Source organism: Pseudoalteromonas sp. TB64, assembly GCF_000498095.1.
GTDB lineage: Bacteria > Pseudomonadota > Gammaproteobacteria > Enterobacterales > Alteromonadaceae > Pseudoalteromonas.
In genome coordinates this window covers 57,672-112,925 of record NZ_AUTQ01000073.1, presented here as the reverse complement: position 1 = coordinate 112,925, position 55,254 = coordinate 57,672, and the positions used below count along the sequence as shown (strand labels likewise).

Sequence of the window (55,254 nt, the reverse complement as noted above, 5' to 3'; positions counted from 1 at the left end):
CCGCCATGACCTGCAGCAATACCAATAAATGCATCGCTGCTTTCATGACCATATAATGTTCCAATACGCTGATCACCTACCGCTGCAATATTTGCTACTTTTTCAGCTACGTATACATCATCTTGCTGTTGGGCTAATAACACGCCATCACTACAGCCAAATATTACGGTGTCGTGGTTTTGTGCTGCACCGTGTAAATCAGGGCAAGTAACGTCTAATGTTTGTTCAAGCTCGTATTCGCCATCATGAAAATGATAAACACCGACTTGGTCTGGCAAAACTTTAGCAACTGATGTGCTCTCACTATCATCACGGCGAATAGTTGATAATAAATGTTCACCACGTGGTTCAGCTACACCGTGCATATTTATATCGTAAGCAATACCAGGGAGTGTTGCTGTTGCGTTAGTGATATCGCTATCTGTTAATACTTCAACCGAAGCAGGCGCACCTGAATCTGCATCGCCATCGTAAAATATTGCTAATTGCCCGTCGTGAGTCATTAAGTGTGTAGGGCGGCTACCACTTGTTAGCTCGTAGCTACTAAATGCAGGGCCTTGCTCATAATCATGCAAGTGCTCACCGTGATCTTCGCGCCACATTCCGCCGTCTATAAACCCTAGGTAATCTTGAGTTCGGTTTGTAATTACAGCGTAACGAAAGTCAGGCGAAGCCGACAACGTATTTGACTCATCGTTTAATACAAATGTATCAAGCAGTGCGTTATCATCTAAATCAAAAAAGCTGGCTTCATTACTGTCACCTGCAAGTACGGCAAGTCTGCCAAGTGAGCTTATGGTAAAGCCGTCGTCATGATCATCATCATCGTCATGATCATCATCATCGTCATGATCATGTTCGTCCTCTACAACTATTGGATCTTTTTCCACAATAGTGGTTTCTGCATCGCCACAGGCCGTAATTAATGTGCTGCTAATGGCAAGTGCTATTAGTTTTAGTTTGAATAATTTAGTCATGATCGTTTCCCTTTATTTAAAATTATTTTAGAAGTAACCGCGAATACCAAGTGCGAAACTTCGTCCTGGGCGTGGTGCTATCTCTTTTAAAAATGAGCTATGCACACGTGCTTCTGTATCCGTTAAGTTTGTCCCTTTTAGATACAGTGAGAGGTCTTGATTAAGTACTGATAAGTCATAAGAAACACTTGCATCGACCATGGTGTAGCCATCTGTTGCCGTTTCTTCTAAGGCGGTATGGCTTTGATCTTGGTAGCGAGTTATATGAACATGAGCGCTAAGTTTTTCTGTTTCATAGCTAAATTCAGTACCAAAACGCAGTGGCGGTGTGCGAGGTAGGTTGTCGCCATTTTTTAAACGGGCACGTACGTAATCAGAGAATAAATCAAGCTTAAACTCATCAGTTAGTTGCCATGCAATTTGCGCTTCAAACCCGTGTAAAATTACATCGTTTGTTTTAAATAAATAAACAGGAAGCTCAGACGAATGCTCGTCCTCGTCGGTGTGATCATGCTCATCTTCATCACCATGATCGTGGCCGCTTTCAGCAAATAGCCCAGTATCTATTTGATAATAATAGTTATCTACTTGGTTATAAAAGGCATTAAAAATAAAGCCAATATCACCTTGGGTTTTACGAAAGGTTAAATCAATATTATTCGCGGTTTCTAAATCAATTGCTTGCTGAGATAAGCCCAAATGACCATCTTCGTCTATATCAAATAATGCACCCACTTCATAAGTAGCGGTGCCAATATGAGGACCAAATGATAATAATTCAGAGGCTGATGGAGCACGTTCTGAACGAGATACCGAAAGCCCTAAGTTATAGCTTGGGGCAAAATCCCACACTATACCGGCCGATAAACTTATAGGTGTAAATGTATGCTCTGCGTCAAATACACGAGTGAAGCTCGCTTCTTCTTCATGATTATGGTCGTCATGCTCATCAACTTCATCGTGTGCGTGAGCATCAATGTCTGGCAGTAATACATTACTCGCGTTAAGCTCTACGCGCTCTATACGAGCTCCTAGTTGTACTAAAAAATCGCTAAAGTGTTTTTCTTCCATGAGAGCAACAGCAAAGCTTTGTGTTTCTGAAGGAGGTGTAAATGCTTCTTCACCTTGTGCTTCAACATCACTATTTTTGTAATGAAAGCTAATGCCGCCATTCCATTCATTAAATTGGCGATGTAGTAAATCTACTCGTAACTCACTGGTTTTATTTTTAAATGTGGTACCAATTTCGCCTTTTTCAATTTCGCCATGCTCGTAATCAGTAAAGCTAGCGCGCAAGTTAATTTTATTAAGCCATTTATTATTTAGATTGTATTCACCCAGTAATTGCACCTTGGTTTGCTCTAAATCAGCAAAAACACTTTCTTCTTCATCGCTATGCTCTTCCTCACCACCATGTGTGTGACCAGGAATACCGTATTGACGATTAAATTGCTCAACAGCTACGCCAATAAAACCTTGATCAAATAAATAGCTCGTACCAAGGGTAAAACCATTAGATTCTTCATCGCTATTTTCAACCACATAATCACCATTATGCGATTCAGTGTCATCACCGGCTAACTCAGCAGCCACCGGTATTTCATAATCATCTGACTCTCGCCAAAATGCATCGGCATAAAATGCAAATGAATCAGTGCCTGTAGTGGCATTAAAAGAAGCTATTTTTTGGTTATCAACAGAGTTATGTTCTACGTTCCATTCGCCACGGGTTGTGCTGTCGGTTGGTACGCGATTATCAACTATATTTACAACGCCACCAATGGCACCACTACCGTAAAATAAGGTTGCAGGACCACGTAATACTTCTATTTGTTGTGCAGTAGATGCCTCTGACGCAACAGAGTGATCAGGGCCAACTCTTGATACATCGCTAACATCAAGACCATTTTGAGTGATAAGCACGCGCGGTCCACTTAGCCCACGAATTATAGGTGTACTCGCAACTTTGCCATGAAAGTTAGTATTTACACCAGGGAGCTTTTCAAGAGTATCACCCAATGTAGCGGCTTGATCGCGTCTTAATTGTTCGCCCGATAAAACGCTGACTGGCGAAGCTGACTCCATTGCCGACATATGAATTGGCGTTGCTTCAATATCAATAACTTCTATTGGTGAGCGCTCTAGAGTAAAAGACACCGTCTGATTTTCATCAGCATTAACGGATACATCACGATGAAGGTGAGCGTAACCTGGCGCAACAATATGAAGCTCTTTCAGACCATTATTTAGCTCAGCTATTACAAATCGGCCGTTTTCATCGGTAGTTACCTTTATATCTGAGCCTTCAAGTTCTACTACTGCATTACTTACAGCACTCCCTTTTGTATTTAAAACAGTGCCCACTATGGACTGTGCAAGCACACTTGCGGGTAATAAAGCCGCTATTAAAATAGCTAACTGCGATTTACGTTTCATTCTTGCTTTCCTTGAAATGTTATACTATATCAATTGTGCTGGAAATGTTATAATGTATCAAGTGTAATTAACGAATGTTATTTAAATGCTTATTTAAAAGTAAAGTTTTTGTTTGTGCCATTGATTTATAGAGGAAAAAATGAAATCGAGTCAAAGTGTAATGGATCGCCTAGCAATAGGGCTTTCGTTAATGTGTACAGTGCATTGTTTTGCAACGCCAATTATTTTAGTGCTGTTACCGAGTTTGGCAGCACTGCAGCTAGATAATGAGCAGTTTCATGTATGGATATTAGCAGCGGTATTACCTACGAGCTTACTTGCGTTAAGCTTGGGTTGTAAAAAACATAAGCAATTTAATTATATGGTACTTGGGATTGTGGGTTTGTGCTTAATGCTATCAGCTATTTTTGTAGGAAATGAAGCCGCAGAAAAAGCACTAACATTAACCGGCTCAGCTTTTATAGCCATAGCGCATTGGTTCAACTATCGTCAATGTCTTAAAAAAGAAGATGAAAACTGCCCGTGCGCAAGTAGTAAGCCCGATCAAGTTACTTGAGCGCTGTATTGTTAACTGGTGTTTGACCTAAGTAGCCTTCAGATTATTTACATAAAAAAGACGCCTTTGCGTCTTTTTTATTGCATTTTATACCTTGCCTTAAGTGTATTATTAAGTTTTTATATACACTCAAAGTCGAACTTAAATAAATTTTTTAGATAGAAAATATTACATATGGATCATGTGTATTTAGTCAATTAGCTAAATGTTGCGTATTCATGCTCAAACAAAATACGAAGGATACGTAATGTCAGAAAAACCAAATCAGTTATCAACATCTCGTTCTATAAGTAAGCGCCGTCGCAATATATCAATCCTGTTATTAATTGGCGTAAGTTCATTACTAATCCGTGTATTAATGTCTTATAACTTTGATAAAACAGCATTATTATATGTAGGCATCCCTTTTTTTGTTTCAATTTTTTTAATGTACATAATTAAAAAACCTGAGCAGCCAACCCTAAATCGATATTACGGTAATTTAGTATTGTGGTCGCTTATTGTAATGCTTGGTACATCGGTTATTTTGTTTGAGGGCTTTGTTTGCGTGGTTATGTTTATGCCAATTTATTTCGGCATATTATTAATTATGTACTTATCCCAACTACTCAGCTGTTATTTACAAAGTAAAAATAAAGGAACCCATTACGCCCATATATTACCTGCTGTTATTTTTTTAAGTGCATTTGAAGGTGTTATACCAAGCGCAAGTTTTGAAAGAGAGTATTCAATAACTAAAGAGTTGGTTATAAATGCAACCCCAGAAGAAATCCAACAAAAACTTATCAAGCCAATGCAGTTAAATGTTGAACGTAATTGGTTACTAAGTTTGTTCCCAATGCCAAGTAATATAGAAGCTGAGACATTATCAACGGGTGATGTGCACCAAATCGATTTTACCTATCATCGCTGGTTTGTAACAAATACCCATAAAGGTCATATGAAACTTGAGTTAACTCAAGTAGAAAGCGATTATATTCGTACCACTTTTTTAGAAGATACAAGCTACATAGGTAACTATTTAAAGTTAAAGGGAACTGATATTCGCTTTATTAAAGCTGAAAATGGAAATACAAAAGTAGCATTAACTATTTATTACCATCGATTTTTAGATCCCGCTTGGTATTTTGGTCCAATTCAAGAATATGCTATCGGGCAAACTGCAGAAATGCTTTTGAATGAGCTATTTATCCCAGAAACAGCTTAGGATGGCTATGTATACTAACGAACGGATTTTAACAAATAAACAAAGCTGTGCCAAAACTGGGTATGTCGTTTTATCACCTATAAAAGTAATGTGGGTAGGGGGAATGATATTAGCTGCAATTATAGGTGGTTGGTATACGTTTTCAGTTACTGCTTTGTTTGTTTTTATTGTAACAACCAGTGTTATTTTATGCTTTGGGCACTCCCTTGGAATGCACCGCAGGCTTATACATAAAAGTTACCAATGTCCGCTGTGGCTTGAATACTTTTTTGTGAATTTAGGTGTAATAGTTGGTTTAGCTGGACCTATAGGCATGATTAAAACCCACGATATGCGTGATTGGGCGCAGCGACAACATTACTGCCATGACTATTTTGGTCATCAACAGCCCATGTTAAAAGACTTTTTTTGGCAAGTTTTTTGCGATATTAAACTTAACCATCCACCTACTTTCAATATTGAAAAATGCGTTATGCAAAACCGTGTTTACCAATGGATGGAAAAAACATGGATGTTGCAGCAACTCCCTTTAGGATTATTATTGTTTTGGATTGGGGGTGTACCTTGGGTTGTATGGGGTATATGCGTTAGGGTGAGTGTGTCTGTTATTGGTCATTGGTTGATTGGTTATTTTGCACATAACCACGGACAAAGAGATTGGCATGTAAATCATGCACATGTTCAAGGTTATAACGTTCCGTTTGCAGCACTGTTAACCATGGGGGAAAGCTATCATAATAATCATCATGCATTTCCTGGTTCGGCTAACTTTGCTTTAGAAAAAGGACAAATAGATGTTGGTTGGCTAGCTCTTAAAAAAATGAAAGCACTAGGGTTGGTCTGGGATTTAGTGTTACCGGCAAACCTTCCTAAACGCGAAGAATTAAGTAGGATAAACAATTAGTTGCAAATTAAGTGCGCTCTAAGTTAGGTACTAATCCCCATTATGGTATCCAACTAAGTAGCGCTCAATTAAGCGCTCAATAATGAATACAAACACAAAAAAAGCGACTACCCAAAGGTGTCGCTTTTCTTTTACAAGTATTAGCTTACTCGTTATTTATAAAATACTTCTACAGTGCCTTTTACTTTTATAAGTAATGGCTGACCACGACGGTCTAATGCTTTTGGTGCCGCAACTTTAATCCAGCTTTCGCTGATGCAATATTCTTCTACGTCAAAACGTTCTTTACCGTTTAAAAGTACACCAATATCGTGGTCGAATACTGCTTCTACGTAATGCTTGCTACGTGGGTTAATAGAAAGCTGATCAGGAAGTGCTGGTTTTGTTGAATCTGTCATGGTTTTTCATCTGTATTAAAAAAGTTATGCGCTATTGTAGGCAATACATATCGTGCGCTCAAGGTTTTAATCGTAATGTAAAATTATGTGATTAACGAGACTTATATCATAACTGCGAATATGAGCAGCGAAGTCTAAAGCAATAATAATAAATATAACGCGCTGCTAGCGCTACACGCTACCCCCTGACTTATCCTTGTCATAATTTAGTCATCTTACTTTCATCAAAATTACCTTTATCAGTCACATCTGTTTTCTATAGTGCAGCGGTTGATCTTTTTTGTGGTCACACATTTAAAAATAACCACTAAACAATGGGAATTATGGATGAAAATTAAAAAAGTCGCTGCGGCAATCGCGCTAACGTTAACGTTTAGCGCAGTGAGCCATGCTGATGTACTACCGCAAAGCCAAAAAGACAGCAGCTGGTATAGCGCTGCGCAAACTAAACTAACAACAAAAACAACACAAGCACAGGCTACACAAGCCACTAAAGCTAAAAACGTGATTTTATTTGTAGGCGATGGCATGGGTATTTCTACACTTACCGCAGCGCGTATTTTACAAGGGCAGCGTAATAACCAACCTGGTGAAGAAGGTTATTTAAGCTTTGAAAAGTTCCCATATTCTGCACAAGTTAAAACGTATAACGTAGATGCACAAACACCCGACTCAGCAGGCACAATGACGGCCATTATTTCGGGTGTAAAAACTGATGTTGGCGTTATTGGTGTAGATGAAGATATTGAACGCGGCGTGTGTTCAACAGTGGCAGGTAATGAATTACTTACCGCTACAGAGCTTGCTGAAATTAAAGGGCTATCTACCGGTATTATTTCTACAGCGCGTATTACCCATGCTACTCCAGCAGCAACCTATGCTAAATCGGCTGATCGTAATTGGGAAGATATATCAGACATGCCAGAAGATGCGATAGCGGGTGGCTGTGAAGACATTGCATCGCAATTGGTCAACTTTGAAAAAAACCTAGAAGCACGATTTGTAGGTACCGACGTAGACGGTCTTGATTTTGTAATGGGTGGTGGTCGTCGTCACTTTTTACCAAAAGACGAAACAGCTAATTCAACAGATGCAGTAAGCGCCATAGAAGGGGATCGTACTGACGAGCGCAACTTGGTTACTGAGTGGCAAACACAATACCCAGATGCAACCTACGTAATGGATCAAACTGGTTTTGATGCAATAGCAGATGACGCCACTAAGGTATTTGGTTTATTTAACGAATCTCACATGCAATACGAAGCAGACCGCGCAAACGACGTAGCGGGCGAGCCTTCACTTACCGACATGACCACTAAAGCAATTGAAGTGCTTGGTAAAAACGACAACGGATTTTTCTTAACAGTTGAGTCGGGTCGAATTGACCACGCGCATCATGCAGGTAATGCATACAACGCACTTAACGACACCATTGAGTTTGCTAAAGCTGTGCAAGCTGCGGTAGATAACACCAATCCAGAAGAAACCCTTATTTTAGTCACCGCCGATCACAGCCATGTATTTACGATTGCAGGCTACCCTAAGCGTGGTAATCCAATTTTAGGTCAAGTAGTTGCAGTAGGCGAAACTACCCCAAGCCTAGCGGCCGATGATATGCCGTACACCACAGTAGGTTACGCAAATGGTTTAGGTTTTAGAAATTTAGGCGATGAAACCGATGCTGATGCAAGTTACACAAGTGCTGCTGTTGCAGGGCGTGTTGAGCTAAATGGCGTTGATACAACAACCCCAGGTTTTCACCAAGAAGTAACTGTACCAATGGGTGCAGAAACACACGCAGGTGAAGACATATCTTTACATGCAAAAGGCCCTGGTGCTCAGTTAGCGCAGGGTGTAATTGAACAAAACGTTGTATTTCATTTAATTAATCAAGCTCTTGAACTAACTCAGCAATAATGGCGGCTAACATGAAAAAATTAACAGTACTTTCTTTGGCAGTAATGGTCGCGCTAGCAGGTTGCTCAGATGACGACGATAAAATAAATACACTAACGGTAGATAACCAAATCGCAGTAGGCTCTGAGCAGTGCATTAATGGCGGTGTAGAGACGCAAGTAGGCGCAGATACCAATAATAACGACGTGCTAGATAGCGACGAAGTTAACTCAACTAATTTAGTGTGTAATGCACCCGCAACGTCGTTAACAAGCGAGCAGCTGGCATCACTTACTACCAATACTTGGTTTAGTGAAGCACAAACAAAATTGGGTGCAGCACAAGCAGCCAGTAGCAACATTGTTACTGAATCAGGCAAAGCTAAAAACGTAATTTTATTTGTGGGCGATGGTATGGGTATTTCTACCATAACCGCAGCACGTATTTTAGCGGGTCAGTTAGAGGGCGAAATGGGTGAAGATCACCAGTTAAGCTTTGAAACTATGCCTTTTTCGGGCTTTGTAAAAACATACAACGTAGATGCACAAACGCCAGACTCGGCAGGCACTATGACCGCAATGGCATCGGGCGTTAAAACCGACGCGGGCGTTATTGGTATTGATGAAGCAGTTGAGCGTGGTAATTGTGCATCAGGCAAAGGGCACGAACTTGTTACCTCGTTAGAACTTGCTGAAATTGCAGGCAAAGCAACAGGGATTATTTCTACAGCGCGTATTACTCACGCAACACCTGCAGCAACGTATGCTAAATCGGCAGAACGTAATTGGGAAGATATCTCCGATATGCCTGAGTCAGAAACCGATTGTGAAGATATTGCCTCGCAACTGGTTAACTTTGAAGCCAACCTAGAAGCACGCTTTAGTGGTGTTGATGTAGACGGTATTGACGTAGTAATGGGCGGCGGTCGTCGTCACTTTTTACCAAAAGATGCCGCGTTTAATTCAGCCGATGCAGTAAGTGCTGTTGAAGGGGATCGAACAGATAACCGCGACTTAACCGCAGAGTGGAAAACGCAATATCCAAATGGCACGTACGTAATGGATCAAACCGGTTTTGATGCAATAAGTGACGACGCCACTAAAGTGTTTGGCTTATTTAACGAGTCCCACATGCAGTACGAAGCTGACCGCGCAAACGATGTAGCAGGTGAGCCTTCGCTTTCGCAAATGACTGAAAAAGCAATAAGCGTGCTTGATAACAACGAGCAAGGTTTTTTCTTAACGGTTGAGTCGGGTCGAATTGACCACGCGCATCATGCGGGTAATGCTTATAACGCGTTAAACGACACTATTGAGCTTGCCAAAGCCGTTAAAGTGGCGATGGAAAACACCAACCCAGAAGAAACATTAATAGTTGTAACTGCCGATCACAGCCATGTATTTACCATTGCCGGTTACCCTAAACGCGGTAACCCAATTTTAGGTAAAGTGGTTGCAGTGGGCGCTACTGAGCCAAGCTTAGCCGCCGACGATATGCCTTATACAACGGTTGGTTACACCAATGGTGGTGGCTTTAGAAACCTAGGCAGCGAGACTGATGCCGATGCAGGTTACGCGTTTGCACCGGTTACAGGGCGTGTTGATTTAACAGATGTTGATACAACAACACCTGGTTTTCATCAAGAAGCGCTGGTACCAATGGGCTCAGAAACACATGCCGGTGAAGACGTAGGCGTTTATGCAATGGGACCAGGTGCACACTTGGTAACAGGCACAAACGAGCAAAGCTTTTTATTTCATGTAATGGACTTTGCCGCTGACTTTGTAAAAACAGCAGACGAAAAACTAGCGCAATAAATACCGGCTAGTTATAAATTTAGTTAAATATATCTAAATAGAGAAACCCGCACCGTGTGCGGGTTTTTTGTCATTAAACTGACATTTTTAATCGTTATGTTATTGCCATAAACTTGAAATATAAATAAGAGATAGCTAAATGAAAAAAGCGTTATTAATAATTGCTACGCTTGTAAGTACAAGTAGCTTTGCCTCGCAATGTGATATTGATGCCAAGCATTTAAAAGCGGATTATAAGATTACTAACAGCCATAAAGCACAACAAAGTAATGAGTCACTTACCCTTTGGCGAAACAATCAGCAAGTAGCGCATCAAAGTGAAGTAATAACCGAGCTTTGGCAGCACTTAGCCAATAATCAAATACGACCAATACGTTACTTTAATGCCCAGCAACGCGGCATTGAATATCAACCATCTGAGGTACGCGGCGTACAAAGTTGGAGTGCTAAAAGTCAGCTGGTGGATAACCACCTAATCGAAAAAATGACCCTAGTAAGCACACAAGGCAAAGGCTGCGATGAAGTAAAAAACTATACATTGAGCGAAAATGGCAACGACTTTAACCTTGCCTTTTATACGCATTCAAAATTAGTTAAAACATTTAGTATTAGTAATAAAAAAAGCCAAACTACTACCTTACTTAGCCTTAATAATGTAAACACTGATGAGCCATTAATTACCGCTCAATTTGCACAGTGGGATCGTTTTCAAACTACCGATTACGCCGACATTGGCGATAACGAAGGCGACCCATTTTTAGCAAAAATGATCAACCTTGGTTTTATAGATCACAGCGCAACAGGCTTTTATAACCAGCAGGGCGAGGCTATTCAAGGCGGGCACCACCACTAGTTTGTGGAGCTTTTAAATGTTGTAGCTCATAGCTAAAAATGACAGGCGGCTATGAGCTACAAGCTGGTATTCAAAAGTAGATTAATTTAAGCCATTCCCACCCAAGTAACACAATAAACACTTTCCTATTTTTATAAAACACACACTATCAGCCGCATAATATTTATAGTTGGCAATAATTTACACTATTTGATATTAATAGAAGTTCACACAATAGGGACGTTTGACGTGACAATAGGAAAAAAGTCCCTTGATAAACCTTACATATGGCTCAATGAGCTTGGCATTCAAGGATAGATTAAATGCATAAAATTGATTGGATAAGAATTAGAAATTTTCGTTCGTGCGAAGATGTTTTCTTAAATTTTGAATCTTACGCACCGCTTGTTGGATACAACAATGCTGGTAAATCAAATATATTAAAAGCTGTAAAATGGTTTCTCAGACCTACAGGTTTACAAGAAAAGGACTTTACTAATACTGAAGAAAAAATATTAGTAACTGCCAAAATATCAGGGATAAGTAAAGAACTTCTTGATTTAATGGATACTAATCATAGTGAGAGCATTACTCCATTTATAAATGAAGAGTCCCTTTACATAAGGATGGAGCAACGATCTCCAGGAGGGGCTAAAGGGTTGAGAAAGCTTTATGTTTCTGTCGGTGGTGAAAGTGATGAGGATGAATGGAAGTGGAATGTTAACCCAAATGGTCTACAAGAAGCTATGCATGACTTATTTCCTGAACCCATTTTTGTTCAATCTATGGATAACGCCACCGACGATGTTTCGAAATTTAAAACGACCTCCACTATAGGTAAGCTTTTACTGAAATTAAGTTCTCAAATAGAAAATGAGCAACATGAGCTTGTAGATGCGCTTGATACTATAAGTAGAAGTCTTAATTTTGATGGTATCGATAGGCTAGAGTCATTAAATCAGTTTGATCAAATAGCGAGTGAAAAAGTACAGGATTTTTTCCCTGGGATATCACTTAAGGTTCATATACCAACTCCCTCTTTAGCTAAGTTGTTTACAGATGGAACCGTTAAAGTTCAAGAGCAAGGGCGTGATCTTGCTGACGTAGACTCCCTTGGACACGGTGCGCAGCGTTCAATACAGATGGCATTAATTCGGTTGCTAGCCGAGGTGCAAACAGAAATAGAGGCTGGTCAAACGACTCTCTTACTAATTGATGAGCCTGAATTGTACCTTCACCCACAAGCAATAGAGCTTGTAAGAGATGCACTTAAATTACTTTCAACAACTAATTATCAAGTCATCTTTTCAACTCACTCGTCATTAATGGTTGATCAAGAAGATGTTCCTTATACGAATATAGTGAGAAAAAATGTTGGTGGAAATACTTTAATTACAGAACGAATAGCTGAAGCTATACAAGAAGAGATCGAAGGAAATTTAAACCAAGCACGTATTCTCTTTGAGATATACAACATGAATCAAATTTTATTTGCTGACAGAGTCTTGATTGCGGAAGGTGCAACAGAACAATCTGTTTTACCCGAAATTTTTAAAGCATGTGATAGAAGTTTCAGTACTTATAAAACAGCGCTAGTTATTGCAGATGGCTGTCGAGGAATTCACAAAATGGGCAAAATATTGCAGAGGATTGGGATTCCATTTAAGGCATTAGTCGATATAGATTATGCATTTACATCAGCGGTTACTGCTAACCTAATTGCAGAAGATGACGTTGATATTGTTAATATTAAACAAGCTCTGTCAGTGTCAGCTCTTAGAAATGAGTTTGATCTGGATGAAAACAATTTGCCTAAGAAGACAGGTGCAAAGAAGGCATATATAGCCTATGAGCTATTTGCAGGTGAAGAAGGTTCACAGGAGTTGATCTCAAAAGTACATGAAAAATTAAAAGCAAAAGGTTATTGGTTGTGGGAAAAAGGTGCAATAGAACAGCATTTATCCCTTAATGCTAAAGCAACTAATGATTGGATAACGTTTAAGGTAAATATTAAAGAGCAAGGTTTTGATGAAATAGTAGAAGACCATAAAAAGGTAAGAGAAATGGCGGTTTGGTCTACATCTTAATTTCTAGGTTCTAGGGTTTTAAAAAAACCGCATGGGGCTTCTCTTGCTTATATAAATTGAAGGTTTTGCCTCTAAACGAGGCAAAACCATTATCTCTAATAACTCAAACTTAACTACCTAATTACTACTCCAAATGAGCATCATCAGGCTTTTTAGGCCTATCCGCTAGCTCTGTTAAGCCATCTTCGCAATCGCCGCTGTCGCAGGTATTTAAATTGCTTTGTGCTTGTTTATCTTGTTGGAGTACATGTTTTAAATCTTCCATGCGTTGGCGAACTGCTACGCCGTAGCTGGCGTCGTCGCCCCATAATGCAGCAAGTTGTACTACTGCAGCGCGGTCGTGGTCTCTGAATAGCTTACCTGCGCGTTCTGCATCTTGCTTAGTGTTACCTAATAATTCCAGTGCTTCTATAGCAAGGTTAATGGCTGAATCGACTGTTTCGCGGTTAAACGCATCTACTTTTAAGTTAAGCATTTGATACGCATGGCGGCGGTCGATTGCGCGGGCAACAATTTTAAGCTGTGGGTAGTTTTTATGTGCAAGCTTAATTATCTCAATGGTTTTGTCGGGATTATCAATTGCAATTACCAGCATTTGCGCGGTGTGTGCACCAGCGGCTTCAAGGAGTTCTTGGCGTGCAGCATCGCCATAAAATACAGTATTACCAAAACGGCGTAGTAATTCTATTTGGCTAGGGCTGTGATCAAGTACGGTAATTTCGTAGCCTTGCGCGTGCAGTAAACGCCCCATAATTTGGCCAAAACGTCCGTAGCCCGCAATAATTACGTGCTTAGCGGTGCTAATTTGCTCTGGCTTATCAAACTCAGGCATAGCATTGCTGCTGCGTTTTTGTATTTGCTCATAAGCCATAAGTAGTAACGGCGCTATTAGCATTGATACCGCAACAACCAAGGTAACAAGGCTGGTTTGCTCAGGCGTTAAAATACTGAGCGTAGTGGTTACACTTAATAGTACAAAGGCAAATTCGCCGCCTTGTGCAAGCGCTAAAGCAAAGAGTAGGCGCTGCTTTTTACTAATATTAAAGGTAACGGCAAGGGCAAATAAAATGCAGGCTTTAACCACAATGAGTAAAACTACTAAGCCAATAACAGTACTAAACTCATCTGCTAGTAATGCAAAATTAATTGATGCGCCAACGGTTATAAAAAACAGCCCTAAGAGTAAGCCTTTAAAAGGTTCTATATCGGCTTCTAGCTCGTGTCTAAATTCACTTTCGGCAAGTACTACGCCTGCTAAAAAAGTACCTAACGCTGGCGATAAGCCAATGCTTTGCATAACGAGAGCAATGGCAATAACTAAAAATAGTGCAAGAATAGTAAATATTTCACGCATGTGGGTTTGCGCTATGTATCTAAATAAAGGTGCAGATACATATTTACCACTGGCTATAATTGCGGCGATAACCGCTGTCGATACTGCAACTTGCTGCCAAACAGGCCAGNCCAGCCTGCAATAATTGAATCGCTAATTTCTTTTGAGCTACTTTGCGGTGCAAAAGCCAGTAGCGGCAGTAGCGCTAAAATAGGAATAATGGCGATGTCTTGAAACAGTAATACAGAAAACGCGTTTTGTCCTGCTTCTTGCTTTAGCCAGCCTTTTTCTTCAAGGCTTTGCAGCACAATAGCGGTAGAGGAGAGCGCCAGCATTAAACCAATGGCGAGTGCAGTTTGCCAGTGCATGGCAAAAAACCAATAACAAAATGCAAAAATAGCGGCGGNAAGCCGCCAAGCCCTAAAATAGAGTGGCGTAATGTCCATAAACGCGAAGGTTGTAGTTCAAGACCCACTAAAAACAGCATCATTACTACGCCAAATTCAGCGAAGTGCATTACATCTGTTTGATCGCCCACAACACCCAGCGCATAAGGACCGATGAGTATACCGGCAATTAGATAACCTAATACTGAGCCAAGTCCGACTCGTTTTGCAATAGGGACAGCGACAATGGCTGCTGCTAAGTAAATTAAAGCTATTTCTAACACGCGTATATCCTAAGTCATTCTATTTATGCTCAAGGTATTTGAGCATAAATAGAATGACTTAGGTTCTTATAAAATACAATGATTCATGTGGCTGAAAATACGTTATTTTTAGCTCATACTGTTAGTCAGCTACTTTTACTGAGCCGCTAATATTATCGATACTTACATCGCCCGAGCCCGACTCAGTAATAGTCAGCCCCTTTGCATGATTAACGCGAATATCACCCGAACCGTCTTCAATTGTTACGCTTGAGCCAATATGCTCAATGATCATGTCGCCAGAGTTATCATCTACATTAACTGCACCGCTTATATGGCTTATCACTAAATCACCAGATCCATCTTCAACGTTTAGCGAACCGTTTATGTTGCTCACGTGCATTTCGCCAGACCCATCGTCAATAGTTGCATTGCCGCTTACGTTGTTTATATGAATACTGCCAGAGCCGTCGGTTAATTCTAAATTACCTGCGATGTTTTCAAGGGTTACTTCACCAGATCCATCGTCAATAGTTAGGTTTTTAGCACTGTTAATCGTTAAATCACCCGAGCCGTCTTTTACATTCATATTGCTTTGCATTGCACTTATAACAATATCGCCAGAGCCATCATCAATATCTAAATTAAGATTACTTGGTACGGTAACAACTAAATCAATATGTGGTGATTGACCACTGTAAAAGCTAATACCATTACGACTTTTATTTTGAGCAACAAGCTTTGTCTGTTTAGCGTCTTGCTCTAGTGTTAGCTCGTACTCATCTTCAATGTCGGCTGTATAAATAGTTGCATCAACACGAATGCTGGTGGCTGATTGTGAGCCTTTTATTTCAAGGCTACCTGCGCCGCTTAACACATTTAAATACTCAAGATTGTTGTTAGGTAATGTAAGTTGCTTGGTTTGTTTTACAGAAGCCACGCTTGGCGATATGTGAAACACACAACCACTTAGTAATAAAATGCCGCTAATTAGCGCAAGTGGTTTTACGATGTGAGGTAATGTTGATGAGCTCATGTTTAATCCTTTATTCTTTATTGTTTAAATTTAATGTAAGTACAATAGAGCAAAAATAAGACCAACATATAATCTATTGTTTTATAAGTGAATTATATTTTTATGAAAATAAAAATCATCAAAAAATAGTTAAAAGCACTAAATATTAATAAATAATAAAAAAGGATGCGCAGTGCATCCTTTTTTATTTAGCGGCTTTAACCGTTGTATTAATGTGCTCTAAAGTAACTTATTTGCTGTTTGATTTTTTCAGCCAATGTCATTAATTCACTTGCCGAATTTACAGTGCTTTGCGTGCGAGACTCACCTTCTTTAGCGAGCTGGCTTATAGAGTGTAGATTTTGAGTGATTTCTGCAGCAACGGTGCTTTGTTGATCTGTTGCCTCAGCTATATTGTTTGATGAGCGTGTTAGATCGCCAATACTTTGAGTGATAAAGTTAAGTTGCTCTCCGGTTTTTTCACCTTCTTCAGCTGATTTAATACCCAACTGACGGCTTTGTTCCATTTGCTTAGTTGCGGCGGTAACTTGTATTTGTAGTTGCTCAATTGTTTGGCTAATTTCTAAAATTGATTTTTGGGTGCGCTGCGCTAAGGTTCTCACTTCATCGGCAACAACTGCAAAACCTCTACCTTGTTCGCCTGCTCTTGCTGCTTCTATAGCGGCATTAAGTGCTAGTAAGTTAGTTTGCTCAGCAATACCATTAATTACTTCAGTTACTTTACTTATTTCGTTACTTGCTGTGTTTACTTTTTCAACAGAGCTGTGGCTATCATTTAGCTGCTGGCTTAGCTGCATTAAGTCATTAACAACTTGGGTTAATTGTGTGCGACCTAATTGAGCTTCTGCATCTACTTGTTGGGTTCGTTGAGCGCCTTCATTTGCGTTATTGGCTACATCTTTAATAGATACCGACATTTCTTCGATGGCGGTGGCTATTAGGTCTGTTTGCCCCATCATTGCATGTGCTTCTTTACCGTTAGCGAGGGCGTTATTTTTAGAGGTGCCTGCTTGATTTTCCAGCTCAACTACTGAATCTTGTAAAGCGAGTATCAGTTTTTTTAGCTCAACCGACATGCTACTTACACTCGCGGTAATTTGGTCTATTTCATTTTCACTATTTGTATTGGTATTTACAAAATGTTGTGACAAATCACCTTTGCCTAACGCATCAACGCTACGTGTTAATTGTCTTAATGGGTTAAGTGTTTTTACTAGCACCCAAAATAGTAAAATTGAGATAGCAAGAATACCGCCAACAGACGTTATGCTGTTAACTACCATTAGTTTAATGCTTTCTTCAGTGAGTTCGCTTTCTTTTACACGACCAAGTAAGGTCCAATCCCACCCTGGTACTGTTTTGCTGTAAGCAAACATCGGGGTGTTATTTTCACTATTGTATTTTAATGACTGACCTTTTTTAATTGCCTCTAGGTTAAGTCCATCAAGCGCTTTGGAGTTCACTTTTGAGTCAACTGCGGCTTCTTTTCCTGCTATAACTACATCATTTGTATTTCTGAAAACAAATAAGTTACCGCTTTCTTCAATTACTATTTTATTAACAGACTCTCTGAGAGATGCCAGTGCATCGTTTATATTAAAACCTATGTATAAAATACCAATTACTTGGTTTTGTTTATTTTTAATTGGTTGGTAAACAGTCATGTATTCGTTGCCGAATAATTTAGCATAGCCTTCATAGCTTTGACCGTTCATAAGAGGTTGATAGCCTGGGTGGTTTTTTCCTAGGTAAGTACCAATAGCGCGTTGTCCATCACTCTTTTTTAAAGAGGTAGTAATACGAAAAAAATCATCCCCATCTCGCATAAATACCGTGGCGTTACCTCCGGTTAATTTAGCGTAATTTTCAACAATATCGATATTGTTATTAACTTGTTCGTTATCATGTAAAAGAACGGGCACCATAGTATCTACGACCAATACCTTTTGATCGCTTTTTTTAAATTCACCAGGGTACATACCTTTAAATACAGTGGCATTACGCTTTGCTATTGCCAGCAGGCTGTCGTATTGAAGTTCTAAAAGATCTGAAATAGCCGTTATTTCAGATTTTATTGCTGTTTCACTTTTTTCAGAAAGTGTATTAGCCGAAATTAAATAGGTAGATAGCCCAACTAAACTAAATACACATAGCGTTAAAGTGAATGCAAGCGCACCAATTTGTTTTGATATTGACCAGTTTTTATAGCTCATACTTCACTCCAGAGAAAGACGGTATTTATGCGTGCTAAGTTTAATTATAGGCATTTTAAGTTGTTTTATTTGATGACTCGCTAGTAACGAACTTTGCCTGATAATCAATTTATCATATAAAACAAACAATACATTAAATGATAATAAAAAATTAATAGTTTGTGACGAAAGTGTTTTTTGTAGTTTGTTTGATTATAGCTAGGGTGGTTATATTTATTGCTGTTTTTTAAATATAAAAAATCCGATAGGGCATGCCATATCGGATCTTTATTTAACTCATTTAATTTAAGTATAAATTAAAAACTGTAGGTGATGTTGCCATATAAAAATCGACCATCTAAACCGTATGGTGCATACGGCGTATACGGGAAAATCTGACCGAAATCAGAGTAACCAATGTTATTTACTGTAGCTTGCGGGTACTGATCGAATAAGTTATTAGCGCCTAATGCAAATTTCCATTCATCATTAGGACGATAAGCAACTTCTAGATCGGTTATCCATTTTGCATCTAGGTATTCATCGCGATCACTTGTTGTAGAAATATCTGCAACTTCACCGTAACGTGTTGCGCGCAGTGTTGTTTGCCATTCGTTAAAGTTCCAAACAGCAGATAAGTTCCACTTGCTATCAGGTGTACCTTCTTCAAAACGACCCACTTCGCGACGAGCAAACACTACGTAGTCATCACCTAAAGAGTTAAGCTGCTCTGGGTTGTCGTCAACATGAGTAACTTCGGTGTCGTTAAAGTTAGCGGCTGCATTTAAACGTAAATCGCCTAGGTTATCTAATTCAAGCGTGTACGTTGCAACTATATCTATACCCTGTGTACGTGAGTCAATCGCGTTGGTAAAGTAGCGTACGCTTTCGGTATTTAACTCACCCGCATCGGCTAAAATTTGTTGTACAGCTTCACCCGATAAATTTTCAGATAAAACAACACGATCATCAATATCAATACGGTATGCATCAACCGTAAGGCTAAAGTTACCTTGAGTGTATACAAAGCCTGCTGTTAAGTTTACAGAATCTTCTGCATCTAGCTCTTTTGCGCCCAATGCTTGTGCTGCTGGCGCGTCACTTGGAAACAAGCCAACTTCAAATGGTTGATTGTTTTCAAGCACAGTTGAAATTTGACGATATGAGCTTTGTGCTAAAGACGGCGCGCGAAAGCCTGTACTTAGCGCACCACGTAACGATAGATTATCGGTTAGGCTGTAACGTGTTGCTAGTTTTGACGTGAACGTATCGCCAAAGTCGCTGTAATCTTCGTAACGACTCGCTAAAACAACATTCCATTTTTCTGTTAAGTAGGTGTCAAATTCAACAAAGAGGGCAACGTTATGGCGGNCTTGTGCGCCGCCGGCAGCAATTGGGTTGCCGTCGCTATCTAGCGCAGTAATATAAGAGGCTTCTTCGCCTTGTTCTATTTTGTAGCTTTCGTGGCGGTATTCAGCACCAACAGTAAAAAATACGTCATCTGGTAAACCTAAATCAAGCGTTGTGCTGGCATCACCATTAATAATAAATTGGTCATAAACGAGTGCACCGTTGTCAAACTCGGTTTGGCTAGTGGCGCCTAAAGATGTATTTAAGCTATTTACTACGCCCAAAGCAAAGTCGTTACGTCCGTAGTTGGTACTTACATCCCATGTCCACTCGCCTGTTTCACCTTGTAAACCAAGAGCAAGTGAATAGTCTTCTACATCTGTTTCAATTTGAGGTAAAAAACCATCTGGGTATACTTCTAAAATATTACGATCATCTTTTGCTCGGCGGTAAAAACCACCAGAATTACCTTCACGTTTTGAGTAGCTACCAAAAGAATATAGGTTTAAGCCATTATCTAAATCGTAACCCATGTTGTAAAACAACGCGTAATCTTCAAGCTCTGCTTTACCAAAACGATGGTTGTAACGATCAATAGTAAATTCGCGTGGGTCTAGGCTGCCATCATCAAGGCGGCTGTATTGTTCGCGTGGGTCAAAACCAGAGCGTTGAGTAGGATCGTTATCACGGTACTCAATTGATACGTTTACAAAGCCTTTATCAGATAATGAAAAACCAGAGTTTGCACTAATAGTACGAGTGCTACCGTCGTTTACTTCTCGGTCATCACCGGTATTAAACGCTAAGTTGCCGTTTGCATCTGCATAAGTACTTTCAAGATTTGGAGCGCCCGCCATTTGCGTGTCGTATTGCCCGTAAGTAACGCTTACGCTACCGCCTTCAGATGCATCTTTAAGGATTATATTAATAACACCCGCAATTGCGTCTGAACCGTATTGCGCTGCTGCACCGTCGCGTAATACTTCTACGCGCTTAATTGCCGATGTAGGGATCATGTTTAAGTCAACGGCAGTTGAACCACGACCAACTACGCCACCTAAGTTTAAAAGCGCACCAGAGTGACGACGTTTACCATTTATAAGTACTAATGTGTGATCAGGTGCCAAACCACGTAAAACAGCAGGGCGAGCATGGTCAGTGCCATCTGCAACTGTTGCGCTTGGGTAGTTAAAACTTGGTACTTGGTTAGCAAGTACTTGGCTAATTTCAAGCTGACCTGTGCTGGCCATATCGCCGCTTGTAATAATATCAACAGGTACTGAGCTTTCAGCAATACTGCGTAAACTGCGGCGCGTACCGGTTACTGAAATTACTTCGATATTTTTTTCTGCTTGATTGTCTTGCTCTGCGGCAACAGCCATAGAATATGGCGTGCTAAGTGCAGTAGTAACGGCCAGGCTAAGTGCTAATTTATTTGCAGATAAACGCTTAAAAGTCATTAATTGTTCCCCAAGAACTGCTATTTGTTAATGATTAGAAAAGGAGCGCATCATATAGAAGCGATCACATCAGTGCAAAGATAAAAACTATCTAAGTTATGCTAAGTTGTTAACAAGTGAGGTCACTGTTTACGGGTTATATAGACGTTTGGATCGTTGTAGTTGCAACTTTGTGTCGAATGGTTGCGAATTCAAGGAGATTTTAGATAAAAGTTAGTAAGACGTAAAAAGGCCAAGCAAATGCTTGGCCTTTCAATTTTTTAAGTTTAGTAATTTAAATTATTCAGGGGCAACTTCAAGCGTTGTAAATAATGCATAACGTCCTGCATCTACACCTTCTTCATTTACGGTAACTTTGTTAGAGGTTTCGATTAAGTATAGACCAGGCTCTTTCCACGTAATTGTAAACATACCTTCTTTATCGGTCGTTACTTTTACTTCGCCACGATCGTTACGGTAGCGTGTGTCGCCTTTTAAAATACTTACTTCAATGCCTTCGCCGGCAGATTTACCATCTTGTAAAAGCTGAAACTTAGCGCTTTCACCTACAAATAAGTCATTTGGATGTGTTGGACCGCTAAGCTCTAAGCCTAAACCTAACTGTGCAGGCTTTGAGGTGCCATTTCGGCTTACAAATGTATCTACTGTTGAAATAACCTTCGTTGTAGTTACATCTTTAGCGTTGCTTGGTAACTTAGCGTCTGTTTTTTTACCAAATACGCGCTTGCGCTTGCCTTCTTCATTTTTGTAGAAGGTCATGTACATTGGCTTTTGGGTCATTGCAATGTGGTAAGTACCTTGCTCTGTTAAGCTTACCGCAGCTGAGCTTTTACGTTTTAAGTAATAAGCACGGATCGTTTCAGATACTGGCTCACCATTAGGCGCAAGTGCCATTAATAACGTATCGTCGTACTCGGCGCCTTTTTCTTTAGGTTTAAAGGCTTTGTCTGGTGCAAAAATTTCGTTTGAAATGCTTGCGTCAATCATTACGTAATGCGCTTTATCGCCTGATAAAGATGTATGCGAAGGTAGTAACCAACGTCCGTGTGCACTTGCTGAAGTTGACACTAAAGCAGATAAGCTCAATGCGCCGATTAATGCAGTTTTTAATAAATTAATTTTCATTATTTTTCCTTTGCTTAAATTCTAGTAATAAAATAAGTGCTACTTAGTGTTACTCAGTGCTTACAGTGACGAAACTTTGTGAAAACTCGTTTTTACCATCAATTGTAATTTTTCCTGACTTTGTTAAATCAAGCTCAACGCGGGTGTAATCTCTGCCGCCTTCTTCGCGTACAACTTCAATATTAAGTAAGTATTTACCTGGTTTTACTGGATTACCGTCTAAATCGTTACCTTGCCAATTTATGGTGTAAGTGCCGGCACGCTTTGTTGCACCGCTAATGCCGTCAAAATTAATATCGCTTTTACCCGCTTTACGCCACCATTGGCGTAGGTCTTTAAACCATTCTGCTTTTTGCACCCAAAGTGCAAGCGTAGTAACGTGCTTACGCTCTGGCGTTTCCAGCCAAACCGCAACATATGGGCGGTGATACGGTTGTACTTCTAAGTCGGGAAGCGTTAATTCAACTTCTAACTGTGGGGTTTGCGCATGCGCTGTTGTTTGAAAAAACGCAGCTACTAGCAGTAATGCGGCGCTTATAAATAATTTAAATTTAACCATTAAGACACTCCTTTTATTTGTGGAACCCAACATAAATAAATAACCAGTGGAGTTGCTACTCCTAGTACAGTTATCCATATTCCTGCTAAGCGTTTTTTTCTATTTTGAAATAAAATAATCATGCCGGTAATGGCAAATAAAATCATCAGTACGGCGGATATATCAATTACCCAGCTCCATACTTCGCCGCTATGGCGACCTTTATGTAAGTCGCCAATAAGGCTTAAAAATCCACCTGTTTGGTAATCAAGATTTAGCTCGCCAGTTGTAAAATCAAGCTCTGCGTAGGCAAACCCTGCAGGTAGCGGGTAGTCGAGCATGACAAGCGCATCTTCTTTTTCCCATTCAATGCTTTTTACTTTAGTAAGTGCATATTGCTTGGCCAAGTAAGCTTCTATTTCTGGGTAAATCGTTGGCAGCGTATCTAGTTGTGCATTTGCTTTATCAACAAGAGCTGCTGGGATCATTGCCGTTACTTGACCATTATTTTTATCGTTTTTAAGCCAATCAATATGGTTGAGCACAATGCCGCTAACACAAAATAAAATAAGCAAAAAAAACAAAGCTGTAGAAATATAAATGTGTAGTGCACGGCTTGTACTGTACAAAGTCCGTTTATTAATTAACGCCATAAGTAATTTGATATTATAAAATTTACAACATGATAATGATTTGTATTAGCTATTACAAATTTACTTACTCAACTTTACATTAAATTTTGAATTTAAGGGAATGCGCTGGTTTAAGGTATGTATCTTAACTTTAGTTATTAACCTGGCTCTGCTTGATATTCAGATTATCTAATGTTCAGGTGGGGCGGACGGTCTTAAAATAAGGTAGATCATTACCGATATTTCTATAACGGCAACAAGGTAAATAACCCAAATAGGGGCTGCAGAATAAAGTAAAAATATAAACCCAATTAACATACCGATGGCGGCGTAGCATTTGGCTTTTATAGGCACTACTTTATGTGCTTGCCATTGTTGTAGCGTTGCACCATAACGAGGATGGTTAAGTAACCAGTGTTCGAGCGCGGGAGATGAGCGAGTAAAGCAAGTTAGCGCTAAAATAAAAAATATAGTCGTGGGCATTACGGGTAATACAATACCTATAATACCGAGCGCAACAAGTAGTAAACCAAGCGCTTTAAGCCATAAATTTTTATAACAAACAAGGGCTGCTTTTATTTTCACTTACGCTCATTTCACTTAATTACAGTTATATTAAATTGTAAGCTAATTAGCCGGTAATTCGAAGTGGTACATAACAAGCAAATATAAAAATAATACACATAAAGCTCTATTTATAGATTGAGTACTGTGTGCTACATCATATAAGATAATTTTTATAATTATTTTTCAGTTGCTTAGCTTTTATATAGGTAGGGAAACAATAACAATAATTTTAAGTTGTTTAATTAAATAAGAGGATTTTTAAATATGATTCAAAACTCAGCACTGTTTTTACTCATTTTATTTGGCTTACATCTTTATACTCGCTCGCAAATGCATCCTAAAAAAGTTGAGAACGCATCAGATACGAATTTGGTGAAAATTCATTTATATTTTCAGTCTTATTAGCTTTATTTACAATGAGTGTAATTTGGTATGTTGATGACTCAGCAAGTAGATGAATTTCTTTTGCAGTTAAAGTATCAATTTGCGCTAGGCGTTACTAAAGAAGATGAGCTTTACACTCTGCCAAGGTGTGAACGTAATGCGGTTAGCATGTTAAAGCAAATATGTTCAGATCAAACGTCTGAATTTTCCCTGCCAAAGTCTACATGTGAAAAAGCAAAACAGTACTTCAAATAAAAAAGGCTGCGCTTGCAGCCTTTTAAATTAATTTTACGTACTAAGTTTAGAGCTAACTTAAAATTAGCTTAGAAGTTAGCTTAGAAGTAATAACCTAAGTTAATGTTGAAGCGACGTTCTGTGTCGCCATCACCAATAATTGTTCCGCCAATAAATGGCTGGTTACGAGCTTGAATAAAGTCGAAGTAACTAAAGAACCCACCGGCTGCTACGCTCATACCCGTTACGTTCATCCATGTATCTGCGCTATCGTCAGACTTGTCGTAAATAATGCCGTAATCGTTATAAAACTGAATGTCAGTAACCGGACCCCAATCAAGCGAGTAATTGTAAGCTACGTTAAAGTTGGTCATAGTTGCTTTGCTTGATACGGTATCGTAGTAAGCGTATGCAGCAACAGCAAAACGTTCGCTGTTATCATCTAGGTCGTAGTCGTATTCACCGTGTTGAAATTGAATATTCCAGTTGTTAATTGTGCTATCAACATGAAATGCCCATGCACCGTAGTTACCAGCACGATCTTCACCATCATGTAACCCGCCACTCAGTAATGAAAAGCCAATGTCGGTAGTTACATTCTTGCTGTGCTCAATTTGATAAGTCGCACGACCAGCAAATGTATTATATTCGCCAATTGAGCCTGCAGGTTCTGCATAAGTACCTTCGTCAGCTGCACGAGTGCCTACTATGTCGTAAGAGTAGCGATGACTTTTATCTGATGCTGAACCATCTACGCCGCCTAGCTCGTCATTTTTAAAGAAACCTAAGTCTAGCTTCCAGTTGTCTTTAAGCTTACGTTTAACAACTACACCTAAATCAAAGTCATCTTCCAGACCTACGTAATAGTTAGTGCTGAAAAAGTAGCTGTGCGAGTTGTATGGACCATTACCAAAAGGCACGTTTGTTATACCTGCTTGGCCTTCCCAGCCATCGGTAAACTCGTAACCTAAGTAAGCATACTTAACAACGGTCATGTAATCGTAAAAACGAATTTCACCATTTAACGAAATATCGTTAATTTCGCCAGACACATTTAAACGAAAAATATCAAAATCGAAGTCGCCGCCGCGATCTTCATTATCATCATCGTATGAGTTAATGCTGTAGTTAGCACGGATAGCACCACCAATTTTTATGCCTTCGTCTTTTTTCTCAGGCTCTGCAACAGCAACTACTTGGGTATCTGCTTTTTTGCTAATATCGGCTACTTGCTGTTCATGTTGCTTATTGATTTGTTGCTGTTTTGATTTTTCTTCAACCAACTGATTTTCAAGCAATTGCATTTGTTGCTTTAGTTGTTTTAATTGCGCTTGAAGCGTATCGAGATCTGCTGCATAAGAAGTGCTTGTAACACCACCTAGAACTAGTGCTAGTGTTAATTTTGAGAGTTTAGTCATAATAGCCGCTCTGATTGTGATTAAAAAATAAAAAATTCAAGGCGTAAAAAAACGCCTTACGTTTAGAGTAAGTACAAAAACTATGTATTTTTTTTATTGTTTATTCTTTAGGAGCTTGAGTAAGCGCACCAACTTCTAGTAGGGGTGATGCATCTAATTTATCTGCATCCATCATTGCTGCTACGCGCTGCATTGATGAGAGTAAAAGACTCTGTTCCCATTCAGCTAGTGCAGAGAACTTTTCAATAAAGTGTTCTTGCAATGGCTGAGGTGCTTTTTCAAGTAACTCTTTTCCTTTGTCGGTGAGGTATAAACTCACTCGTCGTTTATCCATTTGACTGCGTACGCGTGTTACTAAATCTCTACTTTCGATTCTGTCGAGAATATTGGTGACGGTTGCAGGGCTTAAATTTACATTTTGGGCAATACGACTGGCTGTTATGCCATCTGTTTGAGAAACTTCCTGCATTATTAGCAGTTGTGGTCCCGTTAAGCCTGCCGTTTTATTAAGTTGCTTAGAATGTAGATCAATTGCACGGATCACTTTACGTAAAGAAACTAATAACTCGTCATATTTTTTCATTTGCTTGTCTCGTCGAAAGAGCGGTGGTTTGCCGTAATCGCGAAATGTTACACATCAAATAAATTGAATTCAAATTATATATTGTATTTAAACCCGATTTTATGGGTTTTTATTAGTTTGAGCTGTAATTAATATCAGCATAATGTATTTGCATATAATTAAATGTTCTTAACAAGTTGTTAGCTAAGATTTGCGCACAGTACGTATGTTGACGCTTATTCGCAAGTTTTAACGGTTAGACTTTAGTATTATTTAATAACAACTGTTAGTACAAAGTAATTGTTTGTAAGTTACCTGTGTAAATATTAATCCGCTATGAATAAATTAATACACAGTGCATTTAGTATAATCAATATTTAGTGCGTATAGTTTATACTTTGAGCATGCTTTATTGTGTGCGTATTAGCACCAAAAATCTTTAGTATCAGTATTATAGGACAAGGTATGAAATTATCGCCATCAGTCAGTATTGAGCACACCGAAACCGGTCTTGAATTCATTAATGTAACGAGTAATTTGTGTGATGCAAAAATATTTTTGCAGGGCGGGCAAATTACCGAGTTTAAGCCTAACGGTAAGGCGCCGCTTATTTGGGTATCACAAAATGAAACTTTTTTAGAAGGTGCCAGTATACGTGGCGGAATCCCTATTTGTTGGCCGTGGTTTGGTACACATGCTAATGATGGTTGGCCCGCTCATGGTTTTGCACGTACAAGTTTATGGCAAGCAGACGAAGTACACGAGTCTGACGAACAAATTACAATAAGCTTAAAGTTACCAATGAAGTTAGTTAACACAACGTATTGGTCGCATCAGTCAGCATTAAAAGTAGAGTTTGTATTAAGCGATAAATTACAGGTTCGTTTAACTACAACTAACTTAGGAAATACGCCATTTAGTTTTACCCAAGCACTGCATACATACTTTCCTACATCGGACATAAAAAATACTCATGTTGATGGTTTGCAAAACGCACAATATGTTGAGTTTGGTGAAGGACCATTTTTGCAAAATGAAATTGTTGGCTTTGAACGCGAAACCGACATGGTTTATACACAAGCAAGTACAAAGCAAACCATAAACACGCCTGAGGGCGTAATTAGTGTAAGCCGCGAAAATTCAAGTTCGTGTGTACTTTGGAACCCGTGGATTGAAAAATCAAAACGTTTATCTAACTTTGCTGATGATGAATATAAAACAATGGTGTGTTTAGAGGCTGCTAATGTTTTAGATGATGCAGTAACGCTTGAGCCAAAACAAAGCCACACTTTAATAACCACCATTAGTTGGCAAGCTAATAATAATTAAAAGCAGTGAAAGGGACTAATTGTGTTTAACAATCAACAAATAATGGATTTACCAAAGCATAGTGATATTAGCTTTAAGCCTTTGGCAGATAAAGCACTACTGCATACGCAACTTAATTGGCTCGCATTTTACATTCCTTTAATAGGAGTGCTAATTGCTGTTTGTTATTTTAACGAGACTTTTGCTAATAATGCACAAACGTACTTATTAATAGGCGTACCAATTTTAGTAGTTATATCAATGCTGTACAACATGCTGGGTATAAAGCTGCAAGGCGTTGCTGTACGTAGTCATGATATTGTTTTTAAAAAAGGAATTATTTGGCAGCAAGTCACTATATTACCGTTAGCGCGTGTGCAACACATAGAAATACACAGAGGACCAATAGAGCGAAAGCTCGACCTTGCTAGCTTAAAGTTATTTAGTGCTGGTGGCGTAAGTGCTGATTTGCAAATTAGCGGTTTAACCCATGATGATTGTAAAAATATACGTCAGTTTGTACAAAGCTATCGTCAAGAAAACACGTGCCCAGAATTAGAGTTTGCTGATGAATAGCGCAACAACAGATGAGCAAACGCGCACTTTGCATTGGCAAAAGGTATCGTCTTGGGCGCTTTTATATTTTGTAGTGCACTTTAGTGTGCGATTTATAAAGGATGGCTTACTTAACTTATTACCAATGCTTGTTGTGTTTGTTACACAGGTTGAAAACAAGCTGTTTTGGGCGCAAGTAGCGGGCGCAATTGCCTTGGTTTCGTTACTTGTTTACTCATTTTTATATTTTTTAAATTTTCGGTTTTGTATAAGTGACGAGAACGAAATACTGCTTAAAAAAGGTGTATTTAAAAAAGAGCGAATTACCCTTAGTTTTGCTCGCGTTCAAAATGTAAATGTTGCTGAGCCGTTTTACTTTATCCCCGTAAATTTAGTTAATTGTATTGTTGATGCCGCCGGTAGTGTGTCGCAGGAGGTTGTTTTACCTGGGCTGACAAAAGACTATGCACAGCAGATTCGCAAACAAATTTTTGCTTTTAAAGCGCAACAACAAGAAACAAAACTCGATGAGCAAAGCGAAACAGATATTACCGAAAACAGTCTGCGCATTAGTAACAAAGAAATAGCCAAGTTTGGTTTAATGTCTAACATGGCAATATTAGCTATTGCAGCGCTTGCTCCGTTTATAAATATGCTCATCGACTTTTTAGAAAAAGAAATAGTATCTAAAGTTGAGGGATTTTATCAGCAAGAGCTTGGCATAATGGCAAATGCAGCTACGTTTGCGATGATCACTCTTATTGCCATGTTAGTTTTAATGGCTGTTATGCTTTCGGTGACTATGTCGCTTATTCGTTTTTATAACTTTGAACTTTACTTTAAAGGTCAAAAGTTTAAGCGTATTGCTGGGTTGTTAGAACGCCATCAGTTATCCATGAGTATGGATAAGGTGCAGTCTATTGTTATAAAGCAAAATTTAATGGGGCGGATATTAAAGCGATTTACCGTTGAATGTTTACAAGCGAGTAGTGGTGGTGCGATTGCAGGTGTTGCAGCTAAAAAAAATAAGCAAACACTCGTATTACCAGTACTAAGCGCCGAGAAAGTAGATAGCGTGTGCCAATGGATTTACCCGTGGTTTAATAGTAAAAAACTCGCTTTTAAGCGCGCAGAGCGAGCGCTTTTGTATAAAAACTTAGCTTTTTATGCATTATTTCCCAGTGCATTAGTGTTTGGTTTTTGTTTTATTACCGAAACTAACAGCTTGATTAGCCTTGGCGTACTTGCTGTTTTTTCTGGCTTAGTGATCTTGTCGTATCAACGTTATGGCTATTATTTACATGAAGATAATGGTCGATTTTATATGGTTGTACGCAAGGGTATGATTGGTGTGCATTATCGTGTTTTTGAGCTTTATAAAGCGCAAAGTGCACGCGGTATAAGTACGTATTTAATGCGTAAATCAGGCTTAAAAAGCTTATACATACAACTTGCTTCAGGCTTTGCATTTATGCCTTATATAAAGCAACAAGATGCTGACTTTATTATTGATTTTACAATTAAGCAGATTGAGTCAGATACCCGCAGCTGGATGTAATACCTCTCTTCATTAAAAAACAAGGCATGTGTAAATACACATTTGCACATGCTTTATTACACTTTCTTACTGCCCATGAAAGACATTTAATAATACCCTAGATGGTATTAAGGAATTATTTTAGGGACACTCATGAAAAAAACACTTATCGCTTCTGCTTTATTACTCTCTGCACCAAGCTTTGCCGCTGATTGGCAAACTATTCATACCGAACACTTTAATATTCACTATAGTATTGAGCATACTGACTTTGCTAAATCGAGCGCAATAGAGCTTGAAATAGTGCGTACTAAAGTGCTTGAGCAGCAAAACCGAGCACTCGATAAAACAGTTGATGTAGTGGTGTTTGATCCCTTAAATGCAGCCAATGGCTTTGCGCTACCTACCTCAAATAATCCTGTAATGGCGCTTTTTACAACCCCACCACAATCCGATACAGTTATATCAAACAGCGCTGGCTGGCAGCAATTACTTATACTGCATGAATATATTCATTTAGTGCATTTAGCACAGCCTACACGTAACGATTGGCAGCAAAAAGTACGTGGCATATGGGATTTATACGACTTAACCTACAGCAATACACCACGCTGGGTAGCCGAAGGTTATGCCACGTTAATTGAGTCTAAAATGACGGGGCGTGGGCGTTTGTTTGATAACTACTCTGAGTCAATACTGCAAGAATTTGCTCAACAGGGCGCACTGCCAACCTATGGGCAGTTAAATGGCGAACAGGGCTTTATGGGCGGCTCAATGGCGTATTTAATGGGGAGTCGCTTTTTAAATTGGTTAGAGAAAAACTATTCAGAGCAAACACTTGATAGCGTTTGGACGCGAATGCAGGGCGTAAAAACGCGTGATTTTGATGAGGCATTTAGCGGTGTGTTTGGGCAAAGTGCAGCCAAGCTATATCGCCGATTTATAGCTGAATATACCTATAAAGCAATGCAAATAGAGCAAGGAGAGCCGCTACTTAATAGTGAGCTTTGGCTTGAGCTTAACTTATATGCAAGCAATCCTGCTCTTTCAAAGGATGGGAGTAAAATTGCAATTGTTGAGCGAGATAAAGAGAGTAATACCAAGCTCATAATTTACAGCACTGATGACAACATTAAAGCGCAAGAGGAGTTTACTAAAGCGCAAAAAGAGCTACTCGAAAACGATGCACAAGACATCCCCGATACAGCGCCAAGTGTATTTAAGCGTGAACAAAAACAAGTGCTTAATCAAATTAACCGAGCCGGTATTGCAAACCCGCAATGGGTAAATAACACAACGTTATATTTTAATGCGTACAGCAATGAAGAGTCGGGTATTTATAACAAAGTGTCTGACATATTTAGCTATAACACTGAGACTGGTAATGTTGAACAGCTTACCGAGCTTGCTGGTATACGCCGCTTTAACGTAACCAGTAACGGCGAAACCTTATATGGCGAGCAAATAAGAGACGGCTACTCTGAATTAGTAAAAGTTGATCTCAATACGCAAACCATCATGCCATTATTTACAAAAAGCCTTGAGACAACTTACGATTACCCAATTCTCAGCCCTGATGAGACTAAGTTAGCTTATTTATCAACGTCATTAAATGAAAACTGGCAGTTGTATATACAAGACATAAGCGGCGAACAACAGCTATCGGTACCTATGCCAAACGGGTATCAATATTTAAGTCAGCCGAGCTTTAGTCTTAATGGCGAGTCACTTTACTTTGTTGCAGGTTTAAATAGCGCCACCGATATTTATAACTACAACATAGAGAGTAAAACACTCACCAAGTTAACCCAAGGACAAGAGGCAGTTGCCCACCCAATTGAAATGGCTGATGGCTCGTTGCTCTATTTTTCGATAACCGCAGATGGACCAAATGTAAAAACACTGCCAAAAGCTATAAATAGCACTGTAGTTACAGAGTTTGCAGCTAACAAAGAAGCACCGTTGCTAATAGTAAACGAATATACACTTCCAAAAGCTAAAATATATACGCACGAAACTACAGAGCAAACAAATTACAACGTACTCGACCAGCACGCTACTTTCGCGATTGGCTCTCAGTATTATTCGGCTTCAACAAGTTTGTTAGATTTAAGCATTAAAAGTAGCGACTTATTAAAACAGCTCGACCTGCAAGCGGGGTATAGCACTGATTTACACGACGGAGCACTGCACGGTGGTTATGTGCAGGCAAAATATAATGCGCTTGATGTAAAACTGAAACTAGCATTGTTTGACTACAACTTAAATACATCGCGCCAGTACCAAGCAAGTTTAAATGCCGACATAGATGCCCTTGGTGGTTTTGCCGCAATAAGTTACCCAGTTAAATTTGGGCAGCTAAGTGTCACGCCAGAGCTTGCCTACAATTACACTGATTATAAGCAAAGCCATAAAAATTGGGCGCGTTTAGGCGTTGCTCAAAATTGGCAATATGATCGTCAAGACTTTGCAATAGGCCAAAGTATTTATGCGAATTGGTACGATGGCAGCACCAAAAATAATAATTGGCAAGGTTACGATTTAGCCGCCCAAATTTTTGGTAAAGCGTTTGGTATTCCTCTTTATGCAAACTTTGATCAAAAGCAACGTGACGACAGCAGCCTTGCATTAGGTGGCTTTAGCTCAAACCTTATTAATCAGCAGCAAAGTAGTGATTATGTACTTTCATCGGAGCTACCTTTTTACAGCGCAACTGCGAAGCGCTATCAAGGTTACGGTGGCGGCTTTAGCTTTAAAGAAGGCATGCCGTGGTTTTATTACAAGCAACACCAACTCGATGATGTTGTATATGCACAAAGTTACGGCTTAAAGCACCAAGGTAATTTTAGTTTTGGAATGGGCCCTGCGGGTGTAAACGATTTAACATTTAATATGGGGCTTTCGCGAGTAGAAGGCGATAGTTTTGAAGATGAAATGCGAGCGTGGTTAAGCTTTTATTATTCACTTTAACGTTTAAAGTTAACCACGGTTTGGCTAAGTTATTTGTCCATTTGTAACGACAATAACTTAGCCTGATATACATTAAGTTTTTGATTATCACGTTCTAGCTCGATTGCTTTTTCAAGTAAGGTTTGAGTTTGTTTAGCATTACCCTGTTGATAGCGAATTTTAGCGAGTTCTAAATATAATTCTGCGATATACGGCGCTTTGGTAATAGCTTGCTCGAGGTGGTTTTTTGCTTTATTTATTTGCCCTAGCTGTAAATCGTTTTTAGCGATTACAAGCAGTTCATAAGGGTCGCTCTCTTTATTAACTAATCGCTTAGTTAATTTTTCTGCGAGTTCATTTTTCCCCAACTGTTTTGCCAACAATTTATAATTACTAAGCAGGTTAATACTAGGTGCTTTGTTATCGAGTGCTGTTTGATAAATTATCTCTGCATTTATTAGGTCGCCAGCACGGCGATGTAAAATTCCCGCCATGTTAAATAACTCAGGGTCATTAGGAGTGTATTTGTTTGCTTGTAAAATAAGTGAGTAGGCAGTATCGAGCTGTTCTTCTGCTAATGCCGTAGCAGCTAAATTACTATAAAACTTAGAAACTAAATCGTTGTAATCGGCACTGCCTGAATAAAAACTACCACGACTAGGAAAGTAGTCAATTAAAGTACCCACTCTAAAAATATCAATAATATTATCATCTTCTTTTGGTGCATATACTTTTGTTTTAAAATGGTTAGCTACATAAACAAGGTTACTTTCTTTTGCATACACAGGCTCGCTAGTTACTTCTTGAAAGCTGGTTTCTAAGCCAAGCGTTTGTGCATAGCTTTGTGTTAAAACGGCTAAACTTATGCAGTTACCTTGAGAAAGATTTAAAGTTTGAGCTGAAGTAAGTGTATCGCCATGGTATTTAAAATTAGCTAAGTGGTTTTCGAGGTAGTTGAAAATAATGCGGTCATCACGGATATGAGATTGCCTTTGATTTTTGGCATAGGCTAATAACTTTTCTTTTTCAGCGGTTGGCAACTCAAAAATACTGTGCTCAGAAAGGGTATCTAGCTTGTTAAACAAAGAGTGATTAAATAGCTGTTCAAGCTGTATTTTTTGCTCTACTTGCTGAACTTTGGTTGTGTTACATCCAACTAAACATAAAAAAGTAATACAGACTGCTATTTTGTAAAACATCATAAATCCACTCCATTGTTAAATTTTACATTACAATGAGGTGGGTTTTTAATCAAGTATTTGCTGAGTGGCGCTTATTAGAGCGATTTTTTTGTGACTGTTTTTTACGTTTTCGGCGAGTAAACCATAAATAAAAGCCCGTGCCGGCTANAAGCCAATTACGCACCACAGTATTTTACTAATAAGCCCTGCAAAGTAGCCAAAGTGAAGCTTTCTAAAGCTATCAATTACTTGCCAGCCAACACCTACTTCACGAATATCCCAGTTAGTTAAATGTTCGCCTGTTTGCTTATCGTAGCTAACCGTATTGGCATATTCGCTCGCAAGCGGGTTGGTTGTATCTACTTCGCCAAATAAAGTAATGTTTTCGTCAGGCTCGAGTGGCATAACTAAAAACGTGCCGTTAAAAGTGGGTATTTGGTTTTTACTATCGTCTAGTATGTGTTGAAAAGAAATATCGCTACTGTGTAAGTTTTTGGTTAGTACAAAGTGTTCTTCTTCAGCGTGTTCAATAACTTCGTGATACCACACCGCCCAGTTAAAGTAGCCACCTGTAATAGCTAAAATAATAATGATGGGAGATCCTATAACCCCCGTCATTTTATGAATGTCGCTAAGTACTATTTGTAGTGTTGCACGCCAGCGCACACTAAATAGACGCTGCCAAAATTTACGATAAATAATAAGCCCAGTAATACCTAATACCAATAAAAACAATGCAAAAAAGAAGCCTAAAACAGTGCCTGTTTGCCCTGGTAAGTTTTTAAAGTCGTTAAGCAAAAAGGTGTAATGCAGTTCTAAAAACCAATCAGTAAAATAATGGCTGGTACCTACAGGCTCAGACAGAATGTCACCCGTATACTGGTTTAAATGAAACTTATACCATTGCTCTGTCCCGCGTTTAACTAAGTAAACCCGATCCGCAGTATCATCGTTAAATATTTCCCAACTACCTACTACATACTCTGGGTAAGTATGCTCTGTTTTAGCAATTAATTTATCGATTGGCATACGCTCTGGTAATGCTTTTACAACAAAGTGACTGCTTGGCATAAGCAAGCCATCTATTTCACTTTTAAAAACTAATACACTGCCAGTAATGCTAATAACAATCAGCGGAATAATTGCTGTAAGAGCGACCCAACTGTGAATTTTAAAAAGAGTTTTTCTCATAGATAGCTTTATACGTAGTAGTTAATGTTTTGCGCATGATAACAACTATCATTTTTATTTAAAAGTTGGTGTTATAACTTTCAATAAAACCTACTAACTGTGAACTTAATTCCACGCTTTTGTATACCCAACTTGCCAGTACCCAAAACAAGAGTTTGCTATTTAGTTGAGTTAAATTTGCTCCGCTTTACAATGCCGCGCTCATGGTAAAAACCTTTTAAAACAAATGTTTGATAAAAGCTTTTATTTGTATTTTTAATTAACAGTTATTTAACGAACGAGGTTGTTTTGGCGCATTATTTGCCTATATTGTCTTCATTTATTTTGGTGTTTAGTTTTTTACCATTATTAAATAAAATTCGAAAAAATCGTAGTGTCTCAGGTTTATCACTATTAATGATGACATTTGGGTTGGCGCAGAGCCTTTACTTTATAACTTACAATATTTACTTTGAGCGTTTTTATATTGCATTACCATTTTTTGTAACGGGTGCATTAAGCGGGCTTATTTTGTATTTTTTTGCACGTTTCAACGCAGCTCCACGAGAGCGTGTGCAGTTGGTTACCATGTTAGGTTTTTCGTTACTGCCTTTTTCGCTGCTTTTAAATTCTAATCTTGATACTGCAACAGTGTTAAATGCTTTAACTTATGTAGGGCTTGTGATGAGTTCGGTACGAGTTATGCCGCAAACTTATAAAACTCTGCGTACGGGTAATGTGAGTAATTTAAGCGCACGCTATTTTAGCTTACAGTTTATTGCAGGTATTTGTGGTTTAATTGTTGAGCTTACAGCTGCTGTACCAAGTACGGCGCACTTACTTATGTTTATTATGCTATTGCTTACCAATGCGGTGCAATTTGGTTGCATGCAATATTATAGAATGCGACCAGCAATTATTTAAACGCTACTTTCATTCCTATTTAGCTTTGTTTATGGCAAATTACTTTATCTAATAAAAGGATAAAGTATGAATTGGAATCAGTTTGGGTATTTCTGTCGTGTTTATAGCTCTAAAACACTCAGTGCAGAGCAAAAAGTTGAATTAAGTACGCAGTCACATTTAAATGTTTATACCAATAGCGGTATGGACGGTAAATTAGCACATGATTTAGTGACGCAAATTGCATCTCAAGATGAAGCAACGTCGCAAAAACAAGCTACGCATTATCAATGTTTACCAGAGTTAGTTGATGAATTTAAGTTTGAGTCTAAGGGTTGGCTTGGTTACTTAACTATTGTGTTTGTTATTTATGTTTTATCCTCTTTGTTGTATCAGTCTTTTGTTGTGCCTACTTTTGTAGAGATATATAGCACGCACACAGTTTCTTTAAATCATGTATTTGATGATTATTTTACTTATTGGTATGTGCCAATCATTTTATTGGTTTTATTATTAAGTATTATTTTTACAGTTATTTTAAAGCTTAAAAAAGCGAGTGCTCTAACAGAGCTACAGCCTTTTTCAGGTTTATTTAAAGTCCTCATTCCTCGCCAATTAATTAATAAATACAACTCTTTAATTACCACGTTATTATTTCCAAGTAATTATAAAGAAGGTGTTAAAGCTTCTACACCCCAAACCGAGCATTTAGCCAAATGCGAGTTGTTAGGTTTAGAAACACAAAAAGAATTTAAAGCGTTATTAAAGCAGCAGTTAAAATTACTTAATGCGCATATTAAAAGCTATATAAATAAGCTCGTTATTATTTATGGTTTAGTCATTGTTGTGTCTATTTACCTGTTTGTTAAAGCGGCTTATCAACCAATATTTATGCTAGGAGATATGTTATGAAAACGAAAGGATTTACGTTAATAGAGTTGATGGTGGTGGTATCTATTATTGGTGTTTTAGCTGCGGTTGCTCTACCTCAGTACAGTAAGTATATGCAAAAAGCAGAACTTGTTGACCCACTTGCAATGGCTGCNCTGCCATTCGAGAAGACGTTACTGTTTATTATCTTGAAAATAGACGCTTTCCAGCAAGTAATGAGCAAGCGGGTGTGCCTGCAAGTAAGTTCTTAATTGGTAATAGAGTGACGGGCATCACAGTCGATAATGGCGCGATTCATATTAGCCTCGGCAATAAAGCCTCACAGCCCTTGCAAAATACAGTTTTAACATTCAGACCAGCAGTAGTAACAGGAAGCCCTACAAGTCCAATTGCATGGTTATGTGGATTTGACGAACCAGTAACTGGCATGCAAGCAGTTGGCGAAAACAGAACAACAGTACCAAAAGACATTTTACCTTCAGCGTGTATATAAAATAGTTTAGGGGATTAAAATGCAATTAACTATTCATCAAATTGATGCATTTACGAGTGAGTTGTTTAAAGGTAATTATGCGGCAGTGATCCCACTTGAATCGTGGTTAAGTAACGATTTAATGCTAAAGATTGGCGCTGAAAATAACGTATCTGAAACTGCTTTTACCTGCCAGCAAGACGATGGCAGTTTTGTTATTCGCTGGTTTTCACCGTTAATGGAAATAGATTTTTGTGGTCATGCCACACTTGCGGCAGCCTATGTTTTATGTGAAGAGTATAAAACATCGCAAATTCGCTTTATTGCTGATGCGGTGGGTGAGCTAATCGTTAATAAAAACGCTGACGGTAGCTTTGCAATGACCTTTCCTAAACAAGCACCAGTTGAGTTACAAAATGTACCGCAGCAATTGCTTGATGGCTTGTCTATACAACCGAGTAAAGTACTTAAAAATCGTCAAGCTTACTTTGCTATTTACGAAAGCGCTGATCAAATAATTGAATTAACAACTAACTCTGAACTTTTAAAAACACTTCATCCACTGGATGTAGTGGCTACAGCACCTAGTGATGATTACGATTTTATATCTCGTTATTTTTGGCCCGCAAGCGGTGGCGACGAAGATTATGTAACAGGCTCTATTCATACGGGGTTAGCCCCTTTTTGGGCGCAGAAATTAGGAAAAACTACGTTAAGTGCTTATCAAGCTTCAAGCAGAGGCGGGCAGTTAAGCTGTGAAGTGGGTGATACAACGGTAACTTTAACCGGACATGCTGTAAGGTATTTAAAAGGCACTATTTATATTTGATTTTTAAATCTCGCTCTATAAAAAAGGCCACGTTTAACGTGGCCTTTTTGCTCAATTTTAGAAGTTACTTACGCTTCTAACGCTTTTGCAATTAAACGGTCAATATATTTTTTATGCGCTTTAGTTGCTGTATCAGCTCCCCACGCCACACTAGTATCGGCTATTTGAGTTAGCTGATATAACGCCGCTGTTTTAGCTAAGTTATCGTATTTACTTGCTCTGCCAAGACCTGCAATCGCGATTAGCTGATTCACATACTCTATTTGTAAGTTGTGGCTAATAGAGTTTGCGTCTTTGCTTTTTACAAAAATGTTGGCGGTTAAATCTTCCATAAACTGAGTTAGGCTATATTCGTTACCGTACAAAGCTGTGTCAGAAATACGCAGCAATACGGCTGGGTGTAATAGCTGCGCAAGTACAGATTTTTGCATACCTAAAATCATTTTGTGTGCTTTAGGGTCTTCATTTTTACCAAAGTGATTAAAGCCACGACGTTGCAGTTGTAAGTAGCTGTATAGAGGTTGCATGTTTTGCAGTACGTCTGGTGCAAATACAAACTTGGCTAATATATCCATCGCTTGTGTTTGACGCTCAAGCGATACCGGTGTAAATGGTTTATCTGCGTTTGTATCACCTACTACAGCCCGCTCAACGTACACACCACCAATCTGTCGAGAAACAACATTTGCTTGAGCTCTATACTGACCAAATAAGGTATTAGCAGAGGTAACAAGTTGTTGGTAAGACTCACCTTTAACCGTTGCTTTATCTTTTAGCTCAGTAAATAGTTTATTAATTAGCGCCATACGATCTGCGCCATAGGCCGCAGGGTTTGACGACAAATCACCAATCATTACACGTGGATCGATATGGCGACCTGGTGCGCGCATATCGTCTGCATCGTTACCAAAGGCAAGGGCGTGTTCACTTGATCGAGCAAGTATTTTTTCAAGTCTAGCTTGCTCAGCAGCTTCATCTGCAAGCGCTACGCTGTAGCCATAGTTAATTGCCCAATCATCGTAAGGACCAGGTTTTGTCTGAAAAATATCACCTTGCTGCATACCAATTGGGGCAATGTTAGCCGGTGCATAATCCATAACAGAACCGGTTACTATGCCTTGGGTTTTGTTTTTATCGTGTACTTCTTTTTCATCCCACAAAATTGATGATTTCATATTGTGGTTAAGACCTAAAGTATGACCAACTTCGTGAAGTACCAATTGCGTTAGACCTTGGCGAAGCATTTCTTTATCTTCAATTTTGTCGCCGCTAGCAAGGCCTTTGGCAAGCATTAGATTTTGTTGAATCTCATGCCCTAGTGAGCAATTTAGCTCGCCGGTATTTGTTGTTTCACCGTGGCTCATTGTTCCTTGTGTGAAAAGTGTGTCGTAAATCCAGCGGTTTTTCATAAATACAAACTCAAGCATAATGTCTGAACCCAGTATTTCGCCAGTTAATGGGTTAGCAAGTGCTGGTCCGTATCCGCCAAATGGAGGTTTAGGTGATGAAGTCCAACGCAGTACGTTGTAATTAATATCGCCCGCATCCCAATCTGCATCATCTGGTTGTACTCTTACCTCTAAGGCATTTTTAAAACCGGCTTTTTCAAAAGAAGTATTCCATGTTAAAACAGCGTCACGAATAGTATTGCGCCACTCAATTGGTGTGGTGTTTTCTATCCACCAAGTAATTGGTTTTACTGGTTCTGAAAGCGCTGCATTTGGGTCTTTCTTTTGTAGATCCCAACGTTTTATAACATCTTGATAAGGTGCCCAATCGGTAGATGTCATTTGATCAAATTGATTTGTGAAATAACCAATGCGAGCATCATCCATACGGGGTGCATAGTTGTTGCTAGGTAGAGCAACAAACGAGTGTTGTACTTTTACCGATACGCTACGCGGATCGCTTACTGCATTTGAGCCGCGTACAGTTGGACTTGGGTTAGTAAATACATAATCAACAACCACATCTAAGTTATTAGGATATGGACGCTGTTTAATAATGCGTGATTTTTTATCGTCTAACTTACCGACTTTAAAGCGCTTTTTAGCATTTTTATCGGCAGGGTTTGGTGTAGGCGATACTTTATGAAGCGCTTCGCTTAAAAATAGCTTATTTACATTGAATGCTATTTTACCGTCTTCTTCTTTTTCTATTTTAATACTCGCAAGTACCGCTTCACTAATATTGGCATCACTCGCTTTTGAAATGGCACTGTTTTCGTCAAATTTATAACGAGGTGTTTTGCTAATAATATCGATACGATCAAAGTATTTTCTAAATTCAATTAACTTAGTTTCACGGTACGAACCGCGATAATGGCCTGCATCTGTAACGCCATCAACAGTATGAGCAAAATATACAAACGGTGTATTAAGTTGGGACTCGTTAATCACCATAAGGTGCTTACCGGTTTTTTCGTCTTGATAAAGGCTAAATATACCGGCAAATTCGGTTTGCCCTTTAATCATTTCACTAAGAGTTTTTTGTTCTTTATCTTCTTTTTTATCGGCTGCAAATGCATGACAGCTAAGCGCTAAACTAAGTGCAAGCGTAATTGTAGTTAACTTCATTTTGAGACTTTTAATATTTGTTAATATAATTGGACTGTACGTAAATTAATATTATTTAACACAGCTACGCGATGAAATTCGATGCATTTACCTTAACCAGCTGATTTAAATAAATAAAAGTTTGTAACAAAATATAACTAACAGATTAAATTACAGACATTTATTTTTACTGCGCAATTATTAAGATGATTTAAGTTATAACTGCAACAGTTGCTTACAAATGTCACCTTAATGTTTCATTTAGCTCTGTTATTATAACGTTAATAGAATTTTAGGGATAATAAGGTATGCAAACAAATTTACTTAAATGGGTTTTTCCATTTGTAGCGCTAGTTGTTGGTGTTGTTGGCTTTATGGGAATAAATGCCATTGCACAAGAGCCAGAAAAAAAAGAAGTAATTGATACTCGTCCAACGGTGCAAGTTGAGCCTGTGACTGCAAACGATCACCAAGTTATTATAAATAGTTACGGCGAAGTTAAGCCTCTTGAAAATACACAGCTTTCGGCGCAGGTGTCGGGCGAGGNGTGGCGTAGTTGCTCGTGGGGAGACGCTATTTACTATCGAAAAAGATAACTATGAAGCTGCCGTGCTTGTTGCTGAGGCAGAAATTGCTCGCGCGCAAGCAGGCTTAATAGAAGAGCAAGCGCAAGCGCAAGTAGCGGAGGACGAAGCAAAGCGTTTTCCAAGTAAAGCGCGTACAGATTTATTTTTACGTAAACCTCAAGTATTAAGTGCACAGGCATCTGTTAAGTCGGCGCAAGCTGCATTAAAACGTGCACAGCGTGACTTAGATAATTGTGATGTTACAGCCCCTTACGATGCTTTAGTTATTAGCCGTAATGTAGGTGTTGGGCAGTACGTAACTATAGGTTCGCAAGTTGCTGAGCTAAACAATATTGAAACCGCAGAAGTGATTATTCCTATTGCAGGGTTTGATAGCGTATTTTTACCAAAACGAATTAAAGGCATTAAAGCTACTGTTGTTCAAAAAGGCTTAAATAGTTTTACCCGAGAAGGGGTAATTGACCGTGATTTAGGGATTATTGATAACGCTACGCGTATGACTAGTTTGGTAGTGCGTATAGAGGACCCGTATGGACTTAAAAATAAGCAACCAACAGTTAAGTTTGGTAGTTACGTTCAGGTAAATTTTGCAGGATCAATACTTAATAATATTTACCGTTTACCGCAAGAGTTAGTTAATAACAAAACTGTATGGATAGTTAATGAAGAGCAACAGCTTGAACCACGAAAGGTAACCGTTATTCGTGAAGAAGGTGAGTATTTTTATATCAGTGGTGGTTTACAAGCGGATGATAAGTTAGTTATCACTTTGCCAGAATATCCGCAAAAAGGCATGGCTGTAAAAATCGTTGGTACTCAAAATACTAAAAAAATAGATGCACCAAAAAGTGCCGCCACTGAAGAACTATAAGGGTAGATTGAGTTATGAATAACACTGAACTACCAAATACAGCGCCAAAAGCTGAAAAGCAAACGGGTATTATTGCTTACTTTGCTAATAACTCAGTAGCTGCAAATTTAATGATGTTTTTCATCATTGTAATGGGATTGATAAGTTACTTTACGATTCAGCGACAAATGTTCCCTAACATAGAAGTTAACTACATTAATATTGAAGCTAATTATCCTGGTGCTTCACCACAAGAAATCGAAGAAAGTATACTTATTAAAGTTGAAGAATCATTAAAAGATATAACAGAGATTAAAAAAGGTGTGTATCGCGCATTTAGAAACAGCGGTAGAGCTAGCCTTGAAATTAATACCGATGCCGAGCTAACCGACGTGCTTGATAAGGTAAAGTTGCGTATTGATGGTATTGCTACTTTTCCCTCAGGTATGGAACCGGTCACCATAAGTCAGATTGAGTTTCGTCAAGACGTAATTGGTATGACTTTGGTGGCTGATTTACCCTTAATTGAACTAAAGCCTATAGCAAATCAAGTAGAAGATGAATTACTACAGTTATCTAATGTATCGTTGGTGGTAAACGATGTACCGCTTGATGAAATTGCTATTGAGATAGAGCCAGATACGCTACGCCAATATAATTTAACACTCAGTGATGTAATGAATGCAGTGCGTCGTCACTCTGCTAACTTTTCGGCGGGGCAATTAAAAACAGACGCAGGTATTATTTCTGTTCGAGTAGAAAATCAGTTTTACTCTGGTGAAGAGTTTAGACAAATTCCGGTAAAAATTGGTGCTAATGGCGCTAAGGTATTACTGCAAGATATTGCGATAATTAAAGACCAATTTACTGAAGGGGAGCGCTACTTTAAATTTAACGGTGAAAATGCAGTTTATTTATCGGTAAAAGCAACGGAAGAGCAAAGTATTATCCCCGTGGCTGATTCAGTGAAAGCGTATATTGATCAAAAAAATAAAGCGTTACCACCGGGAGTGCGTCTAGAGCCGTTGATGGACTTTACCTACTACCTAAATGCACGTTTAGATATGATGAAAGCTAACCTATTTCAAGGCGCTATTTTGGTCGCAATTATGCTATCAATCTTTTTACGCTTTAAATTGGCGCTTTGGGTAATGATTGGCTTACCGGTGTGCTTTTTGGGCGCGATGATGATGATGCCATTGTTTGGTGTGACGATTAATATTGTGTCTTTATTTGCATTTATTATGGTGCTAGGGATTGTGGTGGACGATGCCATTGTCATAGGCGAAAGCGCCTACACCGAAATAGAGAAAAAAGGTGGCGGTGTTGTTAATGTGGTCAATGGGGCAAAGCGTGTAGCGACTCCAGCTACTTTTGGTGTACTTACAACCATAGCTGTGTTTGCACCATTTACGCTTTCTAGCGGTCCTGAAAGTGCTTTATTCTACGGTATTTCGGTAGTTGTTATTCTGTGCTTAATTTTCAGCCTTATTGAATCGAAATTAATTTTACCAGCGCATATTGCACATACGCATTTTTCACCGATTAAACCCGACGGTTGGCGTGCGCGTTTTAATAATCGTTTTTTTGGTTTTGTTAATGGTCCTTACAAACAATTTATAGTGAATTGCATAGAGTGGCGCTGGACAGTTATGTTTGGTTTTATTGCGCTGTTAATCTTAACTTTTGGTTTGATTTCATCAGGTCAAGTTCGTACGATCCCTTCGCCTAAGGTACCCCACGATTTCCCTCAAATTAATCTAGAAATGAATGATAATGTGTCAGACATTCAAACCATTAACGCGATTCGTGAAATTGAAGCTATGGTGCTAGAGGTTGATAGAGAAACAGAGCGTAAAGAAGGCCAGAAAATGGTGCGTGATGTACTGGTGTTTAATCAAGGTCGTACTGAGGCGCAATTACTCGCGCCATTAGTAGATGAAGATTTACGTTTATATAATGCATTTGAGCTGTCTCGACGCTGGCGTGAAGCGATGCCAGATATCGCAGGTGTTAAATCACTAACTATTCAAGATGATGTTGGTGCTGGAGGCGGTGGTAGTGATGGCGAGTTTGGCTATTTATTATATGGATCAGATATCGATACGCTTAATAATGCGGGTCGTCGTTTTATACAGTTATTACAACAGCAGAAAGGTTTGTTTGATATTAGCTCAACTATCGACCCAGCAAGCAAAGAAATACAAATGAGCTTAAAGCCTGTTGCTTACGACTTAGGTTTAGACTTAGCGGCGATAGCGAATCAAATTGGGGCAAGTTTTTATGGTGGCGAAGCGCAGCGTGTTATTCGTCGTGGTGAAGAAGTACGCGTAATGGTGCGTTACCCTAAGCTCACTCGTGAAGCATTTTCATCGCTTAAGCATGCGGTTGTTACAACACCACAAGGCAGAGAGGTTTTATTAGGAGATGTGGTTGAGCTGACAGAAACACCTGGTATTAGCTATATTCGTCGAGAAGGTGGTTATCGTACAGTGTACGTTTATGGCAACATTGACGAAGAAGCAATCGAACCGGGTGAGGTGGTTAAACAAGTTAAAGAAAACCTACTTCCACAACTTAAAGAAGAGTACCCAAGTGTTAAGTCTGAATTAGGCGGCGCAATAGAAGAGCAGCAAGCACAAGCAAATGAGCAACAATTGTTTTTTATTGGCGGTATGATTTTAGTTTACATATTATTGGCTGTACCACTTAAAAGTTATTCACAACCTTTAATAGTGATGTCGGTTATTCCATTTAGCCTGACAGGCGCAATTTGGGGGCATTACTGGTTTGGTTTAGACATGAGCTTAATGTCGGGTTTTGGCTTGATTGCTGCTGCTGGAGTAGTTATTAATGACTCGTTGGTAATGACTGACTTTATTAATCAGGCACGCCGCGCAGGCGTTCATACTAAAGATGCCGTAATAGAAGCTGGTTGCGCTCGCTTTAGGCCTATATTACTTACCTCAATTACTACATTTGCAGGTGTACTGCCAATTATGTTTGAAACAAGCTTGCAAGCTAAGTTTGTTATACCTATGGCTGTAGCACTTGGTTTTGCTGTTATGTTTGCAACATTAATAACACTTATATTAGTGCCATGTTTGTACATTATATTAAGTGATATTGGTAAGGTGTTTCCACGCATTTTAGGTGGGATTAGAACTGTATTTAAACGTCGCCCGCAGAAGGTTTCGTTAAACAAATAAAGTACTTGCATAACAAATACAAAAAAAGCACTCAGCGGTTAACGTTGAGTGCTTTTTTATTGTTACTGCTTTAAGTAGTTACAACAATAAAAATTAATCTTTAAATTGTTTATGGCAATCTTTACAGCCTTTAGCCCATGCACCAAATGCTTTACCAATTACGGCTTTATCGCCCGATTGAGCTGCTAACGCTAGCTTATCTGCATTTGCTGCAAAAGCATTCGCTTTTTCAACAAAGGTTGCATTTTCGGCCCAAACAGCAGCAAGTGCAGCTGTGTCGCCTTTATCAGTCCCTTCGTAAAACGCTTCCCATGGCATTTTAGATAAAGCAGCGGCGTTGTTAGCACGCTTTTGAAATTGCTCTGCGTCAAAAGGTACTTTGCCTTTTAGCATTGCGCCCATGTCGCCAATTTGAACTGAAATCATAGAAAATGCTGCTTGGCGGTATTCAATAGCATCGCTTGGCTCTTTAAATGCTGAGTTAGCTGATACGCTAAGCGTACATGTTGCTAATGCTATTGTTGCTAAGATTGTTTTTAATTTCATAGTTTGCCCCTGTTGAAAATTATATTTGTTGATTAAGTATATTGTATCTAACGTCGTTTTTATTCAAGCAAATACGATGGATTTAATTAAAACTTAATCATTAAGACCTATATCAGCAAATATCATCCCTCGGCGCATACTTCTGGTAGCCAAAAATACTTCTCCAAGTAATGAAATAAATGCACATATGAGAAATGCCATTGCTGCAACAAAACAACAAGCAATGGTTACACTTAAATTAATAGACTGAATGTGCGATAAAAATAAAAACATAACAACAGCACACACCAATAGCGCACTTAATACGCTTAAACTAAAAGCGATATGTATAAAACGAGATCGCTTTAATAGTGCTCTAAGTTCGGTAGCTAATGATTTGTTAAAATCGTCGTCTGTATTTACTTTTAGTCTTCGCTCTAGTAGCCGCGCTCGGTCGGTAATTCGCGCCAAGCGATTAGATAAAACACCTAAAGTAGCCGCTATACCAGTGATTAAAAATACCGGAGCAACGGCTGTTTGAATTACTTTAGCCATGGTTAAAATATTTATTACTTCGCTATTCATTACTACCCTTAATCAGTTGAGCTTAAAAGTGACTTATTATATTTACAGAGTACCTGATGTAGGCTTGTTAAGTAAAAAGGAATTACGTTGATTTACTTTACATAGCTTCACAAACTAAATCACAATAAAGGTCATTTATAGGTATATTTAACTACTTAATAAAAAATAAAAACACAATAAGGATTTTGACTGATGAAACATACTCCATTTGCACTTGCTGCATTGTCGCTAGCTATTTTAAGTGGCTGTAATCAAGCCCCAGAAGTAACTCAAAAAAATAATACGCAGGTTAAAGCAACTCAAGTTGCACAAGCTGTTGCGCCTATTGCTAAAAAAGTACCGCATGAAATGACTATTCATGGTGATACACGCATTGATGATTACTATTGGCTACGTGATGACGAGCGTAAAGCACCTGAAGTGATTAACTACTTAGAAGCTGAAAACACATACACTGATGCAATGCTCGCACATACTAAAACGCTGCAAAGCGAATTGTTTGAAGAGCTAAAAGGGCGTATTCAAAAAGACGATGATTCAGTCCCAGTTAAAAACGGTGATTATTTTTACTCATCGCAAACACGTGGCGATAACGAATACACTACTTACTTACGCAGTAGCGATTTTGCAGGTACCGATCAGCAAGTTATTTTAGATGTAAACGAACTTGCTAAAGATCACGATTATTATGCGGTAAGTGGTTTAGATGTAAGCCCTAATGGTAATTTAATGGCTTATGGCGAAGATACTGTTAGCCGTCGTATTTATAGCGTAAAAATAAAAGATTTAACTACCGGTAAATTACTCGAAGACACACTTGAAGGCACCAACGGTGGCATTGTGTGGGCAAACGATAATAAAACTGTTTATTACATTAAAAAAGATTTACAAACTTTATTAGGTTACCAAGTTTATCGTCATACATTAGGCACACCACAAGCTGATGACGAGCTAATTTACGAAGAAACTGATACCAGTTATTACATGGGTATGAGTAAAAGCAAAGACGAGTCAGAAATTTATATTTGGCATAGCAGTACAGCCGCATCTGGCGTATCGGTGTTAAGTGCTGATGATACTAAAGCAATGCCTAAGCGTTTAATTGAGCGCGAAGCAGGGCTTGAATATGATATTTCGAAGCTAGGGAATACTTACTACATTGTCACTAATTTAAATGCTGTAAATTTTCAGCTAATGAAAGTTGATATTGATAAAGCAGGCGACAAAGCTAATTGGCAAAGTGTGATCCCTGCGCGCGATGATATTAAACTCGAAGGCATTGATTTATTTAATGACTACTTAGTTTACCAAGAACGTGAAATGGGCCAGTCAAAATTAATTGCGCGTAATTTAAAAACAGGTAAAGAGTTACCGCTGAGCTTTAACGACAGCGCTTATACAATTGCGGCTTATGGCAATAACGATATAGATAGTAGTACGTTACGTGTTTACTACACAAGCATGACAACTCCTGGTTCATCGTACGATGTAGATTTAGCGACTGGCGATAAAAAACTACTTAAACAACAAGCTGTATTAGGTGATTTTGATGCTGGCAATTACGCGTCAGAGCGTATTTTTATTACAGCACGCGATGGCATAAAAGTACCGGTAAGTTTAGTTTACCGTAAAGATGCGTTTAAAAAAGATGGCACTAACCCGCTACTGCAATATGGTTATGGGTCATACGGTGCAACAATGGATCCAACGTTCTCAAGCTCACGTTTGAGCTTGTTAGACCGTGGTTTTGTATTTGCAATTGCTCATGTACGTGGCTCGCAAATGCTAGGTCGCCCTTGGTACGAAGACGGCAAGCTACTAACTAAAAAGAATACATTTAACGACTTTGTTGACGTAACCAAAGCATTGGTTTCTCAAAAGTATGGCGCAAAAGATGAAATATTTGCGTTAGGTGGCAGTGCTGGTGGCTTATTAATGGGCGCAGTAGCGAACCAAGCGCCTGAGCTTTATAAAGGCATGGTTGCTGCGGTACCGTTTGTAGATGTAGTAACAACGATGCTTGATGCGAGCATTCCGCTTACAACAAATGAATACGGCGAATGGGGTAATCCGAACGAAAAAGCGTATTACGATTACATGCTGTCTTACTCGCCATACGACCAAGTATCTAAGCAAGCGTATCCTAATATGTTGGTAACGACTGGCTTGCACGATTCACAAGTTCAATACTTTGAACCTGCAAAATGGGTTGCTAAGCTGCGTGACTATAAAACTGATGACAATAAGTTACTGTTTAAAATAGATATGGAAGCAGGGCACGGTGGTGCATCGGGTCGCTTTAAGCGCTTAGAAGATACCGCGCTAAACTATGCATTTATGCTTGATTTAGCGGGTATTAAAAAGTAGTTAATCTTTATATTTAAATAGATTTAACTCAATAAGGTGCTTTTTAAGAAAGCACCTTTTTTTGTGGCAAATTAAAGCTAAACATAGTGCCTTTACCAATTTCACTTTGTACGTAAATTTCGCTATCCATCAGTTTTAATAATCCCCTACAAATAGCCAGCCCTAAACCACCTTGCTGACGACCTTCTTTATTTGAGTTGCTTGCCTGATAGTGCGGATCAAAAATAGCACTTAGTTCATCTTGTTTTATGCCTACGCCCGTGTCTGATACATGCACAAATAATTGATTATCGTCACTGCGCTGTACATTTACCGCGATACTGCCGCCGCGAGAAGTATGCCTAATTGCGTTATCTATTAAGTTACTCAACACACGCTCTAATTTAGCTATATCTGCAACCACAGGAAAATCACAAATTGCGGGTTCTACCGATAAACTAATGCCTTTTTTATCAACGGCTAAACTAAATTTTGCCATACAATCGTAAATGAGTTCGCCTAAATTAAAGGTTTCTTTATTTATGTTTATTTCGCCATTTTCTAGGTGAGCAAGCTCAAATATTTGCTCTATGAGTAGCTTTAATTGCCCACAATTATTAAGCGATACCTGTAAGTATTCTTGTTGCTCTTTTTTACTTAGCTGCTCGCCGGACTGGTTTAATACTTCTAAAAAACCTTGCAGTGAAGCAAGCGGTGTACGTAGGTCGTGCGATAAGTGGGTCAGTAACTCTTTGCGTTGTTTATCGCCTTGTTCAAGCGCTTTAAATTGCTCGTTAATACGCGTTAGCATGGCTTGAATACTTCGGCCTAAGCTGTGCACTTCGTTACTTTTTTGCGTTGAATAGTTACTTAGCTTTGTATCGGTAAGGCTGTAATTATTCGCTTCAATATTACTTACATCGCGCGCTAAGCGCTGAATAGGATTAGTAAAAAAGCGCAGTAAAATGAGCATAGCAATGAGTAAAAATGCAAGTGCAGAGCCAAGCCATAAAGCGGCTAGCCATAACTTGTCATTATTTTTTACCGTGCTTAGTGAGGTGTCGTAAGCTTCGCCACCAATAATTACATATAAATAGCCTTGTAACTTATCGTGATTAAATACTGGCGCGGCTGAAAATATTTTTTGTTGCTCTTTATTACGAGGATTATCACCATAAATAGGTGCAGCGCTTGGGTTGTTAATCAGCTTTTTTAAAGGCGTTAAACTAATATGCGTACGTTTAACTTTCCCTGGCTTTGCTGAGTAAGTAAGAATTTTTCCGGTTTCGTCTACAAAATAAAATTCAAACGCAGGACCTAATAACATTAAAGTATGAAAAAGATTTTCAAGCGCTTTGTAGTCGTAAACACCTTCTTTTATTAATGGATTATCTTGTACTAAATGCTCAGCTAGCGCTAAATGTAGGTTTTGTTCGGCGTGGTGTTTTGATGTGAGTTCTAATTGCTTGCTCCAGCCGTAAACAAGGACGCAAATAAAACAAAAAATGACGACTAGCGATATAGCTAATTTTTGATACAAAGATAATTTCATAATAGGTGTCTTAATTGAGTTGGCTAGGGTTTAGTTTGTAACCAACACCCCAAACGGTTTCGATGATAGGCGCTTGTTGGTGTTCTTCTAGCTTGGCACGTAAGCGGTTTATATGTGAATTAACCGTGTGCTCGTAACCACTGTGTTGGTAACCCCATACTTTATCGAGTAATTGCTGACGGCTAAAAACATGATTAGGATGGCGTGCAAAGTAAACGAGTAAATCAAATTCGGTGGCGGTAAGGTTAAGTGCTTGTTTGCCTAAATACACTTGGTGCGAACTAAATTCTATGTTGAGTGAGCCTACATTTAGTGTTTGTTCGCTATCAACGGGGGAGTTGTCGTTATTTTGGCTAGCGAGTAGTTGTGCTCTGTGGCGTAATTGGGTTTTTACTCTGGCTTGTAATTCGCGTGCAAAAAATGGCTTACAAATATAATCATCAGCGCCCATTTCAAGACCAATTACTCTGTCCATATCGCTACTAAGCGCGGTGAGTAAAATTACGGAGGTAGTTGGGTAATGCTCTTTTATTTTTCGGCATAAGCTCAAACCGTCCATTTGCGGTAAATTTATGTCGAGTAAAATAAGCCCATAGGGATGCTTGGCTATTTTTTTTAAGGCAAGTTCTGCGCTTACAACATGATCTACATGTAAGTTAAGCGAAGTAAGTTGTGTGGTAATTAATTTACCTATTTCTCTGTCGTCTTCTACTACTAATATTTTTTCGTGACGCATGTATAACCTCGTAAAAAGGGGGGCATCCATGCTCCCTTACTTCCCCATTACAAGCTGGAACTTTACTGCGTGCGCGTAATTACTATTTTCGATACCGGATTATCAAACTTATGCTCAACACCGAGTACTGATGTTGATAAACCATCTTGATTTGACACAATGCCTGGATGCATTGCAATTATATCGGCAGTATCGTCACGTATTGGATTAAATCCTTCACCGCTAGCGGCAGGTCCTGGCACTGTTTCAGCTGTTTCTGTATTCGCTTCAGTACCTGCATCATAAGCAACGGTAGTACGTGTTATAGAACCACCGACTTCTAATGTAGATACATCTACAAGACTAAGACCGGTAAATGTGTCATTTGTATTCCCAAGCATTGCAGCAAATGACAAATTAAGTGTTTCCAGTGATTCGGCAGAAATAGTAACTGTGGTTGTTTCTCCTGGACCAATACCACCTTCAGCAGAAACTGCCGCTAGAGCGTCTTCAAATAATAAGTATTCATCATTCGCGCCACTTTCAGCAAGCATCTCTAAACCTACTGATGCTGGAGCACCAAATGTCCAAGGTGCTTCATCTTCAAAAGCAATCACAGATAGCGGAGATAAGGGTTGCCCTGCGGTTAAATTACTAAAAGTAATAGTAAACTCACTAATTACAGGTTCAACAACAATTGGCTCTTCAATTACAGGCTCTTCAATTATTGGATCGTTGTCGTCGTTATCACTACATGCTGCCAGTGCAGTTGCAAGCATGATAACTAAAGCACTCTTTTTTAAATTATTAATAGATGACATAGTCAATACTCCTACTTAACTGTAACAGTTAACTTAGCTACAGGGTTTAACCATCTGTGTACTGTATTGCTAACGTCGCTATTACCAGCAGTTAAGTCATCGTCGCCTAAATTACCAGGGTGAATATGAACATTGATATTTGTATCGTTACTAACAATACCTGCACCACCAGTACCTGCATCACCACCTGGTGCTGCTGGAATACCTGGTACACCTGGCGCACCAGAACCTTCTACTACTAGTTCATTATTTTGTTCAGTACCGGCATCATATGCATTTAAATAAACAGTATAAGTACCTGCTTCTGTAGGTATTTTCCAGCTATCTAAACCCGCAAAAGCATCGTTAGTAGGTAATAACATTGCTGTAACCGACAGGTAATCGTTACCATCGGTTGTTGTTAATGTGGTCATTGCTGACGTTGCAGGAGTAAGTAAACCACCTGCAGGGTTAGCAGCAATATCGCTACCAGCAGCAGTTGCTTGTGCCATAAGTGCTGCAATATCTCCGCCTTCAGCCATTGCCTGTAGTGCAGATGAAGCTTCTGTTGCAACTTCAAACAGTTTATCTTCAGTGTTATGAGCAGTTATTAGTACGGGTGTAAAGTGCATGCCTTTAGTTAGATTTGTAATTTTTAGGTCTAACTCTGCAGCCATCGTTGATTGGCTAGCTGCTGCTAAAATAGTTGCGATTGTAAATGTAGAAGCTTTCATTATTATTTCCTGTAAGTGATGATTCGAGTTAAGTATTGAATAATCGTTTCCAGAAACTCTCACAAACTTATCACTTTTTTATCACAAGATTTCACGTTGTGATTTTTTTGTAAATACAGTGGTTGATTTGTAGACATTTAGCCAATTAAGAGGCAACATATACAAAACAAAATGGAGAGTGTTATGGAAGAAAATCAAGAAGTTAAACCAGTTAATAAAGATGACCGTACATGGGCAATGCTATGCCATTTAAGTGCGCTTGCAGGGTTTGTTGTGCCATTTGGCTCAATAATAGGACCATTAATAGTGTGGCTTATTAAAAAAGACGAAATGCCAATTGTTGATGAGCATGGTAAAAAAGCACTTAACTTTCAAATAACGATGGCAATCGCGTATTTAGTTTGTTTTTTACTGATTTTTGCAGTGATAGGTTTAATTTTACTGCCTATAGTGGCTATTTTCTCGTTAGTAATGGTTGTAATAGCAAGTATTAAAGCAAATGAAGGTAAGGAGTTTAATTACCCTCTGAGCTTAAATTTAATAAAATAATAACTTAACTTATTATTTTAAAAACCCAGCTAAAGGCTGGGTTTTTACGTTAAAGCACGGCTATGTTGCTGTGGCTTACTTTATAAACGTTAGCAAGAGGGAGCTTTATTAAAGGTAGTAAATTAAAGAGAGTAAATTACCGTTGTTAATTTGGTGTATAGTAAAGGTTAAATTTATTGTTTGGTGCTGTCGTGTGAAAGGATTTCAAATAAGGCATTTTGCATTTATGCTATTACTGCTTTTATGTACAAAAGTTGAGGCTGATAATTCATATTTAGTTGAGTGTCGCAATAGCATGAAAATGCAAACGGCAGAGCTTAGTTTAGTCAATTGCGAGCAGAACTTATCTTCTTTAGATCAACAAAAATTTCCGTTAGTTGCTGCTAAGTTAATGTTGTATCTACATGATATTAATAATGAGCTGGGGAAAGACTCAGTTGCAGAGAATTATTTATCTCAAATAAAAATAAGTAAAATATTTACTCAAAGTACCGAAATACAATATTTGTGGTTCAGAAAAATAGCTACTGATAACTTTTATGATAATGCTTACGAAGAGGCAAAAAATTATTATCAAAGCGCCTTTGAAATTGCAAAAAAAGAAAACAAAATACAATGGCTTGCTAAAAGTTATAACGACTTGGCGAGCATTGCAAAAAAACAAGGTGATTACCCCCAAGCGTTAACTTATTTTCAAAAAAGCTTAGCCTTAAAAGAGGAGTTAGGAAATGACTTTTATACGGCAAACACACTCAGTAATTTAGGGCTAATTTATAAAACGCTAGAGAAATATGATGAGTCACAGCATTACTTTGAATTAGCATTAGAAAAACTGGTTAACTACACCGCTACTCATGATGATTTAAAAGCACTAGAATATTTAGCTCATATTTATCAATCATTAGCGCATATTTACACTATAAATGGTGAATACCAAAAACAGCGATTTTATAGTGAAAAAATAATTGATTATTACCAACAAACAAAAAATTTAAAACAGTCTTTGTATGCACTTATAGTGTTAACACGCTTACATATAAGTGCTAATGAATATAAACCAGCACAGCAATTCCTCGTTAAATTAAATCAATACTTAGATACTTCTGAAAACCAGTTTCGCGGTGAAATATTTTTACTGAACTCGCAAGTGGCACAAAATGAAAAAAGAAGTGAAGAGGCTATTAACTATATTAAACAAGCGATTGAGGCTGTTGACAGTACTAACGAAGACACATTAAAAATGGAAGTGTACTTGTATGCAAGCGAATTGTATTTAAATACGGGCTATCCGTATGACTCAATTATTTTTCTTAAAAAGTACCAAGATTTATATGAACAATTATTGCAGCAAAAATACAGCGAAAATATTCAAATAAAGCAAAGTGAAATTGAAAATGAAAGAATTAGTGGTCGGTTACTCGATCAAGAAATTATTAACCAAAAAAAGCAGCAAAGAATAAACAAGCTACTTAATATTACTCTATCAATATTTGTTTTATTTTTAATTATCGGCTTTTGTTTTGCAGTTTATATTTTTAGAAAACGAAAAACTCACCAACACCTTATTACTGTAATTGAGTCACATAAACAGCAGCTTTTTTTATTAAATAATATTGAAAAAGAGGAGGTGCAGGGGGCTACACACGCAGTGGATAATACGCTGTCTGAGTTGCTTGTAATTGCTATGCAAGATTGTTTGGCGGTATGGGAAAAGTACACACAAACTAATAAGGTAGAGTTGGCAGAGCGAAGCCAAATATGGAGTATCTCGATTGACTCTGGCAGGCTTAGAACACGATCACTTGATAAGTATCTTAACTTAAAAAAGATCCCCGAAAATCCTCGATGGCGAAATGTAGTTA

The 55,254-nt window shown here is 38.7% G+C and carries 40 protein-coding genes and 4 pseudogenes (1 of these 44 cut by a window edge); 21 read left to right on the top strand and 23 right to left on the bottom strand.

The genetic code is table 11. The features are described from left to right. Together L647_RS0103790 and L647_RS0103785 are read right to left on the bottom strand one after the other, a co-directional pair. A partial coding sequence (locus L647_RS0103790; RefSeq protein ID WP_024610009.1) for a hypothetical protein occupies positions 1-977 on the bottom strand: 977 nt, incomplete at its 3' end. 27 nt (positions 978-1,004) lie between these two features. Continuing rightward, positions 1,005-3,413, bottom strand: coding sequence for a TonB-dependent receptor (locus L647_RS0103785; protein ID WP_024610008.1), 2,409 nt, complete (start codon positions 3,411-3,413; stop codon positions 1,005-1,007). A gap of 139 nt (positions 3,414-3,552) precedes the next feature. On the opposite strand from L647_RS0103785, the gene L647_RS0103780 reads away from it, so the two are divergent. The 3 genes from L647_RS0103780 (at position 3,553) to L647_RS0103770 (ending at position 6,080) form a co-directional block, all read left to right on the top strand. After that, entirely contained in the window at positions 3,553-3,969 is a 417-nt protein-coding gene (locus tag L647_RS0103780) for a MerC domain-containing protein (RefSeq protein WP_024610007.1), read from the top strand. A gap of 247 nt (positions 3,970-4,216) precedes the next feature. Continuing rightward, a complete protein-coding gene (locus tag L647_RS0103775) occupies positions 4,217-5,176 on the top strand; it encodes a hypothetical protein (protein ID WP_024610006.1) in 960 nt (319 codons plus the stop codon). 7 nt (positions 5,177-5,183) lie between these two features. After that, complete coding sequence (locus L647_RS0103770) at positions 5,184-6,080, top strand: acyl-CoA desaturase (protein WP_024610005.1); 897 nt, start codon at positions 5,184-5,186, stop codon at positions 6,078-6,080. A 152-nt stretch (positions 6,081-6,232) separates the two neighbouring features. On the opposite strand, the gene L647_RS0103765 is transcribed toward L647_RS0103770, so the two are convergent. Next, positions 6,233-6,478, bottom strand: a complete 246-nt coding sequence (locus tag L647_RS0103765) for a DUF3297 family protein (RefSeq protein WP_024610004.1) — start codon at positions 6,476-6,478, stop codon at positions 6,233-6,235. A 327-nt stretch (positions 6,479-6,805) separates the two neighbouring features. Here L647_RS0103765 and L647_RS0103760 point away from each other — a divergent pair, with 327 nt between their 5' ends. From L647_RS0103760 to L647_RS0103745, 4 genes are all read left to right on the top strand, one after another. Then, a complete protein-coding gene (locus tag L647_RS0103760) occupies positions 6,806-8,395 on the top strand; it encodes an alkaline phosphatase (RefSeq protein WP_024610003.1) in 1,590 nt (529 codons plus the stop codon). Between the two features lie 11 nt (positions 8,396-8,406). Then, positions 8,407-10,191, top strand: coding sequence for an alkaline phosphatase (locus L647_RS0103755; RefSeq protein ID WP_024610002.1), 1,785 nt, complete (start codon positions 8,407-8,409; stop codon positions 10,189-10,191). 139 nt (positions 10,192-10,330) lie between these two features. Next, positions 10,331-11,044 (top strand): hypothetical protein, encoded by a 714-nt coding sequence (locus tag L647_RS0103750; protein WP_024610001.1) that lies wholly within the window; start codon positions 10,331-10,333, stop codon positions 11,042-11,044. 302 nt (positions 11,045-11,346) lie between these two features. After that, positions 11,347-13,110 (top strand): AAA family ATPase, encoded by a 1,764-nt coding sequence (locus L647_RS0103745; RefSeq protein WP_024610000.1) that lies wholly within the window; start codon positions 11,347-11,349, stop codon positions 13,108-13,110. 124 nt (positions 13,111-13,234) lie between these two features. Here L647_RS0103745 and L647_RS01000000123615 read toward each other — a convergent pair whose 3' ends face one another. The 9 genes and pseudogenes from L647_RS01000000123615 to L647_RS0103705 form a co-directional block, all read right to left on the bottom strand. Further along, the gene (locus L647_RS01000000123615; RefSeq protein WP_253948829.1) at positions 13,235-14,521 is read right to left on the bottom strand and encodes a cation:proton antiporter; all 1,287 of its coding nucleotides are present in this window, start codon (positions 14,519-14,521) and stop codon (positions 13,235-13,237) included. Next, positions 14,518-15,113, bottom strand: a pseudogene (locus L647_RS1000000126320) (cation:proton antiporter). Before L647_RS1000000126320 ends, L647_RS01000000123615 begins: the two are co-directional and overlap by 4 nt. A 121-nt stretch (positions 15,114-15,234) precedes the next feature. After that, positions 15,235-16,128 carry a hypothetical protein gene (locus L647_RS0103735; RefSeq protein WP_024609999.1) on the bottom strand — a complete coding sequence of 298 codons (894 nt, stop codon included), beginning with the start codon at positions 16,126-16,128 and terminating at the stop codon, positions 15,235-15,237. Positions 16,129-16,337: 209 nt separating this feature from the next. Beyond that, positions 16,338-18,341: a methyl-accepting chemotaxis protein gene (locus tag L647_RS0103730; RefSeq protein ID WP_024609998.1), complete on the bottom strand. Its 2,004-nt coding sequence runs from the start codon at positions 18,339-18,341 to the stop codon at positions 16,338-16,340. Between the two features lie 296 nt (positions 18,342-18,637). Beyond that, on the bottom strand, positions 18,638-21,130 hold the full coding sequence (locus L647_RS0103725; RefSeq protein ID WP_024609997.1) for a TonB-dependent receptor: 2,493 nt from the start codon (positions 21,128-21,130) through the stop codon (positions 18,638-18,640). Positions 21,131-21,409: 279 nt separating this feature from the next. Further along, positions 21,410-22,255, bottom strand: coding sequence for a DUF4198 domain-containing protein (locus L647_RS0103720; protein ID WP_024609996.1), 846 nt, complete (start codon positions 22,253-22,255; stop codon positions 21,410-21,412). A gap of 49 nt (positions 22,256-22,304) precedes the next feature. Then, positions 22,305-22,814 (bottom strand): DUF2271 domain-containing protein, encoded by a 510-nt coding sequence (locus L647_RS0103715; RefSeq protein WP_024609995.1) that lies wholly within the window; start codon positions 22,812-22,814, stop codon positions 22,305-22,307. After that, positions 22,814-23,446 carry a PepSY-associated TM helix domain-containing protein gene (locus L647_RS0103710; RefSeq protein WP_024609994.1) on the bottom strand — a complete coding sequence of 211 codons (633 nt, stop codon included), beginning with the start codon at positions 23,444-23,446 and terminating at the stop codon, positions 22,814-22,816. The genes L647_RS0103715 and L647_RS0103710 overlap by 1 nt, the downstream gene beginning before the upstream one ends. 168 nt (positions 23,447-23,614) lie before the next feature. Next, positions 23,615-24,010, bottom strand: coding sequence for a YbaN family protein (locus L647_RS0103705; RefSeq protein ID WP_024609993.1), 396 nt, complete (start codon positions 24,008-24,010; stop codon positions 23,615-23,617). A gap of 420 nt (positions 24,011-24,430) precedes the next feature. Between L647_RS0103705 and L647_RS0103695 the strand changes: the two genes are divergently transcribed. Further along, positions 24,431-24,631: a hypothetical protein gene (locus tag L647_RS0103695; RefSeq protein ID WP_024609992.1), complete on the top strand. Its 201-nt coding sequence runs from the start codon at positions 24,431-24,433 to the stop codon at positions 24,629-24,631. Between the two features lie 80 nt (positions 24,632-24,711). On the opposite strand, the gene L647_RS0103690 is transcribed toward L647_RS0103695, so the two are convergent. Beyond that, positions 24,712-26,028, bottom strand: coding sequence for a porin (locus L647_RS0103690; RefSeq protein WP_024609991.1), 1,317 nt, complete (start codon positions 26,026-26,028; stop codon positions 24,712-24,714). Between the two features lie 100 nt (positions 26,029-26,128). Then, positions 26,129-26,611, bottom strand: a complete 483-nt coding sequence (locus L647_RS0103685; protein ID WP_024609990.1) for a MarR family transcriptional regulator — start codon at positions 26,609-26,611, stop codon at positions 26,129-26,131. Positions 26,612-27,055: 444 nt separating this feature from the next. Between L647_RS0103685 and L647_RS0103680 the strand changes: the two genes are divergently transcribed. The 4 genes from L647_RS0103680 (at position 27,056) to L647_RS0103665 (ending at position 32,960) form a co-directional block, all read left to right on the top strand. Then, positions 27,056-27,919 (top strand): D-hexose-6-phosphate mutarotase, encoded by an 864-nt coding sequence (locus L647_RS0103680; RefSeq protein ID WP_024609989.1) that lies wholly within the window; start codon positions 27,056-27,058, stop codon positions 27,917-27,919. Between the two features lie 21 nt (positions 27,920-27,940). Beyond that, positions 27,941-28,474: a PH domain-containing protein gene (locus L647_RS0103675; protein WP_024609988.1), complete on the top strand. Its 534-nt coding sequence runs from the start codon at positions 27,941-27,943 to the stop codon at positions 28,472-28,474. Beyond that, on the top strand, positions 28,467-30,011 hold the full coding sequence (locus tag L647_RS0103670) for a PH domain-containing protein (RefSeq protein WP_024609987.1): 1,545 nt from the start codon (positions 28,467-28,469) through the stop codon (positions 30,009-30,011). The genes L647_RS0103675 and L647_RS0103670 overlap by 8 nt, the downstream gene beginning before the upstream one ends. Positions 30,012-30,143: 132 nt before the next feature. After that, complete coding sequence (locus tag L647_RS0103665) at positions 30,144-32,960, top strand: hypothetical protein (protein WP_024609986.1); 2,817 nt, start codon at positions 30,144-30,146, stop codon at positions 32,958-32,960. Between the two features lie 29 nt (positions 32,961-32,989). Here L647_RS0103665 and L647_RS0103660 read toward each other — a convergent pair whose 3' ends face one another. Together L647_RS0103660 and L647_RS01000000123610 are read right to left on the bottom strand one after the other, a co-directional pair. Then, positions 32,990-34,141: a tetratricopeptide repeat protein gene (locus L647_RS0103660; protein WP_024609985.1), complete on the bottom strand. Its 1,152-nt coding sequence runs from the start codon at positions 34,139-34,141 to the stop codon at positions 32,990-32,992. A gap of 49 nt (positions 34,142-34,190) precedes the next feature. Continuing rightward, positions 34,191-35,311 (bottom strand): annotated as a pseudogene (locus L647_RS01000000123610) (PepSY-associated TM helix domain-containing protein). Between the two features lie 288 nt (positions 35,312-35,599). Here L647_RS01000000123610 and L647_RS0103650 point away from each other — a divergent pair. From L647_RS0103650 to L647_RS0103635, 4 genes and pseudogenes are all read left to right on the top strand, one after another. Continuing rightward, positions 35,600-36,214, top strand: coding sequence for a PQ-loop repeat-containing protein (locus L647_RS0103650; RefSeq protein ID WP_033024247.1), 615 nt, complete (start codon positions 35,600-35,602; stop codon positions 36,212-36,214). Between the two features lie 66 nt (positions 36,215-36,280). Next, positions 36,281-37,105 carry a hypothetical protein gene (locus L647_RS0103645; protein ID WP_024609983.1) on the top strand — a complete coding sequence of 275 codons (825 nt, stop codon included), beginning with the start codon at positions 36,281-36,283 and terminating at the stop codon, positions 37,103-37,105. Further along, positions 37,102-37,577, top strand: a pseudogene (locus tag L647_RS01000000123605) (pilin). The gene L647_RS0103645 and the pseudogene L647_RS01000000123605 overlap by 4 nt, the downstream one beginning before the upstream one ends. 19 nt (positions 37,578-37,596) lie before the next feature. Next, positions 37,597-38,385 (top strand): PhzF family phenazine biosynthesis protein, encoded by a 789-nt coding sequence (locus tag L647_RS0103635; RefSeq protein ID WP_024609982.1) that lies wholly within the window; start codon positions 37,597-37,599, stop codon positions 38,383-38,385. A gap of 68 nt (positions 38,386-38,453) precedes the next feature. Here the strand turns inward: L647_RS0103635 and L647_RS0103630 are convergent, their stop codons facing one another. Then, on the bottom strand, positions 38,454-40,961 hold the full coding sequence (locus L647_RS0103630; RefSeq protein ID WP_024609981.1) for a zinc-dependent metalloprotease: 2,508 nt from the start codon (positions 40,959-40,961) through the stop codon (positions 38,454-38,456). Between the two features lie 287 nt (positions 40,962-41,248). Between L647_RS0103630 and L647_RS01000000123600 the strand changes: the two are divergent. Beyond that, positions 41,249-42,398 (top strand): annotated as a pseudogene (locus L647_RS01000000123600) (efflux RND transporter periplasmic adaptor subunit). A 14-nt stretch (positions 42,399-42,412) separates the two neighbouring features. Next, positions 42,413-45,586 (top strand): efflux RND transporter permease subunit, encoded by a 3,174-nt coding sequence (locus L647_RS0103620; protein ID WP_024609980.1) that lies wholly within the window; start codon positions 42,413-42,415, stop codon positions 45,584-45,586. A 93-nt stretch (positions 45,587-45,679) separates the two neighbouring features. Here L647_RS0103620 and L647_RS0103615 read toward each other — a convergent pair whose 3' ends face one another. Then, positions 45,680-46,132 (bottom strand): cytochrome c, encoded by a 453-nt coding sequence (locus tag L647_RS0103615; RefSeq protein WP_024609979.1) that lies wholly within the window; start codon positions 46,130-46,132, stop codon positions 45,680-45,682. Positions 46,133-46,225: 93 nt separating this feature from the next. Continuing rightward, positions 46,226-46,696: a DUF2721 domain-containing protein gene (locus tag L647_RS0103610; RefSeq protein WP_024609978.1), complete on the bottom strand. Its 471-nt coding sequence runs from the start codon at positions 46,694-46,696 to the stop codon at positions 46,226-46,228. 192 nt (positions 46,697-46,888) lie between these two features. On the opposite strand from L647_RS0103610, the gene L647_RS0103605 reads away from it, so the two are divergent. Then, a complete protein-coding gene (locus L647_RS0103605; protein WP_024609977.1) occupies positions 46,889-49,063 on the top strand; it encodes an oligopeptidase B in 2,175 nt (724 codons plus the stop codon). Between the two features lie 43 nt (positions 49,064-49,106). Here the strand turns inward: L647_RS0103605 and L647_RS0103600 are convergent, their stop codons facing one another. The 4 genes from L647_RS0103600 to L647_RS0103585 all read right to left on the bottom strand — a co-directional run bounded on the left by L647_RS0103600 (position 49,107) and on the right by L647_RS0103585 (position 52,843). Then, a complete protein-coding gene (locus L647_RS0103600) occupies positions 49,107-50,594 on the bottom strand; it encodes a HAMP domain-containing sensor histidine kinase (protein ID WP_024609976.1) in 1,488 nt (495 codons plus the stop codon). Between the two features lie 10 nt (positions 50,595-50,604). Beyond that, entirely contained in the window at positions 50,605-51,330 is a 726-nt protein-coding gene (locus L647_RS0103595; RefSeq protein WP_007580488.1) for a response regulator transcription factor, read from the bottom strand. Positions 51,331-51,392: 62 nt separating this feature from the next. Further along, positions 51,393-52,130 (bottom strand): spondin domain-containing protein, encoded by a 738-nt coding sequence (locus L647_RS0103590; protein ID WP_024609975.1) that lies wholly within the window; start codon positions 52,128-52,130, stop codon positions 51,393-51,395. A gap of 11 nt (positions 52,131-52,141) precedes the next feature. Then, entirely contained in the window at positions 52,142-52,843 is a 702-nt protein-coding gene (locus tag L647_RS0103585) for a spondin domain-containing protein (protein WP_024609974.1), read from the bottom strand. Between the two features lie 183 nt (positions 52,844-53,026). Here L647_RS0103585 and L647_RS0103580 point away from each other — a divergent pair, with 183 nt between their 5' ends. Both L647_RS0103580 and L647_RS0103575 read left to right on the top strand, forming a co-directional pair. Beyond that, positions 53,027-53,392: a DUF4870 domain-containing protein gene (locus tag L647_RS0103580; protein ID WP_024609973.1), complete on the top strand. Its 366-nt coding sequence runs from the start codon at positions 53,027-53,029 to the stop codon at positions 53,390-53,392. A gap of 193 nt (positions 53,393-53,585) precedes the next feature. Next, a protein-coding gene (locus tag L647_RS0103575; protein ID WP_033024246.1) for a tetratricopeptide repeat protein crosses the window boundary here: on the top strand, positions 53,586-55,254 show its 5' portion. The gene runs 113 nt beyond the window's last position; only the first 1,669 of its 1,782 coding nucleotides appear in the window; its start codon is at positions 53,586-53,588; its stop codon lies beyond the right edge, outside the window.

Excerpts from the sequence above, each read along its gene's own strand:
- L647_RS0103785 (WP_024610008.1), bottom strand. The coding sequence starts at position 3,413 with ATGAAACGTAAATCGCAGTTAGCTATTTTAATAGCGGCTTTATTACCC.
- L647_RS0103780 (WP_024610007.1), top strand. The coding sequence starts at position 3,553 with ATGAAATCGAGTCAAAGTGTAATGGATCGCCTAGCAATAGGGCTTTCG.
- L647_RS0103775 (WP_024610006.1), top strand. The coding sequence starts at position 4,217 with ATGTCAGAAAAACCAAATCAGTTATCAACATCTCGTTCTATAAGTAAG.
- L647_RS0103770 (WP_024610005.1), top strand. The coding sequence starts at position 5,184 with ATGTATACTAACGAACGGATTTTAACAAATAAACAAAGCTGTGCCAAA.
- L647_RS0103765 (WP_024610004.1), bottom strand. The coding sequence starts at position 6,478 with ATGACAGATTCAACAAAACCAGCACTTCCTGATCAGCTTTCTATTAAC.
- L647_RS0103760 (WP_024610003.1), top strand. The coding sequence starts at position 6,806 with ATGAAAATTAAAAAAGTCGCTGCGGCAATCGCGCTAACGTTAACGTTT.
- L647_RS0103755 (WP_024610002.1), top strand. The coding sequence starts at position 8,407 with ATGAAAAAATTAACAGTACTTTCTTTGGCAGTAATGGTCGCGCTAGCA.
- L647_RS0103750 (WP_024610001.1), top strand. The coding sequence starts at position 10,331 with ATGAAAAAAGCGTTATTAATAATTGCTACGCTTGTAAGTACAAGTAGC.
- L647_RS0103745 (WP_024610000.1), top strand. The coding sequence starts at position 11,347 with ATGCATAAAATTGATTGGATAAGAATTAGAAATTTTCGTTCGTGCGAA.
- L647_RS0103735 (WP_024609999.1), bottom strand. The coding sequence starts at position 16,128 with ATGAGCTCATCAACATTACCTCACATCGTAAAACCACTTGCGCTAATT.
- L647_RS0103730 (WP_024609998.1), bottom strand. The coding sequence starts at position 18,341 with ATGAGCTATAAAAACTGGTCAATATCAAAACAAATTGGTGCGCTTGCA.
- L647_RS0103720 (WP_024609996.1), bottom strand. The coding sequence starts at position 22,255 with ATGAAAATTAATTTATTAAAAACTGCATTAATCGGCGCATTGAGCTTA.
- L647_RS0103715 (WP_024609995.1), bottom strand. The coding sequence starts at position 22,814 with ATGGTTAAATTTAAATTATTTATAAGCGCCGCATTACTGCTAGTAGCT.
- L647_RS0103710 (WP_024609994.1), bottom strand. The coding sequence starts at position 23,446 with ATGGCGTTAATTAATAAACGGACTTTGTACAGTACAAGCCGTGCACTA.
- L647_RS0103695 (WP_024609992.1), top strand. The coding sequence starts at position 24,431 with ATGACTCAGCAAGTAGATGAATTTCTTTTGCAGTTAAAGTATCAATTT.
- L647_RS0103690 (WP_024609991.1), bottom strand. The coding sequence starts at position 26,028 with ATGACTAAACTCTCAAAATTAACACTAGCACTAGTTCTAGGTGGTGTT.
- L647_RS0103685 (WP_024609990.1), bottom strand. The coding sequence starts at position 26,611 with ATGAAAAAATATGACGAGTTATTAGTTTCTTTACGTAAAGTGATCCGT.
- L647_RS0103680 (WP_024609989.1), top strand. The coding sequence starts at position 27,056 with ATGAAATTATCGCCATCAGTCAGTATTGAGCACACCGAAACCGGTCTT.
- L647_RS0103670 (WP_024609987.1), top strand. The coding sequence starts at position 28,467 with ATGAATAGCGCAACAACAGATGAGCAAACGCGCACTTTGCATTGGCAA.
- L647_RS0103665 (WP_024609986.1), top strand. The coding sequence starts at position 30,144 with ATGAAAAAAACACTTATCGCTTCTGCTTTATTACTCTCTGCACCAAGC.
- L647_RS0103660 (WP_024609985.1), bottom strand. The coding sequence starts at position 34,141 with ATGATGTTTTACAAAATAGCAGTCTGTATTACTTTTTTATGTTTAGTT.
- L647_RS0103645 (WP_024609983.1), top strand. The coding sequence starts at position 36,281 with ATGAATTGGAATCAGTTTGGGTATTTCTGTCGTGTTTATAGCTCTAAA.
- L647_RS0103635 (WP_024609982.1), top strand. The coding sequence starts at position 37,597 with ATGCAATTAACTATTCATCAAATTGATGCATTTACGAGTGAGTTGTTT.
- L647_RS0103630 (WP_024609981.1), bottom strand. The coding sequence starts at position 40,961 with ATGAAGTTAACTACAATTACGCTTGCACTTAGTTTAGCGCTTAGCTGT.
- L647_RS0103620 (WP_024609980.1), top strand. The coding sequence starts at position 42,413 with ATGAATAACACTGAACTACCAAATACAGCGCCAAAAGCTGAAAAGCAA.
- L647_RS0103615 (WP_024609979.1), bottom strand. The coding sequence starts at position 46,132 with ATGAAATTAAAAACAATCTTAGCAACAATAGCATTAGCAACATGTACG.
- L647_RS0103610 (WP_024609978.1), bottom strand. The coding sequence starts at position 46,696 with ATGAATAGCGAAGTAATAAATATTTTAACCATGGCTAAAGTAATTCAA.
- L647_RS0103605 (WP_024609977.1), top strand. The coding sequence starts at position 46,889 with ATGAAACATACTCCATTTGCACTTGCTGCATTGTCGCTAGCTATTTTA.
- L647_RS0103600 (WP_024609976.1), bottom strand. The coding sequence starts at position 50,594 with ATGAAATTATCTTTGTATCAAAAATTAGCTATATCGCTAGTCGTCATT.
- L647_RS0103595 (WP_007580488.1), bottom strand. The coding sequence starts at position 51,330 with ATGCGTCACGAAAAAATATTAGTAGTAGAAGACGACAGAGAAATAGGT.
- L647_RS0103590 (WP_024609975.1), bottom strand. The coding sequence starts at position 52,130 with ATGTCATCTATTAATAATTTAAAAAAGAGTGCTTTAGTTATCATGCTT.
- L647_RS0103585 (WP_024609974.1), bottom strand. The coding sequence starts at position 52,843 with ATGAAAGCTTCTACATTTACAATCGCAACTATTTTAGCAGCAGCTAGC.
- L647_RS0103580 (WP_024609973.1), top strand. The coding sequence starts at position 53,027 with ATGGAAGAAAATCAAGAAGTTAAACCAGTTAATAAAGATGACCGTACA.